Genomic DNA, 54,585 nt, shown 5'->3' on the forward strand with positions numbered 1-54,585 from the left:
AGATGTGTATAAGAGACAGTCCCAAGCCTGAGCCCGAGGCCCAGCCCAAGACCGAGGAAGTCGATCCCGAGATCGCGCTGCAGGAAGCCAAGAAAAAGCGCGAGCAAGAGGAAAAGGCACGCCAGGCCGCCGAAGCCGCCAAGGAAAAGGCGCGCCTCGACGAAGAACGCAAGCAGGCCGAACTGAAGGAAAAGAAGCGCCTGGAGCAGGAACGCCAGGCCGCTGAAAAGGCTGCTGCCGAAAAGGCCGCCGAGAAAGCCGCCGCCGACAAGGCTGCCGCCGAGAAGAAGGCCAAGGACGACGCTGCCAAGAAGGCCGCGGCGGAAAAGGCTGCCGCCGAAAAGGCCGCTGCCGAGAAGGCTGCGGAAGAAAAGGCTGAAAAGGCGGCTGCCGAGAAGGCTGCCGCCGAGAAGAAAGCCGCGGCCGAGAAGAAGGCCAAGGAAGAAGCCGCCAAGAAGGCCGCCGCCGACAAGGCGCTGAAGGATGCCTTCCGCAACGACGCCCTGGGCGCCGCCGGCATCCCCGGCGGCACGGCCGACCGCAATCAGGCGGGCGGCGGACGCGACAGCGGCTATGGCGCCAAGGTCCGCGCCTGCGTGCAACCCGGGGTGGCTTATCCGCCCCCGCCCCGCAGCGGATCGGAAAATCCCACGGCACAATACCGGGTACAGTTAGGTTCCGACGGGAAGGTCAACGGCGTCACCTTGACCAGTTCTTCGGGCAATGCCGGCTTCGACCGTGCGGTCGAGACGGGCATCCGCCGTTGCAACCCCTTCCCGAAGCCCTCGACGGGCCGCTACGAACCCATTATTGACGTTGTGTACAGAATGTATGATTGACAGGAGATTGATGAATATGACTCCCGCTTATAGCCGACGAGTACCCCCCCTCGCTCTCTGGCGATCGTATGGACTCGGGCTGCTGATGCTGGCCCTGGCCTGCCTGATGGCCATCAAGCCCGCCCATGCGCAGCTGCGCGTCGATATTTCCGGTACCGGCGCCACCCAATACCCCGTGGCCATCGCCGATTTTGCGGTCGACGACACCCATGGCCGCGCCCTGGCCGAAGTCATCCGCGCCGACCTGACCCGCACGGGCCAGTTCCGCCTGATCAACGCCGCCGGTTCCGGCCTGAACGTGGACTCCCCCATCGCCCATGACGACTGGCGCGGCAAGGGCGCCGATTTCATCGCCTACGGCAGCATCGTGCGCGGCGCCGACGGCCGCTACGACGTGCGCTACCGCCTGGCCGACACGGTCAAGAAGAGTCAGCTGGACGGCGTGGCGTTCTCGGGCACCGAGCAGGAACTGCGTCGCGTGGCGCACCAGATCGCCGACCGCATTTACGAGAAGATCACCGGCGTTAAGGGCGTTTTCTCGACCCGTATCGCGTACGTGCTGAAGAAGGGCGCCACCTACGAACTGCAGGTGGCAGACGCCGACGGACAGAACCCGCAGGTCGCCCTGCGTTCGCGCGAGCCCATCATTTCGCCGTCCTGGTCGCCCGATGGCTCCAAGCTCGCCTATGTGAGCTTCGAATCCGGCAAACCTGTCGTCTACGTGCACAATCTGGCAACCAGCGCCCGCTCGCCCGTCGCCAACTTCAAGGGCAACAACAGTGCGCCCGGCTGGTCGCCCGATGGCAGCAAGCTGGCGGTGGCTCTGACCCGCGATGGTTTGTCGCAAATTTACATCGTTGGCGCGACCGACGGCTCGAATCCGACCCGAGTTACGCGTTCTCCCGGGATTGACACCGAACCGAGCTTTACGCCAGACGGTGCTTCCATTATCTTTACGAGTGACCGCAGCGGCGGGCCGCAGATCTACCAGACCGGCTCGAGTGGTGGCGAAGCACGCCGCCTCACGTTTAATGGTGGTTACAACATATCACCCCGAATTTCCCCCGATGGATCGACGCTGCTGTACGTTGCAAGACGCGACGGCGCGTTTCGAATCGCATCGTTGAACCTGTCCTCAGGCTCCGAGACCTTGTTGACTGACGGTCGTGACGATCAGTCCCCGAGTTTTGCGCCGAATGGAATGCAAGTCCTCTACGCAGCCATCCAAAATGGCCGTAGCGTGCTTGCTGGTGTCTCGAGCGATGGCCGCGTACGGCAGACGCTTTCGGTACTGAATGGGGAAATACGTGAACCGACTTGGGGCCCATTTACCCGATAACACGTGTGACTCTCTTTGCAAAGGAACTATCATGAAGTCGCGCATTGCCAAAAGCCTAACCATCGCCGCTCTGGCTGCCGCCCTGGCAGCTTGCAGCTCCGTCCCTCTCGACGATAAAGCGGGTCAGGGCGGAGGCGCTGGCCAAGGATCCTCGGCCTCTGGCCAGATCCTTGATCCCTTCAACCCCCAAAGCATCCTGGCGCAACAGCGCTCGGTGTACTTTGACTTCGACAGCTACACGGTGTCGGACCAGTACCGCAGCTTGGTCGAAACCCACGCCAAGTACCTGGCCTCGCATCAGCAGCAGACCATCAAGATCGAAGGCAACACCGACGAACGCGGCGGCGCTGAATACAACCTGGCCCTGGGCCAGCGCCGTGCCGACGCTGTGCGCCGCATGATGACCCTGCTGGGCGTCAGCGACAACCAGATCGAAACCATCAGCTTCGGTAAAGAAAAGCCGAAGGCGACTGGCACGTCGGAAGCCGACTTCGCGGAAAACCGCCGCGCCGATATCGTTTATCGCCGCTAAGCTTTTTCGTATAGTCTAGAGCCCTACCACGCGTCGGGACGGTCAACCGGCCGTCCCGACGTTTGTTTTTATACCCGGGAATTTTCATGCGCGATAACGTTCTGTCCCTGCGTCCTCTGATTGCGGCCACCGGCCTGGTGCTTGCCGCCCTTGCGGCGCCCGCCCACGCTTTTTCCGACGATGAAGCCCGCCGGGCCATCCTGGACTTGCGCCAACAGGTGCAGCAGCAGAACGAACAAAGCCAGCGCGCCAAGCTGCAATTGGCCGACCAGATCCAGGCCTTGCAGCAGGAAGTCGCCCAACTGCGCGACCAGCTCGAACTGGTGTCGCGCCAGCAGCCCTCGGCCAAGCCGGGCGGCGCGGCGGGCAGCGCCAATCCGCCGGGGGCCTCCGCTGGCGATCCCCAGGAACAGGCCGCCTATGACGGCGCGATCGATCTGTTCCGCAAGGGCCAGTACAAGGAAGCGTCCGAATCGCTGGCCGCCTTCACCGCCCTGTACCCCGCCAGCCAGCTCGCGCCCAGCGCCCAGTTCTACCTGGGCAGCAGCCGCTATGCGCTGAAGGACTTCAAGGGCGCCATCGAGCAGTTGAACGCCATGGTGCAGAAGGCCCCGGACAACGCGCGCGCACCGGACGCCCTGCTGGTCATCGCCGGCAGCCAGATCGAAATGAACAACCGCGCCGGCGCCAAGACCACGCTGCAGCGCATCGTGCGCGACTACCCGACCACGCCGGCCGCCAACACGGCCAAGAGCCGTCTCCAGCTGCTGCAGTAATGCCGCCTGCCGCGAGCGCGGTTGCCGCTTACCAGCACATCCTGCGCCGCCGGGCAGGGCTTATCGCCCTGCTGCTGGCGGCGCTTTTCATTGCGCTGCTGGCCGACTTCACGGTCGGCCCTTCGGGCCTGCCCTGGGGCGAACTGTGGCAGACGCTCACGGCTCCCGCCGCGGCCGATCCAACCACACGCGTGATCGTGTGGGAGATCCGCCTGCCATCGGCGCTGATGGCGGCTCTGGTCGGCATGGCGCTGGGAATGGCGGGTGCGGAAATGCAGACCATCCTGAACAACCCGCTCGCCAGCCCGTTCACGCTGGGCGTGTCGTCCGCTGCGGCCTTTGGCGCCTCGCTGGCCATCGTGCTGCAGCTGGGCCTGCCCGGCGTCCCCGCCGGCTGGCTGGTGGCGGGCAACGCCTTCCTGTTTGCGCTGCTGGCGGCGCTGATGCTGGACGCCGTGACCCGCTGGGGCGGCATGAATACCTCGGGCGTGGTGCTGTTCGGCATCGCCATGCTGTTTACCTTCAATGCCCTGGTGTCGCTGGTGCAGTTCATGGCCAGCGCCGAGGCGCTGCAGAACCTGGTGTTCTGGACCATGGGCAGCCTGTCGCGTTCCAGCTGGACCACGGTCGGCGTGCTGGCTGCGGCCTTTGCAATGGCGCTGCCGCTGGCCATGCGCCAATCCTGGAAGCTGACCGCGCTGCGCCTGGGTGAAGACCGCGCCGCAAGCTTCGGCGTGGACGTGCGCCGCGTGCGCGTCGCGGCGCTGGCCCGGGTCAGCCTGCTGTCGGCGCTGGCCGTGGCTTTTGTCGGCACGATAGGCTTCATCGGGCTGGTCGCGCCGCACATTGCGCGGCGGCTGTTTGGCGAGGACCACCGGTTCTTCCTGCCGGGCAGCGCGCTGGTGGGCGCGGTGATCCTGTCGCTGGCGTCGATCGCCTCCAAGAACCTCATGCCGGGCGTGATCGTGCCGGTAGGCATCGTGACGGCACTGGTCGGCATACCCTTTTTTGCGTCGGTGGTGCTGCGCCGGCAGATGCCATGACCGCGCCGCGCACCGTTTCTGCAACGACGCTATCCGTGCGCGGCCTCACCGCCGGCTACGGACGCACGGACGTGCTGCATGCGCTGTCGATACCCGAGTTGGCCGCCGGCCAGGTGACCGCCCTGCTCGGCCCCAATGGCAGCGGCAAATCCACCCTGCTCAAGGCACTGGCGGGCCTGGTCCGCGTGCGCGCCGGCAACGTCACGCTGGACGGCCGCGACCTGCTGCGACAAAGCTTCGGCGAACGCGCGCGGCACGTGGTCTACCTGCCCCAGGGCCTGCCCGCCGCCGTGCACCTGCGGGTGTTCGAATCCGTGCTGGTGGCGGCCAAGGCCGGCGACGGCCTGGGTACGCCGGTGGACATGCACGCCATAGACCGGCTGCTGGAGCGCCTGGGCATTGCCCATCTGGCCTTGCAGTATCTGGATTCGCTGTCCGGCGGACAGAAGCAACTGGTGGGACTGGCGCAGGCCTTGATCCGCCATCCGCGCGTACTGCTGCTGGACGAGCCGCTTTCGGCGCTGGACCTGAACTACCAGTTCCACGTCATGCAACTGCTGCGGCAGGAAACCCAGGAGCACGGCCTGATCAGCGTCATCGTGCTGCACGACCTGAACGTGGCGCTGCAGCACGCCGACCGGGCCGTCATGATCCATGATGGCCGGCTGCACGCCGAGGGGCTGCCGGCGGATGTGATCACGCCGGCATCGCTGGCGGCGGTCTACGGGGTGGAAGGACGGGTGGAGGCCTGCTCGCGCGGCCTGCGGCAGGTGCTGATCGACGGGCTGCAAGTACACCCGCACTGAGCGCGAGACGGCGCGATGTCAGGCGCGCAGCGCCACGTCCACGACCGGCGCGCCGGTCATGTCCGCCAACTGCCGCGGCGTCAGGTTGAACACCGCGTGCGGATGCCCGGCGGCGGCCCACAGGCTGTCGTAGTTGAAGAGATCCGCGTCCAACAGCATCACCGGCTTGACCGCATGGCCGATGGGGCACACGCCGCCGATCGCGTAGCCGGTCATGTCGCGTACGAACTTCGCGTCCGCCTTGGCCAGCCCGCCCACCTGCGAGGCCACCTTGGCCTCGTCCACGCGGTTCGCGCCGCTGGCGATGACCAGCACCGGCGCGTCATCCGAGGCGCGCCGGAAGATGATGGACTTGGCGATCTGCGCAACCTCGCAGCCTAGCCCCGCCGCCGCTTCCGCCGAGGTCTTGCCGGTTTGCGGCAGGACGACCACGGGCTTGTCATGGCCCAGCTCCAGCAGCAGGCGCGCGACGCGCTGGGCGGATTCGGGCAAGGCGGCAAGGGACTCAGGCGACATCGGGGCGGCTCCGTGGAGTTGGGAAATCAGCGCGACCAGCGCGCCGAGGGATCGGAAAACGAGTTTATCAGCGCCGGCGCCCGGCGCCCGGCGCCTGCGGGCTAGAATGCGCTCCTGGCTTTCCCATCCGACACCCATGCGTTCCGAACCCGTCCTGCCCCTGCAAACCGCCCTGATCGGCGGCTACGCCTTGTCCTACACCGAGTACGGCAGCGGCGCGCCTCTGGTGCTGGTGCACGGTTCCCTGTCCGACTGCCGCTACTGGAAGTCGCAGATGGCGCCGTTGGGCAAGTCGTTCCGCGTGCTGGCGGTATGCCTGCGCCGCTACTGGCCCGAGACCTGGGATGGCGAGGGTGATGGCTTTTCGATCGAACAGCATGCCAGCGACGTGCTGGAGTTCATCGATACCGTGGCGGGCGAACCGGCCCATCTGGTGGGGCATTCCCGCGGCGGCCGCGTAGCGCTGGAAGCGGCGCTGCAGCAGCCCGGCGCGCTGCGCAGCCTGACCCTGGCCGACCCGGGCCTGCCCTTGCCTGGTGACGACGACCTGCGCGGCGGTTTTCGCCAGCGCGCGCTGGCGCTCATCCGCGACGGCGAGATCGAAGACGGCCTGGCGCTGTTCGTGGATACCGTGACTGGCCCCGACACCTGGCAACGCATGGTGCCGTGGTTCAAGGAGATGGTGCGCGACAACGTCGGCACGCTGTTCGGACAGGCCGAGGAGAAGCCCGAAGCGCTGACGCCGGCGCAGATCGGCACGCTGAAGCTGCCGACCCTGCTGATTGGCGGCGCGCTCAGCCCTGCCCCCTACCCGGCCGTGCTGGACGCGTTGTCGCAATGGCTGCCGCAGGCGCAGCGGGTGACGATCACGGGATCGTCGCATGGCATGAACTTGGGCAATCCGCGCGCCTTCAACGGCGCCATCGAAGCCTTCATCAACGGCTGACGCCGGATCTGCCCGGCCGCAGCGCACGCCTCAGGGTTCGACCGAAGGCGTGTGCTTCAAGCGCCGCAACACAAAGGTGGATCGGCTGTGCCGCACGCCGCGCAGCTTGTAGAGCCGCTTGCGCAGGAATTCCTCGTAGCCTTCGGTCCCCGCCACCGCCACCTTGATCAGATAGTCGTACTCGCCCGTCACGAGAAAGGCCTCGACCACTTCCGGCAGCCGCGTGATCTCTTCGCCAAAGCGCGCCAGCGTGTCGTCGTCGTGATGTTCCAGCGTCACCTCGATCATGACGGTGTCCGGCAGGCCCAGCGCTTTCTGGTTCAAGAGGGCCGCGTAGCCTTCGATCACGCCCGCCTCTTCCAGGGCCTTGACCCGGTTCCAGCAGGGCGTGGGCGACAGCCCCACCTGCTCGGCCAGCTTCAGGTTGGTGAGGCGTCCGTCGGCGCGTAGCGCGCGCAGGATCTTGCGGTCGGTTTCGTCGATTTTGGGCGATGCGGGCATGATGGACGGATAACGAAGATATTTTCCCTTCAAAAACTAATTCTACAAGACAACTATTCTCCAGATTCCCCAAATATGGCGTGAATCAGGAAACCTATTTTGCCCTCCTGCCCGTAGACTCTCCTGCAAGACGGTCACCTATCCCGCCCGTCCGATTTCGGCGTCCACGCTGCGGCATAACCCGGCGCAGGCGCCGGCAGTATCAACGCAGCACGCCGCGCGCCGATCCGCGCGGCAGGAAACCATGTCTCTCGCAGCAGCAGCACCCGCAAGATCCGGCCTGGGCCTGTCCGGCACCGCCATGCTTTTCGCCGCTCCGGCGCTATTCGCCTCCAACATGGTGGCGGCCCGCTGGGCCCATGATGCCAACCTCCCTCCTGTTTTTCTGGCCTTCGGCCGCTGGCTGATCGCCCTGCTGATCCTGCTGCCGCTTGCCGCGCCCGCCCTGCGCGCGCACCGCAAGACCTTGTGGCGCGCCCTGCCGTCGCTGGCGCCGCTGGCAGTGCTGGGCATGGGCGTGGCCGTGGCACCGCAGTACATCGGCGCCCAGAACACCAGCGCGACCAATATCGCCCTGATCTTTTCGTGCAGCCCTATCCTGGTGGCGCTGCTGGAAGCCATCATCTGGCGCAAGCCGCTGTCCGCCCTGCGCGGCGCGGGCCTGGCGCTGGCCCTGGGCGGCGTGCTGGTGGTGCTGGCGCGCGGCGATGCGCAGACGCTGGCCCGCCTGGATTTCGGCCAGGGCGACCTCTGGGTGCTGCTGGCCGCCACCGGCTGGGCCTTCTACACCGTGCTGCAAAAGCGGCTGAGTCTGCCCGCGGTGCCGGACAGCGCCCGGCTGGCGGCCATGATGCTGGGCGGCGTGCTGGCCCTGGCGCCCTTTGCCGCGATCGAGGCCGCGGCCGGCGCCACGCCGCCCTGGGGCGATCCGCGGCTGGCCGCGATGCTGCTGTTCCTGGCGGTGGTGCCCAGCCTGGGCGCGTACTACGTGTACGGCCGCCTGATCAGCCAGGCGGGGCCAGCCACGGCGGGGCTGTCGATGTTCCTGGTGCCGGTCTATGCCGCGCTGCTGGCCTGGCCGCTGCTGGGCGAGGCCCCGCAGCTGTTCCATGCCTACGGCTTCGTGATGATTCTGCTGGGCGTGAAACTGGCCTCGTCGCGCATGCGCGCGGCGGCGGCCACGGCCGCCGCCCCAGCCTGACGCTGACTCAGCGGCCCGAGCCCTGGGCCGCCATCACTTCCTGCGCCACCTGGCGCGGCGCCTCGGCATAGTGCTTGAACTCCATGCTGTAGGTCGCGCGCCCCTGGGTCAGCGACCGCAGCGAGGTGGAGTACCCGAACATTTCGGCCAGCGGCACTTCGGCGCGCACCAGCTTGCCGCCGCCCCCCGCGATGTCCTCCATGCCCTGCACCATGCCGCGCCGCGAGGACAAGTCGCCCATGACGTTGCCGGTGAAGTCTTCGGGCGTTTCCACCTCGACCTGCATCATGGGTTCCAGCAGCACCGGATCGGCGCGGCGCATGCCTTCCTTGAAGGCCATCGAGCCCGCCATCTTGAAGGCGTTCTCGTTCGAGTCCACGTCGTGGTACGAACCGAAGAACAGCGTCGCCTTCACATCCACCACGGGGTAGCCCGCCAATATGCCGGCGTTCAGCGCTTCGCGTATGCCCTTGTCGACCGCCGGAATGAACTCGCGCGGCACCACGCCGCCCTTGATGGCGTCGACGAATTCATAGCCCTTGCCGGGCTCCTGCGGCTCAAGCTTGAGCACCACATGACCGTACTGACCGCGGCCGCCCGATTGCTTGACGAACTTGCCCTCGACCTCGTTGCAGGTCTTGCGTATGGTCTCGCGGTACGCGACCTGGGGCTTGCCCACCGTGGCCTCGACGCCGAACTCGCGCTTCATGCGATCGACCAGGATCTCCAGGTGCAGCTCGCCCATGCCGGAAATGATGGTCTGTCCGGACTCTTCATCCGTGCGCACGCGGAAGGACGGATCCTCCTGCGCCAGGCGGCCCAGCGCGATGCCCATTTTTTCCTGGTCTGCCTTGGTCTTGGGTTCCACCGCCTGCGAAATGACGGGCTCCGGAAAGACCATGCGCTCCAGAATGATGATGTGGGCCGGGTCGGTCAGCGTGTCGCCGGTAGTGACGTCCTTGATGCCCACCGCCGCGGCGATGTCGCCCGCGTAGACCTCGGTGATTTCGCGCCGTTCATTGGCGTGCATCTGCAGGATGCGCCCCAGGCGTTCCCGCTTTTCCTTGATGGGATTGAAGACGGAGTCGCCCGACTTCACGACGCCGGAATAGACGCGGAAGAACACCAGCTGGCCGACGAAGGGGTCGGTCATGATCTTGAAGGCCAGCGCCGAGAACGGTTCGTTGTCGGTGGGATGCCGTTCGATTTCGTGGTCGCGCTGGTCATGGCCCTTGATCGCAGGCACGTCCACCGGCGAAGGCATGTAGTCGATGACCGCATCCAGCATGGCCTGCACGCCCTTGTTCTTGAACGCGCTGCCACAGAGCATGGGGACGATTTCGTTGGCGATGGTGCGCATGCGCAGACCCTGCTTGATCTCGTCTTCGGTCAAGGGTTCGCCCGACAGGTATTTTTCCAGCAGGGTTTCGTTGGCTTCGGCCGCCTTCTCCACCATCTTGTCGTGCCATTCCTGGGCCTGCGCCTGCATTGCGGCGGGAATGTCGCGGTACTCGAAGCGCACGCCCTGGCTGGCCTCGTCCCAGATGATGGCCTTCATCTTGACCAGGTCGATCACGCCTTCGAAATGGTCCTCGGCGCCCACCGGCAGCTGGATGGGCACGGCGTCGCCCTTCAGGCGCTCGGCGATCTGCCGCTGCACGCGCAGGAAGTCCGCGCCGACACGGTCCATCTTGTTGACGAAGGCCAGCCTCGGCACCTTGTACTTGTTGGCCTGGCGCCAGACGGTTTCCGACTGCGGCTGCACGCCGCCCACGGCGTCGTAGACCATGACCGCGCCATCCAGCACGCGCATGGAGCGTTCTACCTCGATGGTGAAATCGACGTGGCCCGGCGTGTCGATGATGTTGATGCGGTGTTCGGGATAATTGCCCGCCATGCCCTTCCAGAAGGCGGTGGTGGCGGCCGACGTGATGGTGATGCCGCGCTCTTGTTCCTGCTCCATCCAGTCCATCACGGCGGCGCCGTCGTGCACCTCGCCGATCTTGTGGGTGATGCCGGTATAGAAGAGGATGCGCTCGGTGGTCGTCGTCTTGCCCGCGTCGATGTGGGCGCTGATGCCGATATTGCGGTAAAGCTCGATACGCGTCTTGCGAGTCATGGCCTCTTCCCTTGCAGTGAACTACCGGGCGAAGACGGCAAGCCCGACCGGGCCTTGCCGCGGCGGGCGCCATGCCGCGTAGGGTGCTTGAGAATCGCGGAACCGCGCCCGCACTGATGCGTAAATATTACGCGCGGCGCGCCAGGAAACAAGCCTAGTCCCTGCAAAGGCCAAGGATAAAAAAAGCCCCTCCAGCGGGAGGGGCTCGGTAGCCATGCACCAGCCTGGGGCAGCTCCGTAGAGCATTCCGCGGCGGTCGATGCGACAGGCTACTTCTTTTCTTCCTTGACGCGATACACCAGCACTGCCGTGCTGGCCAGCGACAGGACCTTGGCGGTGACGCTGCCCAGCAGCAGGCGCGACAGGCCGCTGCGGCCGTGGCTGCCGATGAAGATCAGGTCGCAGCCGGCGTCGGCGGCGGCTTGCACGATGCCGTCGGCAACGTTGAAGTTCGACACGGCGCGCGACTCGGACTTCACGCCAGCGGTGTCGGCGCGGTCGGTGATCTGCTTGAGGTACTTGTCGGCCTGCTCGGCGGAGGCCTTTTCGTAGTCTTCGTCGGTGATGGCGTAAGCGGCAGCCATGCCGTCAAAACCGATCGTTGCCGCGAAAGGCTGGGTCACGTAGAGCGCGACGACTTCAGCGCCCACGGAACGCGCAAAGCAAATGCCGGCATTGGCGGCTTGGGCCGAGAGCGGAGAACCGTCGGTGGGAATCAGGATCTTCTTGAACATCTTGCCTGCTCCTGTTTGTGAGGTACCTCCATGCTACCGGAAACGCGCCAGGTTCACATCAACCGAACCCGGCGCGCCTTGATGCGCGTCAAGCCTGCGTTCAACCCAGCTGCTGGGCGGCGGCGAACAGATTGGTGCAGCGGGTGCCGGTGCGGCAGTACGCCAGGACCGGGCCGGGCAGCGTGCGCAACAGCTCGGCGAAACGCACCACGTCGGCGGCGGTCATGGCGCTGCCCACGACGGGCTGGTATTCGATCTGCAGGCCGGCGGCCAGGGCAGCCTTGGACACGTCTGCGGCGGTGGGCTGGTCCGGGCCGCCTTCGAAATCGGGACGGTTGATGATCACGCTCTTGTAGCCGGCGGCGGCGACGTCCGCCATGTCGTCCGGGCCGAGCTGGGGCGCGACGGCGAAATTCTGGGTCAGGGGTTTGATGGGTGCGGACATGGCGGTTCCTTCAATGGCTTCAAAGAGACAGCTTTCTATTATTGATTGCTGGAGACGTTTTGCGCGAAGATTTTTTCCAGATCGGTCCAGACGCCCCGATGATCGGCGATCGTGACCGAAAAGCGCAGCATCGTCGACGGCGCCTGGGACGGGGAAAACAGCGTGCCCGGCGCCAGCAGCATGCCGTGGTCGGCCGCCACGCGCGCCAGCGCCTCGGTATCGCGACCGTAGTCGGCCCAGACGAACATGCCGGCGTGCGGCTCGTGATGCACCGTCAAGCCCAGTTTCAGCAGTCCTTTCAGGCACCGCTGGCGGGCATCGTCCACCCGCAGGCGCACGCGCTCGATGTGGCGGCGGTACTGCCCTTCCATCAGCACCCGGTGGATCACCCGCTCGCCGAGTTCGGGCGAGGTCAGGCCGGCCAGCATCTTCAGGTCGGCGAGCTTCTGCAGGATCTCGGGATTCGCGGCCAGATAGCCCACCCGCAGGCTGGCCGCCAGCATCTTGGAATAGCCGCCCACCAGGATCACCCGCTTCAGGCGGTCCAGCGCGGCCAGCTTCATGGCGCCGCCTGGATGCAGTTCGCCGTAGGTGTCGTCCTCGACCACCAGGAAATCGTGGCGTTCGGCGATGCGCAGGATGTCGTAGGCGGCGCCGGCCGACAGCGTGTGGCCGGTGGGGTTGTGCACCGAACCGTTGATGATGAAGAGCTTGGGCTTGTGCTGGGCCGCCAGCTGTTCGAGCAGCGCCGTGTCGGGGCCGTCCGGGCCGCGCGGCACGCCGATCAGGCGCGCGCCGAAGGCGGCCAGCCGGCCGAAGATGACGAACCATGCCGGGTCTTCGACCAGTACGGTGTCGCCCGGTTTGACCAGGTGCCGCGCGATCAGGTCCAGCCCGTGCGTGACGCCGTTGGTCGTGAGCAGATTGAGTTCCGGATGCGCAGGCACGCCGTCGTTCTGCAGGAAGGCGGCGATCTGCTGGCGCAAGGGGCCGAAGCCCTGGGGATGCCCATAGCTGACCAGATGGCCGCGTACGGAGCGGCCCACGGCGCGCACCGCGCCTGCCACCATCTCGGGGTCCAGCCAGTCCGCGGGCAGCAGTCCCGCGCCGCCGGGCATGCCTGAAGGATTGGTGTCGCGGAACATGCTGCGCAGCAGCCAGGCGACGTCGATCCGCGCAGGCGGCGTGAACGCCGCGGGCGCCGCGCTGGCCACGGCGGCCAGTTGCCCGCTGCGCGCCCGTACGAAGAATCCCGCGCCGCGCCGCGACTGCACCAGGCCGCGGGCCACCAGGCGGTCGTAGGCCTCGACCACGGTGAAGCGGCTGACGCCCGACTGTTCGGCCATCTTGCGGATCGACGGCAGGCGGGTGCCGGGCCGCAGGCCCTGTTCATCGATGCGGCGCGCCAGCCCGTCGGCCAATTGCGCCACCAGGGTGGCGTCGGCCTGGCGCACGGGCTGCCAAGGCATGGAGGCGGTCGCGGCGGAAGCAACTGTCATGGGGATTTCACCAGGCCAGTGATTAAAGTGATATGCAAAAGTGTACCGGTACTGTACCGACAACTATGCGTAGAGTGACAGCAATGCCGAAAACCCGCAATAGCGGATGGGCGCGATGCCCGCGGCGTTCCCCTACCTTGGTGGCTGCGATGACCCGTCCCGCTTTCTATCCGACCTCCCAGGCTGCGCCTGGCGCCCCCGCTGGGCTATGGGAGGGGTACGGCTATGGTTTTCTGGGAGTGCTGGTCTTTTCCCTGACGCTGCCCATGACGCGCCTGGCGGTCGGCGAGCTGGCGCCGCTGCTGGTGGGACTGGGCCGCGCGCTGCTGGCGGCCGTGCCGGCGATTGCCGTGCTCTGGCTGACGCGCGCCCGCCGGCCCAACCGCGAGGAATGGCCCGGCGTGATCCTGGCCGCCCTGGGCATCGTGGTGGGCTGGCCGCTAGCGTCCTCGCTCGCCATGCAGACCGTGCCCGCGTCGCAGGGCGCCGTCTTCAATGGGCTGCTGCCCCTGTCGACCGCGGCCTTTGCCGCGCTGCGCAGCGGTGAGCGCCCCTCGCCCGCCTACTGGGCCTGGGCCGTGCTGGGCGCCGCGCTGGTGACGGCCTATGCGCTGCGCCAAGGCGAAGGCGCCCTGCAGACGGGCTATCTGTGGCTGCTGCTGGCCGTGTTGCTGGGCGGCCTGGGCTATGCCGAAGGCGCGCGCGCTTCCCGCACGCTGGGCGGCGGGCGCACCATCTGCTGGGCCCTGGTGATCAGCGCACCCGTGGTGGCCGCGCCAGTCGGCTGGATGGCGGCGCAGCAGGCCAGCTGGCCCAGCGCCCCGGTGATCTACGCCAGCGCCTATCTGGCGCTGGGATCGATGTTCCTGGGCTTTTTTGCCTGGTATCGCGGCCTGGCCGTGGGCGGCATCGCCCGGGTCGGCCAGGTGCAGTTGCTGCAACCGTTCCTGACGGTGGTGGCGGCCGCATTGTTGTTTGGCGAATCGGTGGAACCGGCGACGTATGTCTTCGCCGCTGCCGTGATCGCCGTCATCGCCGGCGGACGCCGCGCCATCGTCAGGACCAAAGAATGAATCTGCTCCCCTCCAACTGGGCCGACGTGCCTCTGATGTCCCTGTCCTTGCTGGGCCCCCTGGCCATGTTCGCGCTGGTCAGCTCCATTACGCCCGGACCCAACAACGTAATGCTGGCCTCGTCCGGCCTGAATTTCGGCTTCCGCCGCAGCGTGCCGCATCTGCTGGGCGTGAACCTGGGCTTCACCTTCATGATCTTCCTGGTCGGCATCGGACTGGGCTCGGTGTTCCAGCAGGTGCCGCAGTTGTACACCGTGCTGAAGTACGCGGGCGCGGCCTATCTGCTGTACCTGGCGTGGAAGATCGCGAATTCAGGTGAAATGGACGACGGCGAGACGCGCGGCAAGCCGTTCACCTTCCTGCAGGCCGCCGCCTTCCAGTGGGTCAACCCCAAGGCCTGGGTCATGGCCGTGGGCGTGATCGCCACCTACACCCCGCAGAACGGCTTCTTCGCCAATCTGGTCATCGCCACCGTAGTCTGCGGCATCGTCAACCTGCCCAGCATCGGCATCTGGGTGACCTTCGGCACGGCGCTGCGCCGCGTGCTGCACAAGCCCTGGGCGATCCGCGCCTTCAATGTCGGCATGGCGCTGCTGCTGGTAGCGTCGCTGTATCCGGTCGCGCTGGAGATGCTGCACTGACGCGGCCCTCAGGCCAGCAATCCCACAACCACGGCGGGCGTGACCAGCACATTGAACAGGCCCGCCATCACCATCACCAGGCCCGCGACGGCGCCCTCATCGGCCGCCAGCTCGCGGGCCTTGGCCGTTCCGGCGCCATGCGCACCCATGCCGAACAACGCGCCGCGCGCCAGCGCCGAGCGCAGCGGCAGCCAACGCCGCATCAACTGGCCCATGGCCGCGCCGAACACGCCCGTAACGATCACGAAGACGGCGGTCAGGTCCGGCACGCCGCCCACGTGCGACGACACGGCCACCGCGAACGGCGTGGCCACCGAACGCGGCAGCAGGCTCAGGCGCAGGTCCGGCGACAGGCCCAGCAAGCTGCCCAGCATCCAGGCGCTGGCGCCTGCGATCAGGCTGCCCACCGCCACGCCCGCCACCAGCACGGGCCAGTAGCGGCGGATCAGCGCGCGCTGTTCATACAAGGGCAGCGCGAAGGCGACGATGACCGGCCCCAGCATTGCCATCAGCCAGTGCGACCCCGCCATGTAGTCCCGGTAGCCGGTGTGCAGCGCAAGCGCAAGCGCCAGCAACAGCGCGGGCGCCACCACCAGGGTCGACGTGCACCAGTAGGCGTAGCGCCGGTAGAACAGGCGCGCGCAGACATAGGCCAGCACCGTCGCGGCGGGCCAGAACAACAAGTTGAAATCAGCTGGCATGGCGGTTCATCCAGCGGTAGCAGAGATCGATGGTCAAGGCCGTGCCCGTCATCACCAGGGCCGTGCCCAGCAGGATGACGGCCAGCAGCTTCAGGCCCAGCACGCCCAGGAATTCGCGGTGGTCCAGCAGCGACATGACGGCCGGCACGAAGAACAGCAGCATCTCGCCCAGCAGCCAGCTGGCGCCGCGATGCACGTTGCGCACCCGCAGGCGGCGCGTGGCCAGCAGCAACAGCACCAGCGCCATGCCGATGACGCCGCCCGGCACGGGCAGCCCCAGCAACTGGGCCAGCGCCTGACCCAGCAGGGAGAAGAGGACCAGCAGGCAGATTTGCAGCACGCGGCTGCGGCGCAGCTTGCTGCGTAGAAGAATGGCGAGACGTGGGCGAGACATGAGACGAAGTTCCTGCGGCAAGCAGATGTTTTACGCCTGCGGCGCCCATAGATAAAATGAATTCATTGAATTCAGCCCATTCCAATAAGGCATAAAAATGGAACTGCGTCCCCTGCGCGCCTTGGTCGAAGTGGTCCGCCAGGGCGGTTTCTCCCAGGCCGCCAAGACCATCTTCGCGACCCAGCCCACCGTGAGCAAAGCGGTGCGGCAGCTGGAAGACGAACTGGGCATGCCGTTGCTGGACCGCCACGCCCAGCCGCCGCGGTTGACCGCCGCCGGCGAAATCGTCTACCGCCGAGCCGTCGCCATGCTGGCGCAGCGCGACGATCTGCACGCCGAGCTGGACGAACTGAAGGGGCTCAAGCGCGGCGTGCTGCGCCTGGGCCTGCCGCCGCTGGGCAGCAGCACGCTGTTCGCACCCATGTTTGCGCGCTTTCGCAGCCGCTATCCGCAGATTGAAATCAGTCTGGTGGAACACGGCAGCCGCCGGCTGGAGGAAATGGTGATGGCCGGCGAGATCGAACTGGCCGCCTCGCTCAAACCGGTGCCCGACATCTTCGAATGGAAGCCCGTGGCGCGCGAGCCGCTGGTGGCGCTGATGCCGGCCGACCACCCCAAGGCGCATGCTGAAACCGTCGGGCTGAGCGACTTGCGGGACACGCCTTTCATTCTGTTCGAGACGGGCTTCGCCCTGAACCGCATCATCCACGACGCCTGCCAGCGCGCCGGCTTCGCCCCTGCCGTTGCCGCGCGCAGCGGCCAGATCGATTTCATCGCGGCGCTGGTGGCGGCCGGCCTGGGGGTGGCCTTCCTGCCGCGCCTGAAGGCCCGCGAAGAGCTGCACGCCGGCGTGGCGCGGGTGCCGCTGCGCGATGCCGGCACGGACTGGGAGATGGTGCAGGTGTGGCGGCGCGGCGGTTACCTGTCGCATGCCGCCCAGGCCTGGCTGGCCCTGACCCGCGAAGTCCATCCCGAAGTATGCTGATGCCGGAACCCAGCCGCCTCGCCCGGGTCAGATAATCCATGCCAGCCTTCCCCCGCCTCTCTCCCCGCCGCCTGTTCGCAGTTGCCCTCTTGGCCGGCGCCAGCGTCGTCGGCTGCACCCAGCTCGATTCCTGGCAGCGGCAGACCATTTTCTCCCCCCAGTCCGAACCGCAAACATGGTGGCGCGAACCCGCCGCCGGCACCCAGGTTTACGACCTGACGCTGGCCGGCGGCGACAAGGTGCGCGCCTGGTACTGGCAAAGTCCCCAAGCCGGCGCGCCCACCGTGCTGTACCTGCATGGCGCACGCTGGAACCTGAACGGCAGCGCCTTCCGCATCGACGGCTGGACGCGCATGGGCTATTCCGTGCTGGCTATCGACTACCGCGGCTTCGGCGCCTCGACCCCGCGCCTGCCGTCCGAGGAAAGCGCGCTGGAAGACGCAATGGCCGGGTTGAAGGAGCTGGCCCGCATCCAGCCCGATCCGGCGCGCCGTTTCATCTACGGCCACAGCCTGGGCGGCGCGATCGCGATCGACCTGGCCGCGCGCCCCGAACAACCGGCGTTCGCCGGCCTGATCGTGGAATCCAGCTTCACCAGCATCGGCGCGATGCTTGCCACGCTGCGCTGGGGCAAGGTGCCCGGCGCCAGCCTGCTGGTCACGCAGCCGTTCGCCTCGGTGGAAAAGCTTGCGCGCATGCACACGCCCATGCTGTTCATGCACGGCACCGCCGACCGCGTGGTGCCGCACACCATGAGCGACGAGCTCTACGCCGCCGCCAGCAACGTCGCGCCCGAGCTCAAGCGCCTGGTCAAGATCGAAGGCGCCTCGCATTCCGGCGCCTTCCGCAGCGGCGCGCAGTATGAAACCGCAGTGAAGACTTTCATGCAGGACGCGAGCCGCGCGTATCCGCGCAAGGCAGGCTGACAGCCCTCCGCGTCGACGCGGCAGGCTCGGACTGCCTGCCCATGCCTCCTTAGCGCGCTTCCCTTTCGTGACCCGCCCCGCGGAAAGACACGCGCCGCGCTGGCCCCACGCCGAAAGCAATGCCCTCTTGGGAAATCCCCCGGGTTGACCCGCCCCGGGAAATCCCCGAATCAAAATATCTTCTAAATATATTTATCAGATATTAGACTTTGCACCTGCTCGCCGCTCCGCCATTGAAGCGACGGCATCTTGAGGAGAAGCCAGTTGAGTAACGTGCATTGGCAGGGCGTCTTCCCTGCCGTAACGAGTAAGTTCCATGCCGACGAGACCCTCGACTTCGAGGCGATGCGCAAGCACTTCGGCTTCCTGATCGACAACGGCGTACACGGCCTGGTCACCTGCGGTTCGCTGGGCGAAGCCAGCACCCTGACCCTGGAAGAAAAGCTGGAAGTGACGCGCTGCGCGGTGGAAGTCAGCGGCGGCCGCATTCCGGTCCTGGCCAACGTGTCCGAGACCAGTACCCGCGAAGCGCTGCGCTTCATCAAGGCCGCCGTGGAACTGGGCGTGGACGGCTTCATGCTGATGCCCTCGCTGATCTACGTGGCGGACTCGCGCGAAGCGATGCAGAGCATCCGCACGATGGCCGAGGCCGCGCAGAAGCCCTGCATGATCTACAACAACCCGGTCGCGTACCGCGTGGATCTCAAGCCCGAGCACATGGCCGAACTGGCCGACTGCAAGTGGCTGGTCGCCATCAAGGAAAGCAGCGACGACGTGCGCCGCCTGACCGACCTGCGCAACGCGCTAGGCACGCGCTATCAGCTGTTCATCGGCGTGGACGACCTGTCGTTCGAGGCGCTGGCGCTGGGCGCGGACGGCCTGCTCGCCGGGCTGGTCACCGCCTTCCCGCGCGAAACCGTGGCCCTGTACGACCTGATGAAGGCCGGCAAGTGGCAGGAAGCGCTGGCGCTGTACCAGTGGTTCACGCCGCTGTTGCACCTGGATGTCTCGACCAAGCTGGTGCAGAACATCAAGCTGGCCGAGACCCTGGCCGGCGTGGGCAATGAGCACGTGCGCCGCCCGCGCCTGCCGCTGGCCGGCGCCGAACGCGAACGCTGCGTCGCCATCATCCAGGCCTCTCTGGCCAAGCGCCCCGCGCAGTACCAGTCGAAGTAAGGCCGGGCTCCGGAAGAAGCACGAACCTCCTGGCGCGTGGCGGGACCGCGACGCGCCAGGGCCTGTCCCCAGCAAGCCCAACGGACATCATGCAAAGCGACATCATTCTTCAGACACGGGGCCTGAGCAAGGAATTCCGCGGCTTCGTGGCCGTCAACAACGTCGACATGAGCGTGCGCCGCGGCGCCATCCACGCGCTCATCGGCCCCAACGGCGCGGGCAAGACCACCTTCTTCAATCTGCTGACCAAGTTCCACATCCCGACGCGCGGCGAGATCCTGTACGACGGCGTGGACATCACGCAGGAACGCCCCGCGCAGACCGCGCGCCGCGGCATCGTGCGCTCGTTCCAGATTTCCGCCGTCTTTCCGCAGCTGTCGGTGCGCGAGAACGTGCGCGTGGCCCTGCAGCGCAAGCTGGCCGTGGACTATTGCTTCTGGCGGTCGGAACGCACGCTGGAAAGCCTGCACCACCGCGTCGAGGAACTGCTGGATCAGGTCGGCCTGCGCACGCACCTGGACGTGGCCGCGGGCGACCTGCCCTATGGCCGCAAGCGCACGCTGGAAATCGCGACCACCCTGGCGCTCGAACCCGAGCTGCTGCTGCTGGACGAACCGACGCAAGGCATGGGCCACGAGGACGTGGACCGGGTCAAGCATCTGATCAAGCAGGTCAGCGCGGGCCGCACCATCCTCATGGTCGAACACAACATGAAAGTGGTGGCGGACATCTCCGACACCATCACCGTGCTGCAGCGGGGCGAGATCCTGGCCGAAGGCCCCTACGCGACCGTATCGGAAAACCCGGCGGTGCGCGAAGCCTACATGGGAGCCGAAGATGAATGAAGCCGCCGCAGCCTCCAGCATGCTGGAGATCCGCAACCTGCACGCCTGGTACGGCGAATCGCACATCCTGCACGGCATCGATCTGGACGTGAAGCCCGGCGAATGCGTGACCCTGCTGGGCAGGAACGGCGCGGGCCGCAGCTCCACGCTGAAGTCCATCCTGGGCCTGGTGGGCCGGCGCAGCGGCTCGATCAGGATCCAGGGCCAGGAGACCGTCGGCCTGCCGCCCCATAAGATCGCGCGCCGCGGCATCGGCTATTGCCCTGAAGAGCGCGGTATCTATGCATCCTTGACCGCCGAGGAAAACCTCATGCTGCTGCCCTCGGTGGGGCCGGACGGCATGTCGGTGGCAGAGATCTACGACATGTTCCCCAACCTGAAAGAACGCGCGCACAGCCCCGGCACGCGCCTTTCGGGCGGCGAACAGCAGATGCTGGCGATGGCGCGCATCCTGCGCACCGGCGCCCGCCTGCTATTGCTGGATGAAATCACGGAAGGCCTGGCCCCCGTCATCGTGCAGTCCCTGGGTCGCGTGATCCGGCAATTGAAAGAGCGCGGCTACACCACCGTGCTGGTCGAGCAGAACTTCCGTTTTGCCCAGCACCTGGCCGACCGCCATTACGTCATCGAGCACGGCCAGGTGGTGGCGGTGATAGACCGCGCCGAAGTCCAGCAATCGCAGGACAGGCTGAACGCCCTGCTCGGCATTTGAGTTTTCCAGACGCATTCCTTCCGACCGCAGTCCCCTTCCTACACGGAGCGTAGTCAGATGAAATTGAATCGAATCTCAGCAGCGCTGTTCGCCATCGGCATGATCGGCGCCGCCCAGGCCCAGACCAAGGTCAGCGATGACGTGGTCAAGATCGGCGTCCTGACCGACCTGTCCGGCGTCTATTCCGACCTGGCCGGCAACGGCTCCGTGATCGCGGCCCGCATGGCCGCCGAGGAAATGGGCAACAAGGTGCTGGGCAAGCCGGTGGAAGTGGTTTCCGCCGACCACCAGAACAAGCCCGACGTCGCGGCCAACCTGGCCCGCGAATGGTTCGACCAGGGCAAGGTCGACATGATCACCGACTTCCCCACCGCGTCCACCGCGCTGGCGGTGATGGAAATCGCCAAGCAGAAGAACCGCGTGACCATGCCGTCGGCGGGCCTGTCCACCGCGATCCTGGGCGAAAAGTGCTCGCCGTTGAACGCCCAATGGACCACCAACACCTACGCCCTGGCCGCCGGCACCGCGCGCGCGCTGGTCAAGGAAGGCAAGAAGAGCTGGTACTTCATCACCGCCGACTACACCTTCGGCCACTCGCTCGAAAAGGACGGCACCGAAGTCATCCAGGAGAACGGCGGCAATGTGGTGGGCGTGTCGCGCCATCCCTTTCCCGGCAACGACTTCTCTTCGTTCCTGCTGAAGGCGCAGGCCTCCAAGGCGGACGTGATCGCGCTGGCCAACGCCGGCAACGACACGGTCAACGCGGTCAAGCAGGCCAACGAGTTCGGCATCAACAAGAAGCAGATCGTGGCGCCGCTGCTGACCTACATCTCGGATGTGCACAGCATGGGCCTGGCCAAGGCGCAGGGCATGTACCTGACCGAAGCCTTCTATTGGGACTATGACGACGCTTCGCGCGCCTGGGCCCAGAAGTTCTTTGAAAAGGCCAAGAAGATGCCGACCGCCTCGCAGGCCGGCGTGTATTCGGCCACGCTGTCGTACCTGAAGGCGATCGAAGCCGCCGGCACCGACGACGCACCCGCCGTGATGGCCAAGCTGCGCGAAATGACCATCAACGACGCCGTGATCCGCAACGGCAAGCTGCGCGCCGACGGCGCGCTGGTGCACGACATGCTGCTGCTGCAGGTCAAGACGCCCAAGGAGTCCAAGGCGCCGTGGGACTACTACAACGTGAAGTCGGTGCTCAAGGGCGAGGACGTATTCCCCAAGCCCCAGGCCGCGTGCTCGTTGAACAAGACCTGATGCCGCCACGCGCCGCACGCACAGCGTGCGGCGCCGGCTGCCATGGCCGCGGCGCACCGCCGCGCGCTTCCCGGAAATCGACGCGACACCTTTCCGCCCGCCGCCTACCATGTTCGACATCTCGCTTTCCGCCTTGCTCGCCCAACTGCTGGTGGGTCTGATCAACGGCTGCTTCTACGCCATCCTCAGCATGGGGCTGGCCATCATCTTCGGCCTGCTCAACATCGTCAATTTCACGCACGGCGCCCAGTTCATGATGGCGGCGTTCCTGGCCTGGATCGGCTTCACCCAGCTGCCGCAGTTGCTTGGGCCGGGCGTGCAGATCAACTTCTGGGCCGCGCTGATCCTGGCTCCCCTGCTGGTGGGGCTGGTGGGCGTCGTGATCGAGAAGACGCTGCTCAAGCGCCTGTACCACCTGGACCACCTGTACGGCCTCTTGCTGACCTTCGGCATCGCGCTGATGATGGAAGGCGGCTTTCGCTACTTCTACGGCATTTCAGGGGTGGGCTATGAGCCGCCCGAGGTTCTGCAGGGCGGCTTCGACCTGGGCTTCATGTTCCTGCCGGCCTATCGCGCGTTCGTGGTGGTGGCGTCCCTGGTGCTGTGCCTGGCCACCTGGTATCTGTTCGAACGCACCCGCCTGGGCGCCATGCTGCGCGCCGGCACCGAGAACCCCAGGCTGCTGCAGGCTTTCGGCGTGAACGTGCCAGTGATGATCACCCTGACCTACGGCTTCGGCGTGGCGCTGGCCGGCGTGGCCGGGGTGCTGGCCGCGCCCGTCATGCAGATCAACCCGCTGATGGGCTCGAACCTGTTGAACATCGTGTTCGCCGTGGTCGTGATCGGCGGGCTGGGCTCCATCATGGGCGCCATCGTCACCGGGCTGACGCTGGGCCTGCTGGAAGGGCTGACCAAAGTGTTCTATCCCGAAGCCTCGACGGTGGTCGTCTTCATCGTCATGGCGATCGTTCTGCTGACGCGCCCCGCCGGCCTGTTCGGCAAGGAGAAATAAGGTGCAGCGCATACCCTCCTCGATCCGCATCCTGGCGCTGCTGCTGGTGCCGGCCCTGCTGGTGCCGCTTTTCCCGCAGATCGTCTATCCCGTGTTCGTCATGAAGGTGCTGTGCTTTGCGCTGTTCGCGCTGGCCTTCAACCTGCTGACCGGTTTTACCGGCCTGGTGTCGTTCGGCCATGCCGCCTTCTTCGGCTGGGCCGGCTACGCGGCCGGCGAAATGATGATCCTGTTCGGCGCCCGCGGCCTGCCGCCCGAAATCGCCATCGCTTGCGGCGTGGCCATGGCCGCGGCCATCGGCTGGGCCATCGGCTGGCTGGCGATCCGGCGCACCGGCATCTATTTCGCGATGATCACGCTGGCGCTGTCGCAGGTGGCGTACTTCATGGCGGTGCAGGTGGGCTGGACGCGCGGCGAGGACGGCATGCAGGGCATCCCGCGCGGAAAGTTCCTGGGCCTGGTGGACCTGAGCGTGGACGCCAACATGTATTACTTCACGCTTGGGGTCTTCCTGCTGGGCTTTCTGTTCGTCTACCGGGTGATCCATTCGCCCTTCGGCCAGGTGCTCAAGACCATCCGGGACAACGCGCCGCGCGCCATATCGCTAGGTTACGATACAGACCGGTGCAAGCTGCTGGCCTTCGTGCTGTCGGCCTCGGTGGCCGGCCTGGCCGGTTCGCTGAAGGCGCTGGTGCTCCAGCTGGTTGCATTGAACGACGTTTCGCTCGCCACCTCCACCGAGGTGCTGCTGATGACGCTCCTGGGCGGCATCGGCACGGTATGGGGGCCGGTGGTGGGCGCGACGCTGGTCGTCAGCTTGCAGAACTATCTTGCCACCCTGGGCGACATCGTCACCATCGTCATCGGACTGATTTTCGTGTTGTGCGTGTCGTTCTTCCGGCGCGGATTCGTCGGCGAATGGCTGGCCTACACGCAGTGGCGCAAAACGAAGGAAAACAACAGTTGATGGCAGCAGCAGAATCCAAACGGCGCGCCGCCGATGTCGCCTACGACCAGATCGAAAGCATGATCGCCACGCTGCAATTGCAGCCGGGCAGCGCGGTCGTGGAAGCGGATCTGGTGGAAATGACCGGCCTGGGACGCACGCCGCTGCGCGAGGCGCTGCTGCGCATGGTGGCCGCCGGGCTGATACGCCAGGAACCGCGGCGCGGCCTGCGCGTGTCCATGATCCAGCTGGCAGACCACATGGACCTGATCCAGACCCGCCGGGCGCTGGAGCAGCTGATCGCGGCCAGCGCCGCGCGCCGCGCCACCCCGGCGCAGCGCAGCCAGATCGTGGATTGCGCGGCGCAGATGATCCAGGCGGCGGAAGGCGGCAATCTCGACAACTACATGCATGCCGACCAGATGCTGGACCACGTCTGCCACCAGGCCTGCCGCAACGCCTCGGCCGTGAATGCGGTGGCCCCTTTGATCATCCAGTGCCGCCGCTTCTGGTACGCCTACCAGCACGAGGGCGACATCGCCGAGGGCGCTCGCCGCCACATGCTGATGGCCGAGGGCATCGCCACCGGCAACGAGTCCGCGGCCATCAAGGGCGCGGACTCGCTGATGGACTACCTGGAGATGTTCACGCGCAAGGTGATTGACGCGTGACGGCCGGCGCGGCCTGCCCTTTGCGGCGGGCCAGCCACTGCAGGACCCGTGGCCGCGAGCGGTCATAGGCCAGGTTGTAGAGGAAGGCGTAGGGCAGATAGAACAGCACCAGCGCGATATCCAGCACAAAGGCCTGCCACAGGCTGATGTCTAGCCACCAGGCCGCCAGCGGGATCACGATCAGGATCAGGCCCAGCTCGAAGCCGAAGGCATGCACCACGCGCAGCCGCAGCGTGCGGGTCCAGCCCATGCGGTTCTCGATGCGGTCAAAGCCGGCGTTGTAGATCATGTTCCAGACCAGCGCGATCCAGGCGATCACTGCCGTCAGCACGCCCATTTCGAACAGGGACTTGCCCATGGCCCAGGCGGCCGCCGGGGCGCACAGGCCGATGGCGATGATTTCGAACAGAAAGGCGTGGAGGAAACGTTCTTTAATGGATTTCTTGGCTTGCGTCATGACCCACCTGCGGTCGGTTGATACTCAGTGGCAGGGATTCTCGACGATATTTCCGTTACCATAAAGATAGTTTTCATCGGAAAAACCGATAACATCGGACATCCCACCCATGCGCCACTCCCTGGAATCCCTGGCGGCGTTCGCCCAGGTCGCCTCCGAAGGCACGTTTTCGGCTGCCGCCCGCAAGCTCGGGAAAAGCCAGTCCACGGTCAGTGAAACCATCGCCAACCTGGAAGTGGACCTGAACGTGACATTGTTCGACCGCAGCCAGCGCCAGCCCGCGCTGACCGAAGCCGGCCAGGTCCTGCTGGGCCAGGCCCTGCAAGTGCTGGCTGCCAACGATCGGCTGAACCGCAGCGCCAGCCAGCTGGCCGAGGGCCTGGAGCCCCGGCTGACGGTGGTGCTGTCCGACACATTCCAGTCCGAGACCTTCGACACCATGCTCAGCCAGATCGACCGGCGTTATCCGGCGCTGCGCTTCGAATGCCTGATCGCGGAATACGAGGACGTGGTGGCGCTGGTGCAGCAGGGCCGCGCGCACCTGGGACTGATGGCCGCCCAGGACAGCTACCCGCCCGACGTGGCGCACGCGACGCTGGCGGAGCTGTCTGAGATCGTCCTGTGCGTGGGCCGCGGGCATCCGCTGGCCCAGCTGCCGCAGGTCACGCAAGACCAGCTGAAGTCCGAACGCGCGCTACGCCTGAGCACTTACGAGCTGGGCGACAAGGACGCCGAGCCTGCCTATGCGACCTGGTCGGCGCCCGGCTATCTGATGCTGCTGGAAATGGCCAGCCGCGGATTCGGCTGGACCGAGCTGCCGCGCTGGATGATCCAGCGCTTCGGCCAGGATCAGCTGGTGGAGTTGAAGTCGCCGGGCTGGCCGCGCCACATCCGCGTCGATGCGGTCTGGTCACGGCGGCGCGCGCTGGGACCTGCGGGCGCCTGGCTGCTGCAGAGCCTGACGGGCGGCTAGAGCCAGCCCGCGCCGCAACGACCTTGCAGCCGATCAGCGCGCCGTGGCCGGCAAGCGCGAGATATGCACCCCGTTGGCGTTGAGCCAGTCGCCCAGCTTGGGGCTGGCCAGCACGTCGAATTCCGCGCGGCGCTGGCGTGACATGGCGCAGCCGTCCTGGTTGCCCATGGCCGGATGGCACATGAGCAGGTCGCAGTCGCGCGCATTGAACAGCCAGTTCTGCAGCAGATCCGCATAGCGACGCTTGCCGCCTGCGAAACCATAGACGCCCAGCAGCCGGCGGTTGGTGCGCATGCCATCCTGGCGCGCTTGGCGCGCCAACGCCGCGGCGCCCAGCGCGCCGATGACACGCGCCTTGATGGCCTCCTTCATGGGAATGCCGAACTGCATGCCCGGCGCCGTCTGGCGCAGCCATGGCATACGGGCGCCGTAACGGCGCTTGAGCAGTTGCAGCAGGCGCTCGCGAATGCCGGGCAGTTGATGCACGTGCTGGTGACCGTCGACATAGTCGGGCGCGCGGCCGAACGCGGCCTCGAAGGCGTCGAACTGACGCTCCAGCTGCGCCTCGATCCACTCTCCGTCCAGCCTGCCCGTGTAGGCATTGAGGATCAGCCGGCTCAGCGTCGGCATGGGCTCGGCGCCGGGCATGAGCGATTCGGTGAAGTTCACATGCAGGCCGATATCCACGTTCAGCGGCGCCAGCCGCCTCGCATTGACCGCAAACGAAGGGCCCAGCGCGAGGCAGCTGACCGCGCTCAGGCGGCCCATGCCGGCCAGCGCAATCATGCCTTCATCGATGTCGGCATTCATGCCAAAATCGTCCCCGCAGACAACGATACGTTTGCTCATCGCTATACCTCTGACTTCCTTATCTTCACGGCTTTCATGCGCGCCCTGCTGCAACAAGTAAGCACTTTCATTGCTGTCGGATGCGCGGCCGCAGCCACCCATTGGGCTGTCGCCGTGGGTTGCGTCGAACTCTTCCGCCTGCCGCCCCTGGCCGCCAACCTCGTGGGCTGGCTGATCGCCTTCGCAGTGTCCTTCGCCGGCCATTACCGGCTTACATTCCGACATTCCAAAACTCCCTGGACGGTAGCAGCGCGCCGTTTCTTCTTTGTGTCAGCCGCAGGCTTTCTCATCAACGAAGCCACCTACGCCTGGCTACTGCACAACACTGCCATCCGCTACGACATCCTGCTGGCGCTGATCCTGCTCGGGCTTGCCGTGGCGACTTTCATCGTCAGCCGGTTCTGGGCATTCCGCCACAAACCCGCTGCCTGAACGCCGCGTCCACGTCGACGCGCCACATCACGTACTTCACGCTGCTCACCACCGGCGCCAGCCCCTGCAGCGGCGGATAGGTGGGGTTGTCGGCCGCAGTGCCCCACACCCAGAAACGCGCGCCTTGCTCCGCCTGGCACAGACGCGCGGTGAACTCCGCGGGACTGAGCAATACCTCTCCGCCCGTCTCGGGATCGAACTGGGCGGCGTCGTACAACTCCTTGCGCCAGTTGTCGCGCACGGGGACCTCCGGGTTGCGCCAGTCGTCCACCACCCACGCAGGACGCGCCGCCCTTGCGTAGAGCGCCAGATCGAAGGGATAGGTGTGCAGCGAGACGAACGTATCGTCCGGCCGCGCCTGTTCCCGCACCACCCTGGCCAGCGGCTCCGCGCTGCCGCGCGCGTTGTTCGCCGCAATGCCCACCGCGATGACGCAGATGCCCGCCGCCAGGACCGCGCTCAGGCGCACCAGGCGAGTAGCACCCTCGGCATCGGCGCGCCTGGCCCCCTGGATCACTTCAGCCAGCAGAAAAGCCAGCGGCGCCAGCGCCGGCAGGACATAGCCCACGAGCTTGGACTGCGGCAGCGAAAAAAACACGAGCACGACGGCAAACCACACCAAAGCCAGGCGCCGCAGGCTGCGCGTAGGGCCCACCCAGAACGCCTGGCGCAATATGCCGCCGCCCCACAGCGACCAGGGCAGGCTGAGCCCGACAATCACCGGCAGATAAAACCAGAACGGCTGCGCATTGTTGAAGCCGCTGGCCGCGAAACGCTGGAAATGCTGATAGACGAAGAAGTAGTCGTAAAAACCGGGATAGCGCAGCTGCATCAGCAAGAACCACGGCGCCGCCACGGCGACGAACGCCAGCAGCGCAGGCGGCCAGCACAGCGCGGCCAGGCCGCGCCAGCGCCGCTCCCACAGCAGCCAGACCAGCAGGATCGCGCCCGGCAGCGCCAGGCCGATCAAGCCCTTGGCCAAGACCGCCAACGCCGCCAGCACGCCGGCCGCCACCGCCATCGCGCGCCATGCCTGCCCGCGCTCGACGCGCAGCGCCGTGTCCACGGCGGCCAGCACGCACAGCGTGATCAGGCCGGCAACCAGCATGTCCAGATTTGCGAACTGCGCGCCGCCATAGAAGAACGGCATGGTGGCGAGGACCAGCACCGTCAATGCGGCGGTCTCGGTATCTCGGTAGCGCCGCACGAAGCAATACAGGGCCGCCACGGCGCCCCACGCGGCCAGCCAGGAAGGCACCCGCGCCGCCCAGGGGTGCACGCCGAACACCGAGAAGGACAGCTCGGTCAGCCAGTAATAGAGCGGCGGCTTGTGGAAGTACGGCATGCCGTCCAGCAAGGGCACCGCATGCGAGCCGCTGCGCAGCATGTCCCAGGCCACGCCTGCATAGCGCCCTTCATCGGGCAGGGTCAGGGGCCTGATCCAGGCCAGGAAGGCAAGCCACGCGCCTATCGCAAGCAGGAAGCGTCCTGCCGGCGGGGTCCAGTCGGAACGCCGCCAGAAAGTCGTGGCGGACATGTCAGCCCAGGCCTTTGCCCGGCCGGGAAGCCTGGCCCTGCCGGCGGCGCACGACGAAGAGCGGCCGTCCCTTCACTTCATCGAAGATGCGGGACACGTACTCGCCCACCACGCCCAAGGAAATCAAATTTACGCCGGCAAAGAACAGCACCGCCGTCACGATGGTCGTCCAACCGGAGACCTGGTTGCCGAAGAACAGGTACTCGCCGACCAGATAGGCCGCGTAGCTCAGCGCCAGCATGGCGAAGGCCACGCCGACCAGGCTGACCAGACGCAGCGGCCAGGTGGTGAAGGCGGTCAGGCCATCCAGCGCCAGCCGGAATAAGCGCATGCTGCCGAAGCGGCTGTCGCCGTGCATGCGTTCCTCGGGGGTATAGGCCAGGGCCTCGCCCTTGAAGCCGACCCAGGCGTACAGGCCCTTCATGAAACGGGTCCGTTCGGGCAGCGCGATCAGCGCGTCCACCACGCTGCGGTCCATCAGGCGGAAGTCGCCCGCGTGCGCCGGCACATCCACGCCGCGCGCGCCGCTCAACAGCTTGTAGAACCAGCGCGCGCCGGTGCGCTTTGCCCAGGATTCGTCGGCGCGGGTCTCGCGCACCGCGTAGACCATTTCGGCGCCGGCGGCCCAGCGCGCCAGCATCTGTTCGATCAAAGCAGGGGGATGCTGTAGATCGGCGTCCAGGCAGATCACCGCATTGCCGGTGGCGGCTTCCAGGCCGGCGCTGATCGCGGCTTCCTTGCCGAAGTTGCGCGACAGCTGCACGTATCGGAAACCGTCGTGTTCGGTCCATTCGGCCATCAGCGCTTCCGTGCCGTCCGTGCTGCCGTCATCGGCCACGATGATCTCCCAGCTGGTGCAAAGCGCCTCCAGGCGGTTGCGCAGCAAAGGCAGCAGGACCCGCAGGTTTTCGCATTCGTTCAGGCAGGGAATCACGCAAGTCACGCAGGCGTCATACGGTACGGGCGCCTCGGCCGCCGGCCATACCGCTTCCAGAGGATACGATTTGGTCAACACTTGCGGGACGGCGGATTCGGACCGGAATTGGATGTGCATGGCTCTAGACTCGGAATGCAGGACTATGGCGAGCAGTATGCGAAGGGTGTCGTTGAATTTTCATAAAATGCGGCGCCCGACGATCCGGCAATCCAGGGCGAATTCTAGGGAGCCCCTCCCTGAAAACAATAAAGTCCCGTGAACCTGTGTCCCCAATTTGTGAAGCCCTGTAAAGCCTGAGGCCGTCCGTGCATCGGTAAAATGCGCCCGAGTTTTTTGTTTTCGCAGGTTGTCATGCAATATCAAGTCCGGCTCATGCAGGCCAGCGACGTGGACGCCATCCTGGCTCTCCAGACCCTGGCCTACCCCGGTTTCCTGCTGGAAAGCGCGGATTTCTTCCAGAATCGCCTGGCGCTCGCCCCCGCGCACTGCTGGGTGGCGCAGCCCGCGGCCAGCCCCGATGCGCTGCTGGGCTACCTGATCTCCTATCCCTGGGATGCGGGACTGCCGCCCGCCCTGGACGTCGCGCTCGCGACGCTGCCGGCCGCGGCCGACCACTGGTTCCTGCACGACTGCGCCGTGGCGCCCTCGGCGCAAGGGCTGGGCGTGGGCCAGGCGCTACTGCGCGCCGCCGCCCGCAGCGCGCATGAGGGCGGCTTGCACCGCGCGAGCCTGGTGTCACTGGAATCCGCCGTGGGTTATTGGCAGCGCCACGGCTACCTGCCGGTCAGCGCAGACAGCGCCGATCTGACCGAAAAACTGGCTGGCTACGGGCCGCGCGCGCAATACATGTCGCGCGCATTTCCGCTCTAGCCGCCCCGGCCGTGGCTGCCTGCGCCGCGGCTTTCCGCCCGCCCGGCTTCGCACCGCGCGCCGCCCCCCTGCCCCCATGTACACCGCCCGCGCGGCGGACGTAACATAAGCCTCAGTCCGTGAGAGGCGGCAGGGTTCAAACAGCCAGAAAGTTCACCGTGCCCTGACAGGGCGCAAAGGTACCTATGATCTCGCTTACGCCCGTTCAATCACTGCTGGCATGCTGCCTCGTCCTGGTCATCGGACGCGTGCTCACCACCAGGATCGGCTTCCTCGCCCGCTACAGCATTCCGGACCCCATCGTCGGCGGCCTCCTGTTCGCCGTACTGGCCTACCTGCTGGCGACCTGGGGCGGCGTATCCGTCTCGCTGGAAACCAGCATCAAGCCGACCTTGCTGCTGCTGTTCTTCGGCAGCATCGGCCTGACCGCCAACCTCAAGCTGCTGGCCAAGGGCGGTCCCAGGTTGATTGCCTTCCTGCTGGCCCTGATCCCGTTCCTGGTGCTGCAGAACGCCGTCGGGCTGGGCATGGCCTGGCTGCTGGACATGCATCCGCTGATGGGCCTTTTGGGCGGCACGATCACGCTGGTGGGCGGGCATGGCACGGGCGCGGCCTATGCCACGCGCTTCGCCGACTTCAACAACATCCAGGACGTGATGGCGCTGGCAATGACCGCCGCCACCTTGGGGCTGGTGCTGGGCGGCGTGGTGGGCGGGCCGGTGGCCGAATGGCTGATGCGGCGCCACAAGCTGGCCGGCAGCCTGGACCACGCGCCCGGCGACGGCCACGAGCCTGCGGACCTGACGGAAAACGCACCCGCGTCCTCTGCAGGCTCCTACATCGTCTCCCTGACCGCCGCCCTGGTCTGCCTGGTGGTCGGCGGCTACCTGGCCGCCCTGGTCGAGGACGCCCCGGTCAGCCTGCCGAATTTCCTGTGGTGCCTGGCCACGGGCGTACTGATCCGCAACGGCGGCGAAAAGCTGGGTCTGAAGCTGGACGACCGCGCCACCGAAATCATCGGCACCATCTCGCTGTCGCTGTTCCTGGGCATGACGATGATGACGCTGGACCTGTCCAGCGTGGCGCGCCTGGCCGGCCCACTGGCCCTGATGCTGGCGGTGCAGACCCTGGTGTGCGCGCTGTATGCCGCCTGGGTCGTGTTCCGCATGCTCAAGCGCGACTACGAAGCAGCCATCATGTCGGCCGCCTTCTGCGGCTTCGCGCTGGGCGCGACCGCCACCGCCATCGCCAATATGCAGGCGCTGACGCGGCGCCACGGCCCGGCGCCGGAAGCGTTCATCGTCGTGCCGGTCACCGGCGCCTTCCTGGTCGACATCCTCAACGTGATCGTGCTGACCTCGCTGATCTCCTTGCCGTTCGTGGGAGGTATGTGACCATGTTCAAACGTCTTGTCATTCTGAGCTTCTGCCTGCTGCTGGCGGCCTGCGGCCGCGCGCCCGATACCGACGCCCTGCGCGCCGACGTGGAACGCAGCCTGGCCACCGCCTACGGCGCGGATTTGTTCCGCATCGCCGAGATCAAGCGCATGGGCTCGGCCTCGGACAGCAGCGCCCCGGCGGGCGAAACCCGCCGCGTGGTCTATTACGACGTCGAACTGGACCTGGCGCGCAACATCACCCTGGGCGCCTGGGACCAGCCCGGCGCCGCCGCGCTGGTCACGCTGCTGGGCGCAGGTCCGCGCAGCATCAGCGGCGTGAAATCCGGCGGCAACCAGGCCGGCGACCGCATCGTCGCGCACGCCAGCGCCATCTACCGCCAGGAAGGCGACACCTGGAAGCTGGTGACCCCGGCCGGCTTCAAGGCGGCCGAGGCGCCCAACCTGGACACCGGCGCGCCGCCTCCCGTCACGCGCCAGCTGCTGGACACGCTGGACCAGATCACCCATTCGGTTTCCTACAGCGCCTCCAGCACCGCGCAACACGTAGTGCAGCAGGAACTGGAACGCTCCGTGGCGCGCATCAACGGCCGGCTGGCCCGCATGCAACAGGGCTATCCGCTCGCCGGCGGTCCGGACCGCGGCGAGTATGTGGCGTTCGCGCGCGCCCTGAGCGACGTCGCTCGCAAGCAGCAGATCCGGGTCTCGCCGCTGATCACGGGCGGCGGCGCCGAGAACATTGCGCTGTTGCGCAGCGGCGACGCGGTGGTGGGGCTGGCCCAGGCCGACACGGCGCGGCTCGCCTATGACGGCAAGGGGCCGTTCGCCGGCCAGGGGCCTTTCACCGGTCTGCGCGCCCTGGGCAGCCTGTATCCGGAACTGGTCCATATCGTGGTCCGCGACGACGCCGCCCTGCGCGGCGTACGCGATCTCAAGGGCAAGACCATCGCCCTCGGACCGGAAGGCTCGGCGGTGCGCGCCACGCTGGAAACCGTGCTGGCCGCCCACGGCCTGCAAGCCGGCCGCGACTACACCGTGGCCGATACGCCCTTCACAGAGTCCCTGCCTGCGCTGAACTCCGGCAAGGTCGACGCCGCCGCCCAGGTCATCGGCGTGCCCGCCACGCCCTTGCGCGATGCGCTGACCCAGGCGCGACTGAAGCTGCTGCCGCTGGACCCTGCCGCCATCAAGACGCTGACCGGGGCCGAGGACAACGCGCTGATGCCGCTGGACATCGCCGCCGGCACCTACCCCAACCAGACGGAGCCTATCTCCACCGTGGGCATGGCGGCTCTGCTGCTCACCACCGCGGACCTGACCCGGGACGAGGCCCTGGTGATCGTGCGCGCGGTCTATGTGACCGGGCAGGACCTGCTGGCCGCGGGCTCGGCCCAGGGCGCTCAGGTGGGCCTGGCGACCGCCCGCCGCGGCCTGACCGTGCCGCTGCACGACGGCGCCCAGGAAGGGCTGGCCAAGCTTGAACAGGCCAAGCCGCAATAAAGCCGGTTGCGCTTATGATTGCGCTCCCTACCAGGAATCTCCATGAATAAATTCGATCTGCAGAAAAACCAGGCCCTGAAGCTGGCCGGCCAGCTCAAGCAAGCCTCCACCCCGGACCGCTTCGGCACCGCCTCGCAAGTGCCCGACCGCCGCGAACAGCGCAAGCTGGACCAGGCCGCCGGCCTGGTGCCGTTCCCGCTGAAGCTGTCGCAAGCCCACGCCGACAAGCTGCGCGCCCTGGCGGCCGAACGCGGCGTGTCCACCAACGACATCGTGGCCGAAGTGCTGCAAAACGCGCTGGACAAGTAAGCGCATGCACATCTGGGTCGATGCGGACGCCTGCCCCGCAGTCATCAAGGACATCCTGTTCCGCGCCGCCCAGCGCTGGCAGCTGCCGCTGACGCTGGTGGCCAACCAGATGCTCTACACCCCGCCCTCGCCGCTGATCCGCGCGGTGCAGGTGCCGCGCGGCTTCGACGTCGCCGACGCCCACATCGCCGAGCGCGCATCCGAGGGCGACCTGGTGATCACCGGCGACATCCCGCTGGCCGCGCAAGTCCTGGAGAAAGGCGCAATGGCCCTGAACCCGCGCGGCGAACGCTATACGCCGGAAACGATCCGGGAGCGGCTGGCGCTGCGGGACATGATGGAAGAGCTGCGGGCCAGCGGCGTGGATACCGGCGGCCCGGCCGCATTCAGCCAGGCCGACCGCAAGGCCTTCGCAAACCAGCTGGACACGCTGCTGGCGCGCGCGGCGCGCAAGACGCAGCAGGGCTGAAGTCCGGCCGGCCGCGGCTGGCGGTCAATAGAAGGTGATGTAGGCCTTGTAGATGATCGTGCCCAGGGCCGTGATCAGGCCTATGCCCATCAGCCCCATGCCGAGATTGCGGTCGCGCAGCCCGAAGCCGATCAGCATGAGCGCCACCCCGGCGCCGATGATGATCAACATGGTAGTGGTGTGCTCGGACATGACCTTCTCCTGTTCGCCTACGCCTGGCCCCACGGGCCAAAGCCTTTGTTATCCATGATAGTCAGGCTTGCATGCGACGCGGCTCAATCGATGAGAGTCCGCTTGCGTCAAATCAAGCTAAGCGTAATGAAAGGGACGGTTCAGCGCAATGGCTTGCTCGCAATGGGCAAGGCGTCCGGGCTTGAAGGCGGAATCATGTTCGATACGCACAAAACAAAAAAGCCAACCTCGCGGTTGGCTTTCTTTGCTTTGCGTCTTTTTTAACTTTGGTACGCCGACAACGATAAGCCCGGGGCTTACGTCATCTTCCAAGGGTCTTTGGTGGGTAGTACTGGGTTCGAACCAGTGACCCCTGCCGTGTGAAGGCAGTGCTCTACCACTGAGCTAACCACCCCGAAAGAGGCGAAATATTAGCACATTTTTTTGGACGTGTGCAAGTCGCCTCGAAAAAACTTTATGCGGCCGCCACCGGCGCGTCGATCTTGCGCCAGGTGCACTCCCCGCCCACGGACTTGTCCAGGGCCGCGAGATAGTTTTCGTGTTCGGCCAGTTCCGCCTCGCTGGCCTTGATCACGGGCAGGCCCGAAGCGTCGAAGCGGGCCAGCTCGATGCCATTGCCGCCGCCACTGGCGCTGTCGTCCACGTCGATCAGCAGCGCGTCCTGGCCGCGGGTCATGGCCAGCCAGACTTCCGCCAGCAACTGCGCGTCCAGCAATGCGCCGTGCAGGGTGCGGTGGGCGTTGGAGATGCCGAAGCGGTCGCACAGCGCATCCAGCGAATTGCGCTTGCCCGGGAACAGCGAACGCGCATGCAACAGCGAATCCGTGACCGTCTCGCAGTACTCGGTGACCGCGCCGCGCCCGGTCTTGGCGAGTTCGGCGTTGAAGAACTTGACGTCGAACGCGGCGTTGTGCGCGATCAGCTCGGCGCCCTGGATGAACTTGACGAATTCGTCCGCGACATCGGCGAAGCGTGGCTTGTCCGACAGGAACTCCGTGGTCAGGCCGTGCACGGCCAAGGCCTCGGGGTCGCTGTCGCGGTCCGGGTTCAGGTAGATGTGCAGGTTGTTGCCGGTGGCCATCCGGTTGACCATTTCCACGCAGCCGATCTCGACGATGCGATGGCCCTGGGCAGGGTCCAGTCCGGTGGTTTCACTGTCAAAGATGATCTGGCGCATAACTTATTCCGACGCTTGGGCAGGCGCGGCGGGCTGCGCGTGCGGCGCCGGAGCGGGGTCCGGGTGATGCGCTGCGCTGCCGGCCTGGCCGGGTTTCTTGCGTGCGGTGGCGATCAAGGTATAGGCCACCGGCACGACGAACAAGGTCAGTAGTGTACCCAGCATCAGCCCGCCCACCAGGACCCAGCCGATCTGCTGGCGCGATTCCGCCCCCGCGCCCGTGGACAAGGCCAGCGGCACGGTGCCCAGCACCATGGCGCCGGTGGTCATCAGGATGGGGCGCAGGCGCAGCACGCTGGCTTCGACCACGGCCTCGAACAACTCCTTGCCCTCGTCGCGCAGCTGGTTGGTGAATTCGACGATCAGGATGCCGTGCTTGGTGATCAGCCCCACCAACGTGATCAGGCCGATCTGGCTGTAGATGGACAAGGTGCCGCCGGTCAGCCACAGCGCCAGCAGCGCGCCGGTCATGGACAGCGGGACCGACAGCATGATGATGAAGGGATTACGCCAGCTTTCGAACTGCGCGGCCAGCACCAGGTAGATGAAGGCCAGCGCCATGGCGAAGACCAGATAGATGCTGCCGGAGGAATCGCGGAACTCGCGCGATTGGCCATCCAGGTCGGTCACGATGGTGTTGGGCAGCACGTCGCGCGCCACCTGGTGCATGTGCGTCAGGACTTCGCCCAGCGCGTAGCCGGGCGCCACCGCGCCGTCGATCTTCACGGCGCGCAGGCGGTTGAAGTGGTTCAGCGATTGCGGCGATACGCCCTCGTGCACGCCCAGCAGATTGTCCAGCTGCACCATGCTGCCGTCGCGCGCCCGCACGTAGATGCCCGAGATATCGGTGGGGTTGGCGCGGTCGCGCGGCGTCACCTGCACGATCACGTCGTACTGTTCGCCTTCGTCCTTGTAGCGCGTGACCTGGCGGCCGCCCAGCATGGATTCCAGGGTGCGGCCCACGGTATCCACATTGGCGCCCACGTCGGCCATCTTGTCGCGGTCCACGCGCACGCGCAGCTCGGGCGTATTCAGGCGCAGGTCCGTATCCAGGTTGATCAGGCCGGGATACTTGCGCAGCTCGGCCAGGAACACCTCGGTCAGGCGCGACAGCTCGGCGTAGGACGCCTGGCTCATGATGATGAACTCAACCGGCTTGGAACGCGCCGACTGGCCCAGCGACGGCGGATTGGTCGGGAATGCACGCACCCCGGGCAGCGAGGCGAATTGCGGCTGCAGCTGCTGCGTGATGGCCTGCTGCTTGCGGCTGCGCTCTTCCCAGGGTTTCAGGCGCAGGATAGCGGTGCCGTCCGTCACGGTGGGGAAGCCCACGGTCACCTGGCTGCCGCTGGCCTCCGGAATGTCGGAGTAGAACTTTTCGATGCCCAGCATGCTTTCCAGCGTGTAGTTCAGCGTCGCCCCTTCAGGCGAGCTGACGATGCCAAACACCACGCCGCGATCCTCGATGGGCGCCAGCTCGCTCTTGACGACCTTGAACAGCACGCCGCTCGCGGCCGCGACCGCCAGGCCGATGGCCACTACCACCCAGCGGTGGCGCAGGGCCAGCGCCAGCGCGCGCCGGTAGCCGTTGCTCATGCCGTTGAGCCAGCCTTCGATCAGGTTGTACCAGCGGCTGTGGCTGCTCTGGTGGCGCAGCAGCACCGAACACATCATGGGCGTGAGCGTCAGCGCCACGAAACCGGACACCAGCACGGCGCCGGCCAGCGCCAGCGCGAATTCGATGAACAGCCGCCCGGTGCGGCCCGTGGCGAAAGCCAGCGGCGCGTACACGGTGACCAGCGTCATGGTCATGGCGACCACCGCGAAGCCGATCTCGCGCGAACCGCGCAGCGCGGCCTCCTTGCGCGGCATGCCCTCTTCGATGTGGCGGAAGATGTTCTCCAGCACCACGATCGCGTCGTCCACCACCAGGCCGATGGCCAGCACCATGGCCAGCAGCGTCAGCGTGTTGATGGAAAAACCGAACAGGTACATCAGCGCACAGGCGCCCACCAGCGACACCGGAATGGTGACGATGGGGATGATGCTTGCTCGCAGGTTGCGCAGGAAGAAGAAGATCACCAGCACCACCAGGACGATGGCTTCGCCGATGGTGTGGAACACGGAGTCGATGGAGCGTTCGATGAACACCGACGAGTCATACGCGATGTTCAGCTTCATGCCGGCCGGCAGGTTCTCGTTCAGGCGCGCCACTTCCTCGCGCGCCGCCTTGGACAGTTCCAGCGGGTTGGCGGTGGACTGGCGCGTCACGCCGATGTTGATGGCGGGCTTGCCATTGAAGCGCGACAGCACGCGGTCGCTGGCGGCGGCGATCTCCACATTGGCCACGTCGCGCATGCGGACCGGATAGCCTTTGACGTTGGCGACGATCACGTTCTCGAACTGGGCCGGCGTCTGCAGGTCGGTGGAAGACACCACCGAGAACTCGCGGGCGCGCGACTCGATGCGGCCGGCCGGAATCTCGACGTTCTGGCTGCGCAGCGCGGCCTCCACGTCCTGCACGGTCAGGCCGTAGGCGGCGAGCTTGTCGCGGTCCACGTAGATGCGCATGGACGGCAGGCGTTCGCCGAAGACGCGCACCTCGGCCGCGCCGGGCAGCACCGACAGGCGGGTCTTGATGTAGCGGTTGATGTAGTCCGAGGTCTGGATCGCGGAGTACGAACCGGACTCGACCGCGATGTAGATGATGGGCTGGGAATCGGCCTCGACCTTGCCGATGATGGGCTCGTCGATCTCGTCGGGCAGGAAGCGGCGGGCGCGCGAAACCTTGTCGCGGACTTCCGCGGCCGCGGCGTCCGGATTGCGGGACAGGTTGAACTTGATGTTGATGAGGCTGCGTTCCGAGCGGCTGCGCGAGGTCATCACATCCACGCCCTCGATGCCGGCCAGCTGGTCTTCCAGCGGCTTGGTCACCTGCGATTCGATCACCTCGGGCGAGGCGCCCTTGTAGGTGGTGTCCACCGACACGATGGGCTCGTCGATCTTCGGATACTCGCGCACGGTCAGGCGCGAATACGAAATCAGGCCGATCAGCACGATGATCAGCGACAGGACCGATGCGAACACCGGCCGCTTGATGCAGGTTTCCGAGATACGCATTGCGCTACCGCCACATAGGGAAAAAAGCCGGCGTCACGCGCCGTTGGCCAGGACGGTCACCGCGGCGCCGTCTGTCACGCGCTGCAAGCCCGACACCACCAGCCGGTCGCCCGCCGCCACGCCGGTCAGGATTTCGACGCGGCCCTCGCGGCGCTCGCCGATGGTGACCTCGCGCCGCTCGGCCACGCCATCCTTGACGCGGTAGACGTATTGCGTCGCGCCCGAGGGCGACAGCGCGGCTTCCGGCGCGACCAGCGCCTTGTCCTGGTTGAACTGCAGCTGCACGCGGGCGAACATGCCCGGACGCAGCACCGCATCCTTGTTGGGGACCGTGGCGCGCAGCAGGATGGAGCGTCCGCCCGCGTCGACCAGCGGGCTGACCGCGTAGACCACGCCCTGGCGCTCCTGGCCGGGCAGCGCGTCCATGCGCAGCGTCAATTGCTGGCCCACGCCCACCTTGCTCAAATACATTTCAGGGACGCGGAAATCCACCTTGAGCGGATCGATCGCCTCCAGCGGGGCCAGGTCCTGGCCCTGGTTGACGTAGTCGCCCACCGACACGCTGCGCAGGCCCGCGATGCCGCCAAACGGCGCCGAGATCGTCATCTTGTCCAGCCGCGCCTGCGCCAGCGCCACGGCGGCTTCCTGCACCTTCAGGGTGCTGGCGGATTCGTCGCGCGCCTGCTGGCTGACGAAGCCCTTGCCCTGCAGCTCCACCGAGCGCCGGTAGTGGCTTTGCGCCAGCGTCAGGTTGGCGCGCGCCTGGGCCAGCTCGGCGCGCGGCACGGAATCGTCCAGCCGGATCAGCACGTCGCCGCGCTTGACCGGCTGGCCTTCCTTGAAATCGATCGACTGGATGCGGCCCGCGACCTCTGGTCGCAGCACCACGGACTCGTCGGAGCGCAGGCTGCCCACGGCCGAGATGCCGCGCGCGAAAGGAATCTCTTCAACGGCGGCCACTTCGACCCGAACGGGCGCAACGCGCGTCACGAGGGGCGCCTCGACGGCGCCGGGTTGTGGACTGACGGTTCCGAAGGCGAGCCAGCGCGGCACAAAAACGCCGAGCGCGGCCCCCGCGGCCAACCCTGCCGCTACGGCGGCGAGCAGTACTGCTTTTTTCATGCGCGAATGTGGCGGTATTGCGGCGCGGGCCTGGCATGCCCCCACGCGGACTGCGCCGCAGGAACTGGAATGAGGGTTGGCACTTTAGCACCCGGATTTACATACTGGAACAATCCTGAAGCCGGATGAAAGAACTAAATCCGCCCCAGAGGGCGGATTTGAGGGTATATCCCGATGCCCTCAGCCCCGGCGGGCCGATTCCACGCCCATGTTGGCCAACTGGTCGGCCCGTTCGTTGCCGGGATCGCCGGCATGGCCGCGCACCCAGCGCCAGGACACGGTATGGCGCTGCACCTGTTCGTCCAGCAGTTGCCACAGCTCGGCGTTCTTGACCGGCTTCTTGTCGGCCGTCATCCAGCCGCGCCGCTTCCAGTTGGCGAGCCACTCGGTCATGCCCTTCATTACATATTGGGAGTCCGTATGGATGATGACCGTGCACGGGCGCTTGAGCGCGCGCAGGCCCTGGATGACTGCCAGCAGTTCCATCCGGTTGTTGGTGGTCTGGAGTTCGCCGCCATGCAGGGTCTTTTCATGGCTGCCGGCGCGCATCAGCACGCCCCAGCCGCCCGGACCGGGGTTGCCCTTGCAGGCGCCGTCGGTCCACATTTCCACTTTCTGCTCGTTCGCTTTGTCGTCCTGCATGGTGCTGCTTGGTATTCCTTGCTAAAAAAAGTCCCAAAAATTGGCCCCGCGGCGCGGGACTGGGGCCTCAGGAGCCGTCGTCCGCGTGGCGGTTGACCACCACGGACGCGGCGCGGGCGCGTTTGGGCTTGGCCTTCTTCCAGGCCGGGCCAATGATACGCATGCCGGCCACCCGCTTGACGGCCGACACCAGATAGACCGCGCCGCCCACGCTCCACCAGCGGGCGCCCGCCGACTCCAGGAAGGACCAGCGCTGCAGCCACTTTTCGCTGCGGCAGGCCGGGGCGTAGCAGCCGAAGTGGCTGGCCTCGACCTCGAGCGACAGCAGCTTGAACCAGTCCTTCAGGCGCGGCAAGGACACCTGGGATGACGGCGGCTGCGGCAGCCAGGGTTCCATGCCGGGCATGCGCGTGCGCATGCCCCACATGCTCCAGGGATTGAAGCCCGAGATCACGACCCGCCCTTCGGGCACCAGCACGCGTTCGACCTCGCGCAGCACGTTGTGGGGATCGTCCGCGCACTCGAAGGCATGCGGCAGGATCAGCAGGTCCACGCTCTGGGATTCGAACGGCAGGGCCTCGGGCTCGGCCAGCACCACCCGCGACTGCCAGGCCGCCGCGCTTTCCGCGGACGGGGTCTCCGCGCCCACGTAGCCCTTGAAGGGCATGCGGTTGGCGCGCAGCAGATTCATATCCGCCAGACCCACCTGCCAGGCGTAATATCCGAACACGTCCGCGACAGCCGCATCGAACTGCGCCCGCTCCCAGGCCAGGACGTACTGTCCCGGCGGCGTCTGGAACCATTCGGCCAGTTCTACAATCGGCGGAGTATCTTCTGCCACGTTCTATTCCTTCGAATCCCATGCAAGCCTTGACCGCCCCCACAGGCGGCCGCGATCGCAACGCCGCGGTCTTGCCTCTACCCGCCTTCAACGACAACTACATCTGGGCCATCGTCCGCGGCGATGAAGCCGCCGTGGTCGATCCCGGCGACGCCGGCCCGGTGCTGCAATGGCTGGCCCAGAACGGCTTGAGACTGCGCGCCATTCTACTCACGCACCATCATGGCGACCATGTGGGCGGCGTACCGGAATTGTCCCGCATCGAGGGCATTACCGTATACGGCCCCGCGCATGAACAGCTGCCGCGCTGCGACGTGCGCCTGGCGCAGGGCGACCGCGTGGCGATCCCGGAACTGGACCTGGATCTGGCCGTGCTGGACGTGCCCGGGCACACCGCCGGCCATATCGCCTACTACGGCCGGGCGGCCGGTCAGGAGCCGGTTCTGTTCTGTGGCGACACCCTGTTTGCGGGGGGCTGCGGCCGTCTTTTCGAAGGCACTCCGGCGCAAATGCATGATTCTTTAGGGAAATTTGCCGTTTTACCGCCAGATACACAGGTTTTTTGCGCACACGAGTACACTTTAGCGAACTTGCGCTGGGCCTTGGCAGTCGATCCGGCCAACCGCAGCCTGCAACAGTGGCACCAGCAGGCCCAGCAATTACGAGCAGAAGGTCTTCCCACGCTTCCGTCCACCATCGGGCAGGAACGCGCGGCCAATCCGTTTTTGCGCACGCAAGAAGTTGAGGTCGTCCACGCCGCAGAGCGCTGGGCCGGCCGCAGCCACGCTACGCCGGTAGAGGTTTTTGCCTCCCTTCGTGAATGGAAGAACGATTTCAAGTGACAACCCGATGAATCTATCCCGACTCCTTCTGCCGCTCATGCTGGCAGTCCTCGCCGGTTGCGCAGGAACCAAAGCCCCCGATAGCAAGAACCTCACCACCAATTCGCAAGGGCGATACATCGCCCGCGACACGTCCCGGACGGTTGACCTGACCAACCCGCCCGCCGACGCCTGGGACCGCATCCGCCGCGGTTTCGCCATCCCCAACCTGAACACCGATCTCTCGCAGCAGTGGACCGAGTACTATGCGTCCCACCCCGAGTCGGTGCAGCGCATGGCGGAACGCGCAGGCAAATACCTGTACTTCATCGTCGACGAGATCAACCGCCGCGGCCTGCCGACAGAGCTGGCGCTGCTGCCCTTCGTCGAAAGCGCCTACAACCCGACCGCGCTGTCGCGCGCCCAGGCGTCCGGCCTGTGGCAGTTCGTGCCGGCCACGGGCCAGCACTTCAACCTGAAGCAGGACTGGTGGCGCGACGAGCGCCGCGACCCCATCGCCTCGACCAACGCGGCGCTGGATTACCTGGAAAAGCTGTTTGAAATGCAGGGCGACTGGTACCTGGCGCTGGCCTCGTACAACTGGGGCGAAGGCTCGGTGCAGCGCGCCATGGCCAAGAACGAGGCGGCCGGCCAGGGCACGGACTACCTGTCCCTGAACATGCCCGATGAAACCCGCAACTACGTGCCCAAGCTGCAGGCCATCAAGAACATCATCGCCGATCCGCAACGCTACGCGGTGGCCCTGCCCCCGGTGGGCAACACGCCCTACTTCGTGACGGTCCAGAAGAACAGCGACATCGACCTGGAAATCGCCGCCAAGCTCGCCGAAATGCCGCTGGACGAATTCAAGGCGCTGAACCCCTCGTTCAACCGTCCCGTGATCCGCGGCGACCACGGCCCCACCCTGCTGCTGCCGGCCGACCGCGTCGAGATCTTCAACGCCAACCTGACCAACTACAAGGGCGACCTCAGCGCCTGGAAGATCTACCATACGCGCCGCGGTGAATCCTACGCCTCGATCGCCAAGCGTTTCGGCGTGAGCGAAGCCACGCTGCGCCAGACCAACGACATCGGTTCGCGCCAGAAATCCGCCTCCGGCCAATCCCTGCTGGTGCCGGGCGAACCCGGCACGGGCGGCGTGCAGCTGGCCTCGCTGGCCACGCCGGTGGGCGCGCTGGACTCGACACCGTCGGACAACAAGGCCGCCGCCCCGCGCGGCCGCACCACCCAGGCGCCAGCCGCCCGCGTAGCCAGCGCCCGCCCCAATGTCCGCACCCACAAGGTGCGCCAGGGCGACACGCTGTTCTCGCTGGCCAAGCAGTACGGCACCTCGGTCGACGCGCTGCGCGCGCTCAACAACATCAAGGGCAGCGCCCTGAAGGTCGGCTCGCAACTGCGCGTGCCGGGCACCAACGCCCGCGGCTGATCGGCGCAGAAACAATAAAGACTCACCATGAAACGACCCCAGAAGTTGGACTAGTGTCCGACTTCTGGGGTCAGTCCATTTTCGGCCGGTGATTTCTATGGAAAATTGCTCCCAATCGGCCGAAAAACCATGCGTCGTCAAGCGCAAGCCCAACAAGCTGCATAGGGAACGGCCCCGCAGGAGATTGATTGGCAAGTTCGCTTGCCGCAATCCCACCATCCCTTCTCTTAATCTTGTTGATAGCGAAATTAGTGAAATTATCGATTCAGGATAATTTCTCTAATTTCCGTACATATGAACCCTGTCCTGAACCCATACGCGCCAGGCGCAGGCAGCCCTCCTCCCGAACTCGCGGGACGTGACCACATCCGCGAGGACGTGCGCGTGTGCTTGGAACGCCTGAAGCGGGGCAAGCAAGCCAAAAGCGTCTTGTTGTTCGGCCTTCGTGGCGTCGGAAAGACTGTGCTCTTGGACAAGATGCGATCCGATGCGGAAGATAGAGGCGCGCACACCGTTCGCGTCGAGGCCCCCGAGAATAAGTCCTTGCCAGCACTACTGGCGCCGCAACTGCGCTTGGCCCTCCTGCGCCTAAGCAGAGTAGAGGCCGCCAAAGACATCGCGATCAGGGGGCTAAGAGGCTTGGCCGGCTTCGCAAGAAGGCTCAAGGTCTCGTTTACGGACATCGAAGTCGGCTTCGACTACGAACCAGAACCCGGCCTTGCTGATAACGGAGACCTGGAAGAGGACCTTGCCGCGCTGCTTGAGCAAGTTGGCCGTGCTGCCCGAGCAGCGGATACCGTGGTCGCCCTCTTCATTGATGAACTCCAATACGTTGAAGAAGAGCAACTGGCGGCGCTGATCTCCGCGCTACACCGGTGTGCACAACAGCAGTTGCCCGTTACCTTGGTCGGCGCAGGACTACCCCAGCTACGCGGGCGCATGGGCCAGGCGAAGTCCTATGCGGAACGACTGTTCAAATTTGCCGAGATTGGAGCGTTGAGCACGGCTGATGCAACGTTGGCGATCAACATACCGGCAAACAATGAAAACGTCGAAGTCGAACCCGCCGCGATCGACTCGATCATTGCCGTAACGCAGGGGTATCCATACTTCCTACAAGAGTGGGGAAAATGCGCCTGGGATGTTGCGGCAGCCAGCCCGATCACTGTGGAGGACGTCGAGAACGCGTCTCGCGAAGCCGTCGCAGCATTGGATGAAGGTTTTTTTCGCGTCCGATTCGATCGGCTTACTCCGGCCGAAAAAAAGTACTTACGCGCGATGGCGGAATTGGGACCTGGTCCTCACAGATCCGGTGATATTGCGCAGCAGTTGGGCCGGCCCGTTGCGTCCTTTGGCCCCGTTCGTGGCTCTCTGATCGTCAAGGGAATGCTCTGGAGCCCAACTCATGGCGACACGGCGTTCACCGTGCCTATTTTCGACGCATTCATGAAACGCATCATGCCCGGAGACAGCTGGCAGACGAACTGAGGCCTATGTATTGAGGCACTGGAGAGCAGTCCTTGAAGGCGCTCCCCGAGAGCGTCAAAACCAACTCCTTAACCTCCTCCACCTGCTAACTGCGTACTCCATTGCGCCAGCTGGCCGGCCGTTACGCCCACGCCGCCGCACAGGATCACCGCCACCGATCGTGCGTTCTTCAGGAGATCCGAACCGCCGTCCAGCGCCGCAATCGAGGCGCCGCAGGCGGGCTCGACCAGAATGCGGTGCTCCAGCAGCACGTCCTCGCAGGCTGCCACCGCGGCGGCATCCGATACCACCACGCTCTCGATGGGATGCTCCTTCGCCAGTTCTAGCGCGCGCTCGCAGACCTGCCGCGCGCCCAATGAGGTCGCAATGGACCGGATCTCGGGCAACAGCACCGGCGCCCCCGCGCCCAGGGCCTGGGCATAGGAGTCGGCGCCGGCCGTCTCGGCCGCAATCACCGGCACTTCCGCCCAGCCATTGCGCCGCAGGCCTTCGACCACGCCGCATAGCAGCCCGCCGCCGCCGACCGAGCAGATGACCGCATCCGGCCGCCCGCCCTGCCGGGCCAGCTCGTCGATCATGGTCGCGTGCCCCTCCCACAGCAAAGGGTCGTCGAAGGGATGCAGGAACGCGTCCGCCTCGGTCATGAGTTCCAGCGCGCGGGCATTGGCCTCCATCCAGGAGGCGCCATGCACGATGACCTCCGCCCCTTCGGAGCGGATCAGGCTCTTGGCGCGCTCCGAGGTCGTGGCGGGCACCACCACCGTCACCGGCGTGGCCAGCATGCGGCCGGCGTAGGCCACCGCATAACCGGCGTTGCCGCCGGACGAAGAGATGAAGCGTCGGGCCCCGCGGGATTTGTAGATCTGGCAGGCGTGGCCTATGCCGCGGGCCTTGAACGAGCCGCTGGGCTGCAGCGCCTCCATCTTCAGGCGCACGTCCTTGCCGCTGCGCAGGGAGAAGGCGCGGGATGCGAGCGCCGGGGTTTCGATATGGATTGCCATGTTCCGTTCTTCAAAAATGGGTGAATCAGGCCGCGCTGGCCACGACGCAGCAGACGTTGCCGGGCACGACGATGCCGGGATGGCGCTTGGCGAAGATGACGCCACTGGTCCCGTAAACCAGCTCGACCGGCGCGCGGCGCGGATCGAATGTCTGGTGGATGCGGCCCGCGGGCTGGCCGGCCTCGACGGCTTCGCCATGCCGATGGTAAGCCTCGAACACACCGCGTTCGGAGGCGATGACGTAGGACTTCGCGCCGCTGACCTTGCACAGGGGCGCTGGCTGCGCCGCCAGCGGCTGGGCGCAAGCCTGGTCCAGCACGCCCCAATGCGCCAGCACGCGCAGCGCGCCGGCGCGGCACAGCGCGAGCGCACTGTCCGTCACCGTGCCGCGTCCCGCCATCTCGGTGCTGACACAGGTAAGCCCCGCCGCCACGGCCGTGGCGACGCTGGTGCGGGTATCGCCCAGCGTATCCAGCATCACGTTGAACGGCGCGCCGAAGGCCATTACGGCATCGATGTTGCGCTGGGTCTGCCCGGCGTCTTGCGACGGCTGGACCAGGGCGCTGGGAATGATGTCCAGCGACGAACCGCCGGAATGCAGGCTCAGGAACGCGTCGCCGCGCGAGAACAGCTCGTCGCTGACGTAGGCGGCGATCTGTTCCGTGATGCTGCCCGCATGGTCGCCGGGAAACGTGCGGTTCAGGTTCTTGCCGTCCAGCGGCGAGGTACGCAGGCCGGCTTCCGCTGCCGGCGCGTTGAGCGCGGGCATGACGATCAGGCGCCCCCGAATGCGGTCCAGCGGCAGGTCGCGGATGAATTCGCCCAGCACGATCTGGCCTTCGTACTCGTCGCCGTGGTTGCCGGCTTCCAGGATGACGGTGGGGCCGTCGCCATTGGCCAGCACCGCCATGGGTATGCGCACCGTGCCCCAGGCGTCTTCGTGCGGCGACTGCGGGATGTGCAGGAAGCCCGCCTGGCGTCCAGGCGCGTCGAGATCGATGTCGGTGAAGGCCGTCGCGCAGTGCGGGTTGCGTGCCGGCAGGTGCGCGACCCGCCGGTCACGCAATAACGGCGACTCGCGGAATGTCGGTTTCGTCATAGACCTTTTGGGTATACGTTATGGGGTTAAATCCGAAAATATAGGTATTTGACTGACCAGCAACAAATACTTTTGATGCTTGCTACATATGCCCGGGAGGCATGGCATGGAATTGAGACAGTTGCGCTACTTCGCAGCGGTGTGCGCAGCCGGCAGCGTGGCCGGCGCGGCGAAGGCGTTGCATATCGCCCAGCCCGCCCTGTCGCGCCAGATGATGGCGCTGGAAGAGGAATTCGGCGCGCAACTGCTGGTCCGGTTGCCGCGCGGCGTGGCGCTCACGCGCGCCGGCGAAGCGCTGCTCGCCCACGCGAAACTGATGCTGGCGGGTTCCGAAACCCTGCGGGCGCAGGTGGCGCTGGCGGCCAATGGCAAGGCAGGCTCGCTGAAGATCGGCATCATGCCCGGCTACAGCTGGCTGCCCGACCTGGGACAGGCGATCGCGGCCCTTTCGCGCGCCTCGCCCGATACCGATGTACAGCTGGAATCCGGCCTGTCGGCCTGGCAGCTCGATGCGATCAAGCGCCACGAGCTGGACGCGGGCGTCGTCGCCTGGCGCTCTCCGCTCGATGGCGAAGTGGAGGGAATGAAGATCTATGAAGACCGCATGCTGCTCGCCATGCCCGCGGCGGTGGCGCGCAACGTCGGCAAGATCCGCAGGCTCAAGGACCTGGCGGGCCAGAAGTTCATCCTGTTCCCGCGCGCCGGATCGCCCTCGCACTATGACGCGCTGGTGCGCATCCTGAAGGCCGCCGGCATTCCGTTGACGCGCCCGGCCGCCGTGGCGACCGATCTTCCCACCATCCTCGGCCTGGTGTCGGCCGGCCTGGGCTGCGCCATCATTCCCGCCTCGTTCCGGCTGCATGGTCCGGCCGGCGTGGTCTTCAAGGAAATCGGCGGCATAGACCTGACGTTCGATCTGGAGTTGGTCTGGCGCACCGACCAGCGCGATCCCTTGCTCGCCAGTTTCGTGCGCCTGTTTCCGCCGCTCTGAAAACCGTCCTAAAGGCTCATGCCGGTCGGATCCGTCCCAGGGATTTTCATATCGCGAAACCGCGCAAACTCCTTAAAATAGGCGGATTCCAGAGGGAAAAAATCAAAGGATAGAAATATGGGCTTTCTCGCCGGCAAGCGCATCCTGGTCACCGGGGTGCTTTCCAACCGATCCATCGCCTACGGCATCGCGCGCGCCTGTCACCAGCAAGGCGCCGAACTGGCGTTCACCTACGTGGGCGACCGCTTCAAGGACCGCGTAGGCGAATTCGCGGCTGAATTCGGCAGCAAGATCGTGCTGCCCTGCGATGTGGCCGAAGACAGCCAGATCGAAGGCGCCTTCGCCGAACTCGGCCAACACTGGGACGGCCTGGACGGCCTGGTGCACTCCATCGGTTTCGCCCCGCGCGAAGCCATCGCCGGCAACTTCCTCGACGGCCTGTCGCGTGAAGGTTTCCGCATCGCACATGACATCTCGGCCTACAGCTTCGCCGCCATGGCCAAAGCCGCGCTGCCGCTGATGGAAGGCCGCAACGGCTCGGTGCTGACGCTGACCTACCTGGGCGCCGAACGCGTGGTTCCGAACTACAACACCATGGGCCTGGCCAAGGCCTCGCTGGAAGCCAGCGTGCGCTACCTGGCCACGGCGCTGGGCCCGCGCGGCATCCGCGCCAACGGCATTTCCGCCGGCCCCATCAAGACGCTGGCCGCCAGCGGCATCAAGGACTTCTCGGCCATCCTGAAGTTCGTGGAAGCCCAGGCTCCCCTGCGTCGCAACGTCACCATCGAAGACGTGGGCAACGTCGCCGCCTTCATGCTGTCGGACCTGGCCGCCGGCGTGACGGGCGAGATCACCCACGTGGATGCCGGTTTCTCGACCATCGTCCCGGGCATGGAAGACTGAATCCGCCCGCGGCGGGGCCGCCGGCCCCTGCCGCCGCAACCGGCCTCGTCAGGCCGGCTGCACCACCACGGTGGACACCTGCACGTCCACCGCCGTCATCAGCTTGTGCACCGGGCACTTCTCGGCCACCGCCAGCAGTTCGTCGATCTGCGCGTCGGACAGCTCGCCGTTCAGCGTCAGCTTGGCCGTCAGGCGGTAGATCCCCTTGCGCTCCTCGCTGGCGTCGCGCACCACTTCCACGCCCACCGATTCCAGCGGCAGGCCCTTGCGCTGCGCGTAGACCATCAAGGTCATGGCCTTGCAGCCGCCCAGGGCGGTGTCGAAGTAGTCGTGGGGGTCGGGGCCGGCGCCGGCAGGCTGGGGCATGTCCAGCGGCAGATCGTGGCCTTCGGCCGTGGCGGTGAATTGCAGCGTGTTGGGCGCATTTTGGCTCACGCGGATGCTCATGGGTCCTGTCTCCTGGTAACGGGGTCCTGACGGGCAGCCGCCGCGGCCGCCCCAGACCACGTTGTATCACCTGGCGGGCGCTCCAAGGACGTCGCCCGCGCAAGCAACTGACTGTAAGCTGAACTTCTGCCTCCCGCTCCGGTCGGATATCTCTATCCGCAATACCTGAGCAAACGTTAAAGGGGGCCGCATGAGCGCCAGACAACTTCTCGATCAACTGCTGCAGTCCGGGCAAGGGCTGCTGTCGGACACCACCAATCGCGTGCAGAACGCCACGGGCGGCAAGGGTTCGTCCTTCCTGACCGGCCTGGGCGGCGGCGCGTTGGGCGCGGGCGCGCTCGGACTGCTGCTGGGAAGCAAGAAGGCCCGCAAGATCGGCGGCAAGGTTGCCATGTACGGCGGCATGGCGGCGCTGGGCGCCCTGGCCTATCGCGCCTATGGCGACTGGCAACGGAGCCAGGCTGGCGCGCCGGCCGCTCCCCCGCAGACGCTGGACCGCCTGCCCGCGCCCCAGGCCGAGCAGCACAGCACGGCGGTGCTGACCGCCATGATCGGCGCGGCCAAGGCCGACGGCCACATCGGCCCGGAAGAACGCGCGCTGCTCGAAACTGAACTATCCAAGCTGTCGTCGGACGCGCAAGACCGCCGCTGGCTTGAAGCCGAACTGTCGCGCCCCCTGGATCCGTCCGTGATCGCGCAAGCCGCGCAAACGCCGGAAATGGCGGCCGAGATGTACCTGGCCAGCCTGCTGGTGGTGGATGAGGAAAGCTATATGGAACGCGCCTATCTGGACGAACTGGCGCGCCAGCTCAAGTTGCAGCCGGGCCTGAAGGAACAGCTGGAACAGCACGCCCGGGCCGCCGCCGCGGCCTGAGTCCGGCCGGCCTGCGCCCGGCTCAGTCGGCGCGCAAGCCGATCGCCTGCGTCAGGGCGGTGTATCGGTCAATATCCGCGTCGATCATGGCCTGGAATTCACGCGGGGTGCTGCTGGCGGGCGTAAAGCCCTGTTCGCGCAGCGCCGCCTGCACCTCGGGGCGCTGGACGATCTTCGCCACTGCCGCATTCAACTTGGCCACCACCGCGGGCGGCGTGGCCGCCGGCGCCAGCAGGCCATGCCACTGGTCCAGCGCGTAGCCGGGCACGCCCTGCTCGGCCACCGTCGGCACCGACGGCAACAGCGGCGAGCGCGCCGGCGAGGTCACGGCCAGCGCCCGCAACTTGCCGGCCGCAATCAAAGGCGCGGCGCTGGACGCGGTGACCACGCCCATTCCAACCTGGCCGGCGGTCACGTCGGTGAGCGCCGGTCCGCAACCCTTGTAAGGCACGTGCTGCAAAGGTGCGCCGGTGGCGCGCGCCAGCATCTCGCCGGCCAGGTGTTGCGGCGTGCCGTTGCCGCAGGACGCGAACGGCAGCGGGCGGTCCGGCGTGGCGGCGGCCAGCGCATCGTCCAGGCTGCGCCAGGGCGAAACCGCCGGCACCACATACACCGACGGCACGAAGGCCACGTTGATGACCGCCGCGAAATCCTGCTTGGGCGAGAAGCCCAGATTGCTGTAGACCCCCGGATTGATCGCGAAGGAACTATTGACCATCAGCAGCGTATGGCCGTCAGCTGGCGCTTCGGCCACGGCGCGCGCGCCGATGTTGCCGCTGGCCCCAGGACGGTTTTCCACCACCACCGCCATGCCGAACTGCTCCTGCAGGCTGGCGCCGATGCGGCGCGCCAGCAGGTCGGTACCGCCACCCGGCGGAAACGTCACCACGATGGTGATGGGGTGCGAAGGATAAGCGGCGTCCTTGGGCGCTTCGCCCGAGGGTGAATTGCCGCAGGCGGCCAGGGGCAAAACCAGGAATGCGAGAACAGAGCTAAGCAGGCGATTCATGATGCGGGCTTGCAAGCGTCCCTGCGCGGCATGCGCGCGGGGGCATGGGCAATGCCGGCCGGCGGCCGGCGGAAAGGTCAGGCGTCCAGGCCGATGTCGAGTACCTTGGCGCTATGGGTGATCCAGCCCACCGCGATCTGGTCCACCCCGGTGGCCGCCACCGCCGCGGCGGTTTCGGGCGTGATGCGCCCCGAAGCCTCGGTGATGGCCCGGCCGCGCGCCATGGCCACGGCGCGGCGCAGATCGTCCAGGCTCATGTTGTCCAGCAGCACCACATCCACGCCCAGGGACAGCGCCGTTTCCAACTGCTCCAGCGTGTCCACTTCCAGTTCGATCTTGACCATGTGGCCGATGCCGGCGCGCGCCCGCTCGACCGCCGTCGCGACCCCGCCCGCCAGCGCGATGTGGTTGTCCTTGATCAGTACCGCGTCGTCCAGGCCGTGGCGGTGATTGCTGCCGCCGCCGACACGCACCGCGTACTTCTGCACGGCGCGCAGGCCCGGCATGGTCTTGCGGGTGCAGGTAACGCGGGCGCCGTAGCCTTCGATGGCGCGGGCGATGGACGCAGTGGCGCTGGCCACGCCGCTCAGATGGCACAGGAAGTTCAGCGCCACGCGCTCGGCCGTCAGCATGGCGCGGGCGTTACCGCTGATGCGGGCGATTTCCGCGCCTGGCTGCAATTCGCTGCCGTCGCGCAGCGCAACGTCGAACTTGATGCCCGGGTCCATGGCGCGAAACGCCAGGCGGGCCAGGTCCAACCCGGCCAGCACGCCTTCCTGCCGCGCGACCAGACGGGTCTGCGCCGTGGCGTCGGCGGGCACGATGGCGTCGGTGGTCAGGTCCCCGGCGCGTCCCAGGTCCTCGAGCAAGGCCGCGCGCACCAGCGGCTCCAGCATGACTTCCGGCAGAGGGGGAACGGGCAGTCGGGCGATGGTCATAGGCGCTTCGGCTTTAATGCTCATTTTGAGTATTTACCAGTTAAAAAAAGGCGCGCGGAGACTGCGCACCACTTATGCTAGAGACGAGCATAAGGCTTGTCAAGCGTCAGCCATTTTCCGTCCAGTTTGAAATAGCTTGTGTGATCGATTAAATTTTAATCACTGTGATTATTTCGAGATCATTAGCGTGTCATCGAGTCCGAAATCTGCCTCGCGCTGATCACGGCGTCGCCAGGAGCAGGGCAAGATCAAGTTCTTAGACCAACCCGCGTATTGGCGAACAACTGTTCCAATTCGAACCACGAGAGGTGAGAAGAATCCTGGTTGGAGAGTACGAGATTCGCTACGAAAACCAGGATGCGGTTGTCCACGTGCTGCGGCTGTGGCACACCCGCGAGAACCGCTAAAACTCTTGGGTGACTTGGACTCTCAAGCGTGATGCATCTCAACGTCACATCGCCCGAGACAACGGCAATTTGCTCCCCGCAATAGCGCGCTCCAGCAGCACGTCACGACGAAAACGGAACAGCTTGGCCGGCCTGCCGGCCGTGCCCGTGGCCATTTCGCCCGTCTCTTCGACCAGCGCCTGCTGCTCGATGAGGCGGCGGAAATTCTGCTTGTGCAGGCCGCGCCCAGCCAGCGCCTCCACGGCCAACTGCAATTGCAGCAGGGTGAACTGCGCGGGCATCAACTCGAACACCACGGGGCGGTACTTGATCTTGGCGCGCAGCCGCGCGATGCCGGTGGCCAGGATGCGACGGTGGTCGTGGCGCATGGGTTCGCCCGGCACCACGGCGCCCTTGCCCCCGCGCCGCGCCGCTTCGGGCACCAGCCCCGCTTCGAACAGCAGCTCGTAGCGCTGCAGCACCATGTCCTCGTTCCAGGGCGAGCCGTCCAGTCCGAAGGTGATGGCGGCGCGTTGGCGGCGGCGCATGCGCACGGCCGCATCGCCACTGTCTTCGCACCAGGCGGCCAGACGCGGGACGATTATTTCTTCCACCAGCGCGGGCGTGCCCGTGCGCTGGTCTTCCCAGGGGAAGTAGCGGTACCAATCCTGCCAGCCGACTTGCGCCACGCCGGTCTCGCCCGCCTCGCGCGTCAGGCCCAGGTAGCTGACCGACATCACGCGCGCGCCCGATTCATCGGAGCGGTCGCCGTCGGCGAAGGTGTAGAGCTGCTCCACGTAACCCAGCGGGTGATGGGTCTGCTCCTCCACCCAGGCGCGCAGCCCGGCCTGCAGCGAACGGTGCGACAGCTTGAAGGGACCGGCCGGCAAGGCGCGCGCATCGTCGGTCGTCAACACCCGCGGCTCGCCGTTGGTGACGGCGACCAGCACGGCAACGAGTTCAGCATGGACGGAGCGTTCGACGGATTCAGTCAAGGTAGGCTTATGGAAAGTGAGAAACCGGGCGGCTTGCGGCAAGCCGAGAGGCGTCGGAAATTATAAGGGTCGGGCTCCTGCAACAGCCCCTTGCAAACGTGACAGGCATTCCTGCTCCCAGCCGGCCGCACGGCCCTAAGATGGAAGTGGCAACCAGGCGCGTCGCCATCCCGGGACGCCCGCAAGCGGAGCAGACATCATGTTGAAAACCGCCCCCGATCCGCAGGCGGCCAAGGCCGCTGAAACGGAACAACCCGTCGCCGTCGACCCGCGCAAAGGCACCGAAATCCTGCCGATGGCGGATCACAGCAAAGAGGTCGCCGGCATGCCAAGGCGCGGACGCGCCATGGCGGAACCTGGCGAACCCGGCATCATCACCCCGGAAGATGACGTGCTGGATACGTCTTACGAAAACCGCAAGAGCTGAGCCGACGCGATGGCCAGATGATACGCGAGCCCGAGCGCGGCCCCTGCCGCGCTCAGGTCGCGTCCGGCTGCGCCTGGAAGCCGCGCGCCAGGATCTCCACGAAGGCCTCGGTCACCGACGACGGCGCGGTCTGCGCGGGGTAAGCCATGCTGACGCGCACCGGCAGGCGCGGCGTGAACGGCCGTATCGCCAAACGGTCCGCGAACACCGCGGCGATGTAGGGATTGACCACGCCCAGGCCGCTGCCGGCGGCTGCCAGCGCGCAGATGGTGGATGAATAGGTGGTCTCGATTTC

General features: G+C 66.3%; 59 protein-coding genes, 1 tRNA gene and 1 pseudogene (1 of these 61 only partly in view). 35 read left to right on the top strand and 26 right to left on the bottom strand.

The genetic code is table 11. The features are described from left to right. The 6 genes from tolA to DXK93_RS17030 all read left to right on the top strand — a co-directional run. A partial coding sequence (gene tolA, locus DXK93_RS17005; RefSeq protein ID WP_119450673.1) for a cell envelope integrity protein TolA occupies positions 1-839 on the top strand: 839 nt, incomplete at its 5' end. Positions 840-855: 16 nt separating this feature from the next. Then, complete coding sequence (gene tolB / locus DXK93_RS17010) at positions 856-2,178, top strand: Tol-Pal system beta propeller repeat protein TolB (protein ID WP_054458554.1); 1,323 nt, start codon at positions 856-858, stop codon at positions 2,176-2,178. Between the two features lie 31 nt (positions 2,179-2,209). Beyond that, a complete protein-coding gene (gene pal / locus DXK93_RS17015) occupies positions 2,210-2,710 on the top strand; it encodes a peptidoglycan-associated lipoprotein Pal (protein WP_042796384.1) in 501 nt (166 codons plus the stop codon). Positions 2,711-2,796: 86 nt separating this feature from the next. Further along, positions 2,797-3,486 (top strand): tol-pal system protein YbgF, encoded by a 690-nt coding sequence (gene ybgF, locus DXK93_RS17020; protein WP_054458506.1) that lies wholly within the window; start codon positions 2,797-2,799, stop codon positions 3,484-3,486. Further along, on the top strand, positions 3,486-4,529 hold the full coding sequence (locus DXK93_RS17025) for an iron ABC transporter permease (RefSeq protein WP_054458504.1): 1,044 nt from the start codon (positions 3,486-3,488) through the stop codon (positions 4,527-4,529). The genes ybgF and DXK93_RS17025 overlap by 1 nt, the downstream gene beginning before the upstream one ends. Further along, a complete protein-coding gene (locus tag DXK93_RS17030; protein ID WP_119450675.1) occupies positions 4,526-5,335 on the top strand; it encodes an ABC transporter ATP-binding protein in 810 nt (269 codons plus the stop codon). The genes DXK93_RS17025 and DXK93_RS17030 overlap by 4 nt, the downstream gene beginning before the upstream one ends. Before the next feature lie 18 nt (positions 5,336-5,353). On the opposite strand, the gene DXK93_RS17035 is transcribed toward DXK93_RS17030, so the two are convergent. Then, positions 5,354-5,851, bottom strand: coding sequence for a YbaK/EbsC family protein (locus DXK93_RS17035; RefSeq protein ID WP_054458501.1), 498 nt, complete (start codon positions 5,849-5,851; stop codon positions 5,354-5,356). Between the two features lie 136 nt (positions 5,852-5,987). On the opposite strand from DXK93_RS17035, the gene DXK93_RS17040 reads away from it, so the two are divergent. Then, positions 5,988-6,797 (top strand): alpha/beta fold hydrolase, encoded by an 810-nt coding sequence (locus DXK93_RS17040; protein ID WP_054458499.1) that lies wholly within the window; start codon positions 5,988-5,990, stop codon positions 6,795-6,797. 30 nt (positions 6,798-6,827) lie between these two features. Here the strand turns inward: DXK93_RS17040 and DXK93_RS17045 are convergent, their stop codons facing one another. Next, positions 6,828-7,298 (bottom strand): Lrp/AsnC family transcriptional regulator, encoded by a 471-nt coding sequence (locus tag DXK93_RS17045; protein ID WP_054458496.1) that lies wholly within the window; start codon positions 7,296-7,298, stop codon positions 6,828-6,830. Positions 7,299-7,542: 244 nt separating this feature from the next. Here DXK93_RS17045 and DXK93_RS17050 point away from each other — a divergent pair, with 244 nt between their 5' ends. Next, positions 7,543-8,499: a DMT family transporter gene (locus DXK93_RS17050; RefSeq protein WP_233564558.1), complete on the top strand. Its 957-nt coding sequence runs from the start codon at positions 7,543-7,545 to the stop codon at positions 8,497-8,499. 7 nt (positions 8,500-8,506) lie between these two features. Here DXK93_RS17050 and fusA read toward each other — a convergent pair whose 3' ends face one another. The 4 genes from fusA to DXK93_RS17070 form a co-directional block, all read right to left on the bottom strand. Next, entirely contained in the window at positions 8,507-10,618 is a 2,112-nt protein-coding gene (gene fusA, locus DXK93_RS17055) for an elongation factor G (protein ID WP_054458492.1), read from the bottom strand. Between the two features lie 269 nt (positions 10,619-10,887). After that, complete coding sequence (locus DXK93_RS17060) at positions 10,888-11,352, bottom strand: universal stress protein (RefSeq protein ID WP_013391481.1); 465 nt, start codon at positions 11,350-11,352, stop codon at positions 10,888-10,890. A gap of 100 nt (positions 11,353-11,452) precedes the next feature. Beyond that, positions 11,453-11,797: a TIGR01244 family sulfur transferase gene (locus tag DXK93_RS17065; RefSeq protein ID WP_042796377.1), complete on the bottom strand. Its 345-nt coding sequence runs from the start codon at positions 11,795-11,797 to the stop codon at positions 11,453-11,455. 38 nt (positions 11,798-11,835) lie between these two features. Next, a complete protein-coding gene (locus DXK93_RS17070; protein WP_054458490.1) occupies positions 11,836-13,296 on the bottom strand; it encodes a PLP-dependent aminotransferase family protein in 1,461 nt (486 codons plus the stop codon). A gap of 149 nt (positions 13,297-13,445) precedes the next feature. Between DXK93_RS17070 and DXK93_RS17075 the strand changes: the two genes are divergently transcribed. Next, positions 13,446-14,369, top strand: a complete 924-nt coding sequence (locus tag DXK93_RS17075; protein ID WP_119450677.1) for a DMT family transporter — start codon at positions 13,446-13,448, stop codon at positions 14,367-14,369. Then, positions 14,366-15,010 (top strand): LysE family translocator, encoded by a 645-nt coding sequence (locus DXK93_RS17080; protein ID WP_054458487.1) that lies wholly within the window; start codon positions 14,366-14,368, stop codon positions 15,008-15,010. Before DXK93_RS17075 ends, DXK93_RS17080 begins: the two co-directional genes overlap by 4 nt. A gap of 8 nt (positions 15,011-15,018) precedes the next feature. Here the strand turns inward: DXK93_RS17080 and DXK93_RS17085 are convergent, their stop codons facing one another. Together DXK93_RS17085 and DXK93_RS17090 are read right to left on the bottom strand one after the other, a co-directional pair. After that, positions 15,019-15,711 (bottom strand): LrgB family protein, encoded by a 693-nt coding sequence (locus DXK93_RS17085; RefSeq protein ID WP_054458486.1) that lies wholly within the window; start codon positions 15,709-15,711, stop codon positions 15,019-15,021. Continuing rightward, positions 15,701-16,105, bottom strand: a complete 405-nt coding sequence (locus tag DXK93_RS17090) for a CidA/LrgA family protein (RefSeq protein ID WP_054458484.1) — start codon at positions 16,103-16,105, stop codon at positions 15,701-15,703. Before DXK93_RS17090 ends, DXK93_RS17085 begins: the two co-directional genes overlap by 11 nt. A gap of 97 nt (positions 16,106-16,202) precedes the next feature. On the opposite strand from DXK93_RS17090, the gene DXK93_RS17095 reads away from it, so the two are divergent. From DXK93_RS17095 to DXK93_RS17135, 9 genes are all read left to right on the top strand, one after another. After that, a complete protein-coding gene (locus tag DXK93_RS17095) occupies positions 16,203-17,090 on the top strand; it encodes a LysR family transcriptional regulator (RefSeq protein ID WP_119450678.1) in 888 nt (295 codons plus the stop codon). 38 nt (positions 17,091-17,128) lie between these two features. Then, positions 17,129-18,016 carry an alpha/beta hydrolase gene (locus DXK93_RS17100; protein WP_119450679.1) on the top strand — a complete coding sequence of 296 codons (888 nt, stop codon included), beginning with the start codon at positions 17,129-17,131 and terminating at the stop codon, positions 18,014-18,016. Positions 18,017-18,280: 264 nt separating this feature from the next. Next, entirely contained in the window at positions 18,281-19,192 is a 912-nt protein-coding gene (locus DXK93_RS17105) for a dihydrodipicolinate synthase family protein (RefSeq protein WP_119450680.1), read from the top strand. A gap of 89 nt (positions 19,193-19,281) precedes the next feature. After that, on the top strand, positions 19,282-20,037 hold the full coding sequence (locus DXK93_RS17110; RefSeq protein WP_119450681.1) for an ABC transporter ATP-binding protein: 756 nt from the start codon (positions 19,282-19,284) through the stop codon (positions 20,035-20,037). Beyond that, on the top strand, positions 20,030-20,749 hold the full coding sequence (locus DXK93_RS17115) for an ABC transporter ATP-binding protein (RefSeq protein ID WP_054458474.1): 720 nt from the start codon (positions 20,030-20,032) through the stop codon (positions 20,747-20,749). The genes DXK93_RS17110 and DXK93_RS17115 overlap by 8 nt, the downstream gene beginning before the upstream one ends. 57 nt (positions 20,750-20,806) lie before the next feature. After that, complete coding sequence (locus DXK93_RS17120) at positions 20,807-22,012, top strand: ABC transporter substrate-binding protein (protein ID WP_054458472.1); 1,206 nt, start codon at positions 20,807-20,809, stop codon at positions 22,010-22,012. Between the two features lie 109 nt (positions 22,013-22,121). After that, positions 22,122-23,024: a branched-chain amino acid ABC transporter permease gene (locus DXK93_RS17125; protein ID WP_054458471.1), complete on the top strand. Its 903-nt coding sequence runs from the start codon at positions 22,122-22,124 to the stop codon at positions 23,022-23,024. 1 nt (position 23,025) lies between these two features. Next, positions 23,026-23,991, top strand: coding sequence for a branched-chain amino acid ABC transporter permease (locus tag DXK93_RS17130; RefSeq protein ID WP_119450682.1), 966 nt, complete (start codon positions 23,026-23,028; stop codon positions 23,989-23,991). Continuing rightward, entirely contained in the window at positions 23,991-24,641 is a 651-nt protein-coding gene (locus tag DXK93_RS17135; protein ID WP_054458468.1) for a GntR family transcriptional regulator, read from the top strand. The genes DXK93_RS17130 and DXK93_RS17135 overlap by 1 nt, the downstream gene beginning before the upstream one ends. On the opposite strand, the gene DXK93_RS17140 is transcribed toward DXK93_RS17135, so the two are convergent. Further along, complete coding sequence (locus tag DXK93_RS17140; RefSeq protein ID WP_054458466.1) at positions 24,616-25,098, bottom strand: multidrug/biocide efflux PACE transporter; 483 nt, start codon at positions 25,096-25,098, stop codon at positions 24,616-24,618. The two genes, DXK93_RS17135 and DXK93_RS17140, sit on opposite strands and share 26 nt — an antisense overlap. A gap of 109 nt (positions 25,099-25,207) precedes the next feature. On the opposite strand from DXK93_RS17140, the gene DXK93_RS17145 reads away from it, so the two are divergent. Then, positions 25,208-26,071, top strand: a complete 864-nt coding sequence (locus tag DXK93_RS17145; protein WP_119450683.1) for a LysR family transcriptional regulator — start codon at positions 25,208-25,210, stop codon at positions 26,069-26,071. A gap of 33 nt (positions 26,072-26,104) precedes the next feature. Here DXK93_RS17145 and DXK93_RS17150 read toward each other — a convergent pair whose 3' ends face one another. Continuing rightward, positions 26,105-26,920: a ChbG/HpnK family deacetylase gene (locus DXK93_RS17150; protein ID WP_054458462.1), complete on the bottom strand. Its 816-nt coding sequence runs from the start codon at positions 26,918-26,920 to the stop codon at positions 26,105-26,107. Between the two features lie 36 nt (positions 26,921-26,956). Here DXK93_RS17150 and DXK93_RS17155 point away from each other — a divergent pair, with 36 nt between their 5' ends. Further along, positions 26,957-27,352 carry a GtrA family protein gene (locus DXK93_RS17155; RefSeq protein ID WP_082401333.1) on the top strand — a complete coding sequence of 132 codons (396 nt, stop codon included), beginning with the start codon at positions 26,957-26,959 and terminating at the stop codon, positions 27,350-27,352. On the opposite strand, the gene DXK93_RS17160 is transcribed toward DXK93_RS17155, so the two are convergent. Both DXK93_RS17160 and DXK93_RS17165 read right to left on the bottom strand, forming a co-directional pair. Beyond that, complete coding sequence (locus tag DXK93_RS17160) at positions 27,312-28,889, bottom strand: glycosyltransferase family 39 protein (RefSeq protein WP_119450684.1); 1,578 nt, start codon at positions 28,887-28,889, stop codon at positions 27,312-27,314. The genes DXK93_RS17155 and DXK93_RS17160 overlap by 41 nt on opposite strands. A gap of 1 nt (position 28,890) precedes the next feature. After that, the gene (locus DXK93_RS17165; RefSeq protein ID WP_119450685.1) at positions 28,891-29,943 is read right to left on the bottom strand and encodes a glycosyltransferase family 2 protein; all 1,053 of its coding nucleotides are present in this window, start codon (positions 29,941-29,943) and stop codon (positions 28,891-28,893) included. A 255-nt stretch (positions 29,944-30,198) separates the two neighbouring features. Here DXK93_RS17165 and DXK93_RS17170 point away from each other — a divergent pair, with 255 nt between their 5' ends. From DXK93_RS17170 to DXK93_RS17190, 5 genes are all read left to right on the top strand, one after another. Beyond that, complete coding sequence (locus DXK93_RS17170; protein WP_119450686.1) at positions 30,199-30,696, top strand: GNAT family N-acetyltransferase; 498 nt, start codon at positions 30,199-30,201, stop codon at positions 30,694-30,696. Positions 30,697-30,881: 185 nt separating this feature from the next. Continuing rightward, positions 30,882-32,090 (top strand): sodium/glutamate symporter, encoded by a 1,209-nt coding sequence (gltS, locus tag DXK93_RS17175; RefSeq protein WP_054458457.1) that lies wholly within the window; start codon positions 30,882-30,884, stop codon positions 32,088-32,090. Then, positions 32,087-33,592, top strand: a complete 1,506-nt coding sequence (locus DXK93_RS17180) for a TAXI family TRAP transporter solute-binding subunit (protein ID WP_175161268.1) — start codon at positions 32,087-32,089, stop codon at positions 33,590-33,592. The genes gltS and DXK93_RS17180 overlap by 4 nt, the downstream gene beginning before the upstream one ends. Before the next feature lie 42 nt (positions 33,593-33,634). After that, positions 33,635-33,901 (top strand): hypothetical protein, encoded by a 267-nt coding sequence (locus tag DXK93_RS17185; protein WP_054458453.1) that lies wholly within the window; start codon positions 33,635-33,637, stop codon positions 33,899-33,901. A gap of 4 nt (positions 33,902-33,905) precedes the next feature. After that, positions 33,906-34,370: a YaiI/YqxD family protein gene (locus DXK93_RS17190; protein ID WP_054458451.1), complete on the top strand. Its 465-nt coding sequence runs from the start codon at positions 33,906-33,908 to the stop codon at positions 34,368-34,370. A 24-nt stretch (positions 34,371-34,394) separates the two neighbouring features. Here the strand turns inward: DXK93_RS17190 and DXK93_RS17195 are convergent, their stop codons facing one another. Continuing rightward, on the bottom strand, positions 34,395-34,562 hold the full coding sequence (locus tag DXK93_RS17195; protein WP_042796365.1) for a hypothetical protein: 168 nt from the start codon (positions 34,560-34,562) through the stop codon (positions 34,395-34,397). Positions 34,563-34,664: 102 nt separating this feature from the next. On the opposite strand from DXK93_RS17195, the gene DXK93_RS32005 reads away from it, so the two are divergent. After that, entirely contained in the window at positions 34,665-34,826 is a 162-nt protein-coding gene (locus DXK93_RS32005; RefSeq protein ID WP_158598562.1) for a hypothetical protein, read from the top strand. 55 nt (positions 34,827-34,881) lie between these two features. Here DXK93_RS32005 and DXK93_RS17200 read toward each other — a convergent pair. From DXK93_RS17200 to DXK93_RS17225, 6 genes are all read right to left on the bottom strand, one after another. Beyond that, a tRNA-Val gene (locus DXK93_RS17200) sits at positions 34,882-34,956 on the bottom strand. Positions 34,957-35,016: 60 nt separating this feature from the next. Next, positions 35,017-35,739 (bottom strand): DNA polymerase III subunit epsilon, encoded by a 723-nt coding sequence (dnaQ, locus tag DXK93_RS17205; protein ID WP_054458449.1) that lies wholly within the window; start codon positions 35,737-35,739, stop codon positions 35,017-35,019. Positions 35,740-35,742: 3 nt separating this feature from the next. Then, positions 35,743-38,859 carry an efflux RND transporter permease subunit gene (locus DXK93_RS17210; RefSeq protein WP_119450688.1) on the bottom strand — a complete coding sequence of 1,039 codons (3,117 nt, stop codon included), beginning with the start codon at positions 38,857-38,859 and terminating at the stop codon, positions 35,743-35,745. A 33-nt stretch (positions 38,860-38,892) separates the two neighbouring features. Beyond that, entirely contained in the window at positions 38,893-39,981 is a 1,089-nt protein-coding gene (locus DXK93_RS17215) for an efflux RND transporter periplasmic adaptor subunit (RefSeq protein WP_054458445.1), read from the bottom strand. A gap of 180 nt (positions 39,982-40,161) precedes the next feature. Next, positions 40,162-40,623 (bottom strand): ribonuclease HI, encoded by a 462-nt coding sequence (rnhA, locus tag DXK93_RS17220; protein ID WP_054458443.1) that lies wholly within the window; start codon positions 40,621-40,623, stop codon positions 40,162-40,164. A gap of 67 nt (positions 40,624-40,690) precedes the next feature. Next, positions 40,691-41,464, bottom strand: a complete 774-nt coding sequence (locus DXK93_RS17225; RefSeq protein ID WP_054458442.1) for a class I SAM-dependent methyltransferase — start codon at positions 41,462-41,464, stop codon at positions 40,691-40,693. A 20-nt stretch (positions 41,465-41,484) separates the two neighbouring features. Here DXK93_RS17225 and gloB point away from each other — a divergent pair, with 20 nt between their 5' ends. The 3 genes from gloB (at position 41,485) to DXK93_RS17240 (ending at position 45,220) form a co-directional block, all read left to right on the top strand. Further along, the gene (gloB, locus tag DXK93_RS17230; RefSeq protein ID WP_054458440.1) at positions 41,485-42,306 is read left to right on the top strand and encodes a hydroxyacylglutathione hydrolase; all 822 of its coding nucleotides are present in this window, start codon (positions 41,485-41,487) and stop codon (positions 42,304-42,306) included. 7 nt (positions 42,307-42,313) lie between these two features. After that, positions 42,314-43,732: a transglycosylase SLT domain-containing protein gene (locus DXK93_RS17235; protein WP_054458438.1), complete on the top strand. Its 1,419-nt coding sequence runs from the start codon at positions 42,314-42,316 to the stop codon at positions 43,730-43,732. A gap of 294 nt (positions 43,733-44,026) precedes the next feature. After that, complete coding sequence (locus DXK93_RS17240) at positions 44,027-45,220, top strand: ATP-binding protein (RefSeq protein WP_119450689.1); 1,194 nt, start codon at positions 44,027-44,029, stop codon at positions 45,218-45,220. Positions 45,221-45,288: 68 nt separating this feature from the next. Here the strand turns inward: DXK93_RS17240 and DXK93_RS17245 are convergent, their stop codons facing one another. Together DXK93_RS17245 and DXK93_RS17250 are read right to left on the bottom strand one after the other, a co-directional pair. Continuing rightward, positions 45,289-46,221, bottom strand: coding sequence for a pyridoxal-phosphate dependent enzyme (locus DXK93_RS17245; RefSeq protein ID WP_119450690.1), 933 nt, complete (start codon positions 46,219-46,221; stop codon positions 45,289-45,291). A gap of 25 nt (positions 46,222-46,246) precedes the next feature. Further along, a complete protein-coding gene (locus DXK93_RS17250; RefSeq protein ID WP_054458434.1) occupies positions 46,247-47,320 on the bottom strand; it encodes a succinylglutamate desuccinylase/aspartoacylase family protein in 1,074 nt (357 codons plus the stop codon). Positions 47,321-47,426: 106 nt separating this feature from the next. Here DXK93_RS17250 and DXK93_RS17255 point away from each other — a divergent pair, with 106 nt between their 5' ends. Then, positions 47,427-48,311: a LysR family transcriptional regulator gene (locus tag DXK93_RS17255; RefSeq protein WP_158598563.1), complete on the top strand. Its 885-nt coding sequence runs from the start codon at positions 47,427-47,429 to the stop codon at positions 48,309-48,311. Between the two features lie 117 nt (positions 48,312-48,428). Beyond that, positions 48,429-49,214: an enoyl-ACP reductase FabI gene (gene fabI / locus DXK93_RS17260; RefSeq protein WP_013391441.1), complete on the top strand. Its 786-nt coding sequence runs from the start codon at positions 48,429-48,431 to the stop codon at positions 49,212-49,214. Positions 49,215-49,262: 48 nt separating this feature from the next. Here fabI and DXK93_RS17265 read toward each other — a convergent pair whose 3' ends face one another. Continuing rightward, the gene (locus DXK93_RS17265; protein ID WP_054458431.1) at positions 49,263-49,661 is read right to left on the bottom strand and encodes an OsmC family protein; all 399 of its coding nucleotides are present in this window, start codon (positions 49,659-49,661) and stop codon (positions 49,263-49,265) included. Positions 49,662-49,851: 190 nt separating this feature from the next. Between DXK93_RS17265 and DXK93_RS17270 the strand changes: the two genes are divergently transcribed. Next, positions 49,852-50,535 (top strand): tellurite resistance TerB family protein, encoded by a 684-nt coding sequence (locus tag DXK93_RS17270; protein WP_054458430.1) that lies wholly within the window; start codon positions 49,852-49,854, stop codon positions 50,533-50,535. Between the two features lie 22 nt (positions 50,536-50,557). On the opposite strand, the gene DXK93_RS17275 is transcribed toward DXK93_RS17270, so the two are convergent. Both DXK93_RS17275 and nadC read right to left on the bottom strand, forming a co-directional pair. Further along, positions 50,558-51,544: a tripartite tricarboxylate transporter substrate binding protein gene (locus DXK93_RS17275; RefSeq protein WP_119450692.1), complete on the bottom strand. Its 987-nt coding sequence runs from the start codon at positions 51,542-51,544 to the stop codon at positions 50,558-50,560. 77 nt (positions 51,545-51,621) lie between these two features. After that, complete coding sequence (gene nadC / locus DXK93_RS17280) at positions 51,622-52,506, bottom strand: carboxylating nicotinate-nucleotide diphosphorylase (protein ID WP_119450693.1); 885 nt, start codon at positions 52,504-52,506, stop codon at positions 51,622-51,624. Positions 52,507-52,742: 236 nt separating this feature from the next. Here nadC and DXK93_RS17285 point away from each other — a divergent pair. Next, positions 52,743-52,889 (top strand): annotated as a pseudogene (locus tag DXK93_RS17285) (type II toxin-antitoxin system RelE/ParE family toxin); the annotation flags it as partial. Between the two features lie 44 nt (positions 52,890-52,933). On the opposite strand, the gene DXK93_RS17290 reads toward DXK93_RS17285, so the two are convergent. Continuing rightward, positions 52,934-53,863 carry a hypothetical protein gene (locus DXK93_RS17290; RefSeq protein ID WP_119450695.1) on the bottom strand — a complete coding sequence of 310 codons (930 nt, stop codon included), beginning with the start codon at positions 53,861-53,863 and terminating at the stop codon, positions 52,934-52,936. Positions 53,864-54,062: 199 nt separating this feature from the next. On the opposite strand from DXK93_RS17290, the gene DXK93_RS17295 reads away from it, so the two are divergent. Continuing rightward, complete coding sequence (locus DXK93_RS17295) at positions 54,063-54,290, top strand: hypothetical protein (RefSeq protein WP_054458424.1); 228 nt, start codon at positions 54,063-54,065, stop codon at positions 54,288-54,290. Positions 54,291-54,342: 52 nt separating this feature from the next. On the opposite strand, the gene DXK93_RS17300 is transcribed toward DXK93_RS17295, so the two are convergent. Continuing rightward, positions 54,343-54,585, bottom strand: partial view of a LysR substrate-binding domain-containing protein gene (locus DXK93_RS17300; RefSeq protein ID WP_119450696.1) — the 3' end only. It continues 663 nt past the right edge of the window; 243 of the gene's 906 nt are visible here — the last part of the coding sequence; its start codon lies beyond the right edge, outside the window; its stop codon occupies positions 54,343-54,345.

The sequence above is a fragment of the Achromobacter sp. K91 genome, assembly GCF_003576205.1.
GTDB lineage: Bacteria > Pseudomonadota > Gammaproteobacteria > Burkholderiales > Burkholderiaceae_B > Achromobacter > Achromobacter aegrifaciens.

Excerpts from the sequence above, each read along its gene's own strand:
- tolB (WP_054458554.1), top strand. The coding sequence starts at position 856 with ATGACTCCCGCTTATAGCCGACGAGTACCCCCCCTCGCTCTCTGGCGA.
- pal (WP_042796384.1), top strand. The coding sequence starts at position 2,210 with ATGAAGTCGCGCATTGCCAAAAGCCTAACCATCGCCGCTCTGGCTGCC.
- ybgF (WP_054458506.1), top strand. The coding sequence starts at position 2,797 with ATGCGCGATAACGTTCTGTCCCTGCGTCCTCTGATTGCGGCCACCGGC.
- DXK93_RS17025 (WP_054458504.1), top strand. The coding sequence starts at position 3,486 with ATGCCGCCTGCCGCGAGCGCGGTTGCCGCTTACCAGCACATCCTGCGC.
- DXK93_RS17030 (WP_119450675.1), top strand. The coding sequence starts at position 4,526 with ATGACCGCGCCGCGCACCGTTTCTGCAACGACGCTATCCGTGCGCGGC.
- DXK93_RS17035 (WP_054458501.1), bottom strand. The coding sequence starts at position 5,851 with ATGTCGCCTGAGTCCCTTGCCGCCTTGCCCGAATCCGCCCAGCGCGTC.
- DXK93_RS17040 (WP_054458499.1), top strand. The coding sequence starts at position 5,988 with ATGCGTTCCGAACCCGTCCTGCCCCTGCAAACCGCCCTGATCGGCGGC.
- DXK93_RS17045 (WP_054458496.1), bottom strand. The coding sequence starts at position 7,298 with ATGCCCGCATCGCCCAAAATCGACGAAACCGACCGCAAGATCCTGCGC.
- DXK93_RS17050 (WP_233564558.1), top strand. The coding sequence starts at position 7,543 with ATGTCTCTCGCAGCAGCAGCACCCGCAAGATCCGGCCTGGGCCTGTCC.
- fusA (WP_054458492.1), bottom strand. The coding sequence starts at position 10,618 with ATGACTCGCAAGACGCGTATCGAGCTTTACCGCAATATCGGCATCAGC.
- DXK93_RS17060 (WP_013391481.1), bottom strand. The coding sequence starts at position 11,352 with ATGTTCAAGAAGATCCTGATTCCCACCGACGGTTCTCCGCTCTCGGCC.
- DXK93_RS17065 (WP_042796377.1), bottom strand. The coding sequence starts at position 11,797 with ATGTCCGCACCCATCAAACCCCTGACCCAGAATTTCGCCGTCGCGCCC.
- DXK93_RS17070 (WP_054458490.1), bottom strand. The coding sequence starts at position 13,296 with ATGACAGTTGCTTCCGCCGCGACCGCCTCCATGCCTTGGCAGCCCGTG.
- DXK93_RS17075 (WP_119450677.1), top strand. The coding sequence starts at position 13,446 with ATGACCCGTCCCGCTTTCTATCCGACCTCCCAGGCTGCGCCTGGCGCC.
- DXK93_RS17080 (WP_054458487.1), top strand. The coding sequence starts at position 14,366 with ATGAATCTGCTCCCCTCCAACTGGGCCGACGTGCCTCTGATGTCCCTG.
- DXK93_RS17085 (WP_054458486.1), bottom strand. The coding sequence starts at position 15,711 with ATGCCAGCTGATTTCAACTTGTTGTTCTGGCCCGCCGCGACGGTGCTG.
- DXK93_RS17090 (WP_054458484.1), bottom strand. The coding sequence starts at position 16,105 with ATGTCTCGCCCACGTCTCGCCATTCTTCTACGCAGCAAGCTGCGCCGC.
- DXK93_RS17095 (WP_119450678.1), top strand. The coding sequence starts at position 16,203 with ATGGAACTGCGTCCCCTGCGCGCCTTGGTCGAAGTGGTCCGCCAGGGC.
- DXK93_RS17100 (WP_119450679.1), top strand. The coding sequence starts at position 17,129 with ATGCCAGCCTTCCCCCGCCTCTCTCCCCGCCGCCTGTTCGCAGTTGCC.
- DXK93_RS17110 (WP_119450681.1), top strand. The coding sequence starts at position 19,282 with ATGCAAAGCGACATCATTCTTCAGACACGGGGCCTGAGCAAGGAATTC.
- DXK93_RS17115 (WP_054458474.1), top strand. The coding sequence starts at position 20,030 with ATGAATGAAGCCGCCGCAGCCTCCAGCATGCTGGAGATCCGCAACCTG.
- DXK93_RS17120 (WP_054458472.1), top strand. The coding sequence starts at position 20,807 with ATGAAATTGAATCGAATCTCAGCAGCGCTGTTCGCCATCGGCATGATC.
- DXK93_RS17125 (WP_054458471.1), top strand. The coding sequence starts at position 22,122 with ATGTTCGACATCTCGCTTTCCGCCTTGCTCGCCCAACTGCTGGTGGGT.
- DXK93_RS17135 (WP_054458468.1), top strand. The coding sequence starts at position 23,991 with ATGGCAGCAGCAGAATCCAAACGGCGCGCCGCCGATGTCGCCTACGAC.
- DXK93_RS17140 (WP_054458466.1), bottom strand. The coding sequence starts at position 25,098 with ATGACGCAAGCCAAGAAATCCATTAAAGAACGTTTCCTCCACGCCTTT.
- DXK93_RS17145 (WP_119450683.1), top strand. The coding sequence starts at position 25,208 with ATGCGCCACTCCCTGGAATCCCTGGCGGCGTTCGCCCAGGTCGCCTCC.
- DXK93_RS17150 (WP_054458462.1), bottom strand. The coding sequence starts at position 26,920 with ATGAGCAAACGTATCGTTGTCTGCGGGGACGATTTTGGCATGAATGCC.
- DXK93_RS17155 (WP_082401333.1), top strand. The coding sequence starts at position 26,957 with ATGCGCGCCCTGCTGCAACAAGTAAGCACTTTCATTGCTGTCGGATGC.
- DXK93_RS17160 (WP_119450684.1), bottom strand. The coding sequence starts at position 28,889 with ATGTCCGCCACGACTTTCTGGCGGCGTTCCGACTGGACCCCGCCGGCA.
- DXK93_RS17165 (WP_119450685.1), bottom strand. The coding sequence starts at position 29,943 with ATGCACATCCAATTCCGGTCCGAATCCGCCGTCCCGCAAGTGTTGACC.
- DXK93_RS17170 (WP_119450686.1), top strand. The coding sequence starts at position 30,199 with ATGCAGGCCAGCGACGTGGACGCCATCCTGGCTCTCCAGACCCTGGCC.
- gltS (WP_054458457.1), top strand. The coding sequence starts at position 30,882 with ATGATCTCGCTTACGCCCGTTCAATCACTGCTGGCATGCTGCCTCGTC.
- DXK93_RS17185 (WP_054458453.1), top strand. The coding sequence starts at position 33,635 with ATGAATAAATTCGATCTGCAGAAAAACCAGGCCCTGAAGCTGGCCGGC.
- DXK93_RS17190 (WP_054458451.1), top strand. The coding sequence starts at position 33,906 with ATGCACATCTGGGTCGATGCGGACGCCTGCCCCGCAGTCATCAAGGAC.
- DXK93_RS17195 (WP_042796365.1), bottom strand. The coding sequence starts at position 34,562 with ATGTCCGAGCACACCACTACCATGTTGATCATCATCGGCGCCGGGGTG.
- dnaQ (WP_054458449.1), bottom strand. The coding sequence starts at position 35,739 with ATGCGCCAGATCATCTTTGACAGTGAAACCACCGGACTGGACCCTGCC.
- DXK93_RS17210 (WP_119450688.1), bottom strand. The coding sequence starts at position 38,859 with ATGCGTATCTCGGAAACCTGCATCAAGCGGCCGGTGTTCGCATCGGTC.
- DXK93_RS17215 (WP_054458445.1), bottom strand. The coding sequence starts at position 39,981 with ATGAAAAAAGCAGTACTGCTCGCCGCCGTAGCGGCAGGGTTGGCCGCG.
- rnhA (WP_054458443.1), bottom strand. The coding sequence starts at position 40,623 with ATGCAGGACGACAAAGCGAACGAGCAGAAAGTGGAAATGTGGACCGAC.
- gloB (WP_054458440.1), top strand. The coding sequence starts at position 41,485 with ATGCAAGCCTTGACCGCCCCCACAGGCGGCCGCGATCGCAACGCCGCG.
- DXK93_RS17235 (WP_054458438.1), top strand. The coding sequence starts at position 42,314 with ATGAATCTATCCCGACTCCTTCTGCCGCTCATGCTGGCAGTCCTCGCC.
- DXK93_RS17240 (WP_119450689.1), top strand. The coding sequence starts at position 44,027 with ATGAACCCTGTCCTGAACCCATACGCGCCAGGCGCAGGCAGCCCTCCT.
- DXK93_RS17245 (WP_119450690.1), bottom strand. The coding sequence starts at position 46,221 with ATGGCAATCCATATCGAAACCCCGGCGCTCGCATCCCGCGCCTTCTCC.
- DXK93_RS17250 (WP_054458434.1), bottom strand. The coding sequence starts at position 47,320 with ATGACGAAACCGACATTCCGCGAGTCGCCGTTATTGCGTGACCGGCGG.
- DXK93_RS17255 (WP_158598563.1), top strand. The coding sequence starts at position 47,427 with ATGGAATTGAGACAGTTGCGCTACTTCGCAGCGGTGTGCGCAGCCGGC.
- fabI (WP_013391441.1), top strand. The coding sequence starts at position 48,429 with ATGGGCTTTCTCGCCGGCAAGCGCATCCTGGTCACCGGGGTGCTTTCC.
- DXK93_RS17265 (WP_054458431.1), bottom strand. The coding sequence starts at position 49,661 with ATGAGCATCCGCGTGAGCCAAAATGCGCCCAACACGCTGCAATTCACC.
- DXK93_RS17270 (WP_054458430.1), top strand. The coding sequence starts at position 49,852 with ATGAGCGCCAGACAACTTCTCGATCAACTGCTGCAGTCCGGGCAAGGG.
- DXK93_RS17275 (WP_119450692.1), bottom strand. The coding sequence starts at position 51,544 with ATGAATCGCCTGCTTAGCTCTGTTCTCGCATTCCTGGTTTTGCCCCTG.
- nadC (WP_119450693.1), bottom strand. The coding sequence starts at position 52,506 with ATGAGCATTAAAGCCGAAGCGCCTATGACCATCGCCCGACTGCCCGTT.
- DXK93_RS17295 (WP_054458424.1), top strand. The coding sequence starts at position 54,063 with ATGTTGAAAACCGCCCCCGATCCGCAGGCGGCCAAGGCCGCTGAAACG.